The sequence below is a fragment of the Nostoc sp. genome, from assembly GCF_036917315.1.
Taxonomy (GTDB): Bacteria; Cyanobacteriota; Cyanobacteriia; order Cyanobacteriales; family Nostocaceae; genus Nostoc.
The window spans coordinates 1-57,671 of record NZ_JBALDR010000061.1 but is presented as its reverse complement, the minus strand read 5'-3'; the positions used below and the strand labels follow the sequence as shown (position 1 = coordinate 57,671).

General features: G+C 41.7%; 34 protein-coding genes and 5 pseudogenes (1 of these 39 running past the window's edge). 16 read left to right on the top strand and 23 right to left on the bottom strand.

What is annotated here, in order from left to right:
- From V7K84_RS34370 to V7K84_RS28625, 4 genes are all read left to right on the top strand, one after another.
- Positions 1 to 651, top strand: partial view of an amino acid adenylation domain-containing protein gene (locus V7K84_RS34370; RefSeq protein ID WP_442941023.1) — the end only. Its footprint begins 9,411 nt before the window's first position; only the last 651 of its 10,062 coding nucleotides appear in the window; its start codon lies beyond the left edge, outside the window; its stop codon occupies positions 649 to 651.
- The gene (locus V7K84_RS34365) at positions 648 to 9,260 is read left to right on the top strand and encodes an amino acid adenylation domain-containing protein (RefSeq protein ID WP_442941022.1); all 8,613 of its coding nucleotides are present in this window, start codon (positions 648 to 650) and stop codon (positions 9,258 to 9,260) included. The genes V7K84_RS34370 and V7K84_RS34365 overlap by 4 nt, the downstream gene beginning before the upstream one ends.
- 129 nt (positions 9,261 to 9,389) lie before the next feature.
- Positions 9,390 to 10,253, top strand: coding sequence for a phytanoyl-CoA dioxygenase family protein (locus tag V7K84_RS28630; RefSeq protein ID WP_334843191.1), 864 nt, complete (start codon positions 9,390 to 9,392; stop codon positions 10,251 to 10,253).
- Between the two features lie 180 nt (positions 10,254 to 10,433).
- Entirely contained in the window at positions 10,434 to 12,461 is a 2,028-nt protein-coding gene (locus V7K84_RS28625; RefSeq protein ID WP_334843189.1) for an ABC transporter ATP-binding protein/permease, read from the top strand.
- A gap of 316 nt (positions 12,462 to 12,777) precedes the next feature.
- Here the strand turns inward: V7K84_RS28625 and V7K84_RS28620 are convergent, their stop codons facing one another.
- The 5 genes from V7K84_RS28620 to V7K84_RS28600 form a co-directional block, all read right to left on the bottom strand.
- Complete coding sequence (locus tag V7K84_RS28620) at positions 12,778 to 13,995, bottom strand: cupin domain-containing protein (RefSeq protein ID WP_334843187.1); 1,218 nt, start codon at positions 13,993 to 13,995, stop codon at positions 12,778 to 12,780.
- Between the two features lie 173 nt (positions 13,996 to 14,168).
- Positions 14,169 to 15,947, bottom strand: coding sequence for a TfuA-like protein (locus V7K84_RS28615; protein WP_334843186.1), 1,779 nt, complete (start codon positions 15,945 to 15,947; stop codon positions 14,169 to 14,171).
- A gap of 8 nt (positions 15,948 to 15,955) precedes the next feature.
- Positions 15,956 to 17,140, bottom strand: a complete 1,185-nt coding sequence (locus tag V7K84_RS28610) for a YcaO-like family protein (protein ID WP_334843184.1) — start codon at positions 17,138 to 17,140, stop codon at positions 15,956 to 15,958.
- 218 nt (positions 17,141 to 17,358) lie between these two features.
- Positions 17,359 to 17,721, bottom strand: coding sequence for a hypothetical protein (locus V7K84_RS28605; RefSeq protein WP_334843183.1), 363 nt, complete (start codon positions 17,719 to 17,721; stop codon positions 17,359 to 17,361).
- 336 nt (positions 17,722 to 18,057) lie between these two features.
- Positions 18,058 to 18,900 carry a thiopeptide-type bacteriocin biosynthesis protein gene (locus tag V7K84_RS28600; RefSeq protein WP_334843182.1) on the bottom strand — a complete coding sequence of 281 codons (843 nt, stop codon included), beginning with the start codon at positions 18,898 to 18,900 and terminating at the stop codon, positions 18,058 to 18,060.
- A gap of 104 nt (positions 18,901 to 19,004) precedes the next feature.
- On the opposite strand from V7K84_RS28600, the gene V7K84_RS28595 reads away from it, so the two are divergent.
- The gene (locus V7K84_RS28595; protein ID WP_334843181.1) at positions 19,005 to 20,012 is read left to right on the top strand and encodes a cupin-like domain-containing protein; all 1,008 of its coding nucleotides are present in this window, start codon (positions 19,005 to 19,007) and stop codon (positions 20,010 to 20,012) included.
- Here the strand turns inward: V7K84_RS28595 and V7K84_RS28590 are convergent.
- The 3 genes from V7K84_RS28590 to V7K84_RS28580 all read right to left on the bottom strand — a co-directional run bounded on the left by V7K84_RS28590 (position 19,992) and on the right by V7K84_RS28580 (position 24,874).
- Entirely contained in the window at positions 19,992 to 22,136 is a 2,145-nt protein-coding gene (locus V7K84_RS28590; protein WP_442941024.1) for an NHLP family bacteriocin export ABC transporter peptidase/permease/ATPase subunit, read from the bottom strand. The two genes, V7K84_RS28595 and V7K84_RS28590, sit on opposite strands and share 21 nt — an antisense overlap.
- Positions 22,137 to 22,288: 152 nt before the next feature.
- Positions 22,289 to 23,731 (bottom strand): NHLP bacteriocin system secretion protein, encoded by a 1,443-nt coding sequence (locus V7K84_RS28585; RefSeq protein ID WP_334843179.1) that lies wholly within the window; start codon positions 23,729 to 23,731, stop codon positions 22,289 to 22,291.
- Positions 23,732 to 23,833: 102 nt separating this feature from the next.
- On the bottom strand, positions 23,834 to 24,874 hold the full coding sequence (locus V7K84_RS28580) for a cyclic nucleotide-binding domain-containing protein (protein ID WP_334843177.1): 1,041 nt from the start codon (positions 24,872 to 24,874) through the stop codon (positions 23,834 to 23,836).
- Between the two features lie 632 nt (positions 24,875 to 25,506).
- Between V7K84_RS28580 and V7K84_RS28575 the strand changes: the two genes are divergently transcribed.
- The 3 genes from V7K84_RS28575 to V7K84_RS28565 are packed head-to-tail and all read left to right on the top strand — an operon-like array spanning position 25,507 to position 31,228.
- Positions 25,507 to 26,280, top strand: coding sequence for a DUF928 domain-containing protein (locus V7K84_RS28575; RefSeq protein WP_334843175.1), 774 nt, complete (start codon positions 25,507 to 25,509; stop codon positions 26,278 to 26,280).
- Between the two features lie 3 nt (positions 26,281 to 26,283).
- Positions 26,284 to 28,560 (top strand): CHASE2 domain-containing protein, encoded by a 2,277-nt coding sequence (locus tag V7K84_RS28570; protein WP_334843174.1) that lies wholly within the window; start codon positions 26,284 to 26,286, stop codon positions 28,558 to 28,560.
- Positions 28,553 to 31,228, top strand: coding sequence for an NHLP bacteriocin export ABC transporter permease/ATPase subunit (locus tag V7K84_RS28565; protein ID WP_334843172.1), 2,676 nt, complete (start codon positions 28,553 to 28,555; stop codon positions 31,226 to 31,228). Before V7K84_RS28570 ends, V7K84_RS28565 begins: the two co-directional genes overlap by 8 nt.
- A 245-nt stretch (positions 31,229 to 31,473) precedes the next feature.
- On the opposite strand, the gene V7K84_RS28560 is transcribed toward V7K84_RS28565, so the two are convergent.
- The 3 genes from V7K84_RS28560 to V7K84_RS28550 all read right to left on the bottom strand — a co-directional run bounded on the left by V7K84_RS28560 (position 31,474) and on the right by V7K84_RS28550 (position 35,965).
- The gene (locus V7K84_RS28560) at positions 31,474 to 31,662 is read right to left on the bottom strand and encodes a hypothetical protein (protein ID WP_334843170.1); all 189 of its coding nucleotides are present in this window, start codon (positions 31,660 to 31,662) and stop codon (positions 31,474 to 31,476) included.
- 179 nt (positions 31,663 to 31,841) lie between these two features.
- Positions 31,842 to 34,478 (bottom strand): tryptophan halogenase family protein, encoded by a 2,637-nt coding sequence (locus tag V7K84_RS28555; protein WP_334843168.1) that lies wholly within the window; start codon positions 34,476 to 34,478, stop codon positions 31,842 to 31,844.
- Positions 34,463 to 35,965 (bottom strand): tryptophan 7-halogenase, encoded by a 1,503-nt coding sequence (locus tag V7K84_RS28550; protein WP_334843166.1) that lies wholly within the window; start codon positions 35,963 to 35,965, stop codon positions 34,463 to 34,465. The genes V7K84_RS28555 and V7K84_RS28550 overlap by 16 nt, the downstream gene beginning before the upstream one ends.
- 174 nt (positions 35,966 to 36,139) lie before the next feature.
- On the opposite strand from V7K84_RS28550, the gene V7K84_RS28545 reads away from it, so the two are divergent.
- The 6 genes from V7K84_RS28545 (at position 36,140) to V7K84_RS28520 (ending at position 43,211) form a co-directional block, all read left to right on the top strand.
- Complete coding sequence (locus V7K84_RS28545; RefSeq protein WP_334843164.1) at positions 36,140 to 37,939, top strand: MBL fold metallo-hydrolase; 1,800 nt, start codon at positions 36,140 to 36,142, stop codon at positions 37,937 to 37,939.
- Positions 37,939 to 40,254, top strand: coding sequence for a lantibiotic dehydratase (locus V7K84_RS28540; protein ID WP_334843161.1), 2,316 nt, complete (start codon positions 37,939 to 37,941; stop codon positions 40,252 to 40,254). Before V7K84_RS28545 ends, V7K84_RS28540 begins: the two co-directional genes overlap by 1 nt.
- 194 nt (positions 40,255 to 40,448) lie before the next feature.
- Positions 40,449 to 40,682: a hypothetical protein gene (locus V7K84_RS28535; RefSeq protein ID WP_334843159.1), complete on the top strand. Its 234-nt coding sequence runs from the start codon at positions 40,449 to 40,451 to the stop codon at positions 40,680 to 40,682.
- A 217-nt stretch (positions 40,683 to 40,899) separates the two neighbouring features.
- Entirely contained in the window at positions 40,900 to 42,375 is a 1,476-nt protein-coding gene (locus V7K84_RS28530; protein WP_334843157.1) for an MBL fold metallo-hydrolase, read from the top strand.
- A gap of 137 nt (positions 42,376 to 42,512) precedes the next feature.
- Positions 42,513 to 42,725 carry a hypothetical protein gene (locus tag V7K84_RS28525; protein ID WP_334843155.1) on the top strand — a complete coding sequence of 71 codons (213 nt, stop codon included), beginning with the start codon at positions 42,513 to 42,515 and terminating at the stop codon, positions 42,723 to 42,725.
- A gap of 36 nt (positions 42,726 to 42,761) precedes the next feature.
- The gene (locus V7K84_RS28520) at positions 42,762 to 43,211 is read left to right on the top strand and encodes an Hsp20/alpha crystallin family protein (protein WP_334843153.1); all 450 of its coding nucleotides are present in this window, start codon (positions 42,762 to 42,764) and stop codon (positions 43,209 to 43,211) included.
- Between the two features lie 125 nt (positions 43,212 to 43,336).
- Here the strand turns inward: V7K84_RS28520 and V7K84_RS28515 are convergent, their stop codons facing one another.
- Together V7K84_RS28515 and V7K84_RS28510 are read right to left on the bottom strand one after the other, a co-directional pair.
- On the bottom strand, positions 43,337 to 43,597 hold the full coding sequence (locus tag V7K84_RS28515; protein WP_334843151.1) for a hypothetical protein: 261 nt from the start codon (positions 43,595 to 43,597) through the stop codon (positions 43,337 to 43,339).
- Positions 43,598 to 43,785: 188 nt separating this feature from the next.
- Positions 43,786 to 43,974 carry a hypothetical protein gene (locus V7K84_RS28510; protein WP_334843150.1) on the bottom strand — a complete coding sequence of 63 codons (189 nt, stop codon included), beginning with the start codon at positions 43,972 to 43,974 and terminating at the stop codon, positions 43,786 to 43,788.
- A 33-nt stretch (positions 43,975 to 44,007) separates the two neighbouring features.
- Between V7K84_RS28510 and V7K84_RS28505 the strand changes: the two genes are divergently transcribed.
- Positions 44,008 to 44,973, top strand: a complete 966-nt coding sequence (locus V7K84_RS28505) for an aldo/keto reductase (protein WP_334843148.1) — start codon at positions 44,008 to 44,010, stop codon at positions 44,971 to 44,973.
- 369 nt (positions 44,974 to 45,342) lie between these two features.
- On the opposite strand, the gene V7K84_RS28500 is transcribed toward V7K84_RS28505, so the two are convergent.
- The 10 genes and pseudogenes from V7K84_RS28500 to V7K84_RS28455 all read right to left on the bottom strand — a co-directional run.
- Positions 45,343 to 48,072, bottom strand: a complete 2,730-nt coding sequence (locus tag V7K84_RS28500) for a CHAT domain-containing protein (RefSeq protein ID WP_334843146.1) — start codon at positions 48,070 to 48,072, stop codon at positions 45,343 to 45,345.
- A gap of 90 nt (positions 48,073 to 48,162) precedes the next feature.
- Positions 48,163 to 49,276 (bottom strand): annotated as a pseudogene (locus tag V7K84_RS28495) (IS630 family transposase).
- Positions 49,277 to 49,793: 517 nt separating this feature from the next.
- A complete protein-coding gene (locus V7K84_RS28490; protein WP_334843145.1) occupies positions 49,794 to 50,519 on the bottom strand; it encodes an alanine--tRNA ligase-related protein in 726 nt (241 codons plus the stop codon).
- Positions 50,520 to 50,718: 199 nt separating this feature from the next.
- Positions 50,719 to 51,504 carry a 2OG-Fe(II)-dependent halogenase WelO5 family protein gene (locus tag V7K84_RS28485; protein ID WP_334843144.1) on the bottom strand — a complete coding sequence of 262 codons (786 nt, stop codon included), beginning with the start codon at positions 51,502 to 51,504 and terminating at the stop codon, positions 50,719 to 50,721.
- A 376-nt stretch (positions 51,505 to 51,880) separates the two neighbouring features.
- Positions 51,881 to 52,702, bottom strand: a complete 822-nt coding sequence (proC, locus tag V7K84_RS28480; protein ID WP_334843143.1) for a pyrroline-5-carboxylate reductase — start codon at positions 52,700 to 52,702, stop codon at positions 51,881 to 51,883.
- A gap of 19 nt (positions 52,703 to 52,721) precedes the next feature.
- On the bottom strand, positions 52,722 to 53,558 hold the full coding sequence (locus V7K84_RS28475) for a zinc-binding dehydrogenase (RefSeq protein WP_334843142.1): 837 nt from the start codon (positions 53,556 to 53,558) through the stop codon (positions 52,722 to 52,724).
- A gap of 25 nt (positions 53,559 to 53,583) precedes the next feature.
- Positions 53,584 to 54,652 (bottom strand): annotated as a pseudogene (locus V7K84_RS28470) (IS630 family transposase).
- Between the two features lie 246 nt (positions 54,653 to 54,898).
- Positions 54,899 to 56,068: a DUF6014 family protein gene (locus tag V7K84_RS28465; RefSeq protein WP_334843140.1), complete on the bottom strand. Its 1,170-nt coding sequence runs from the start codon at positions 56,066 to 56,068 to the stop codon at positions 54,899 to 54,901.
- Positions 56,069 to 56,118: 50 nt separating this feature from the next.
- Positions 56,119 to 56,838 (bottom strand): annotated as a pseudogene (locus V7K84_RS28460) (ATP-binding cassette domain-containing protein); the annotation flags it as partial.
- A 33-nt stretch (positions 56,839 to 56,871) separates the two neighbouring features.
- Positions 56,872 to 57,502 (bottom strand): annotated as a pseudogene (locus V7K84_RS28455) (IS5 family transposase); the annotation flags it as partial.
- 17 nt (positions 57,503 to 57,519) lie between these two features.
- On the opposite strand from V7K84_RS28455, the pseudogene V7K84_RS28450 reads away from it, so the two are divergent.
- Positions 57,520 to 57,671 (top strand): annotated as a pseudogene (locus V7K84_RS28450) (ISAzo13 family transposase); the annotation flags it as partial.

The following is a 57,671-nucleotide window of genomic DNA, read 5'->3' as shown; positions in this document are numbered from 1 at the left end:
TACATAGGACGTATCGACAATCAAGTTAAGATTCGCGGCTTCCGTATTGAGTTGGGTGAAATTGAAACAGCACTAAGCAAACATAGTGATGTTCAGGCATCTTGTGTCATCGCCCATGAAAATACCTCTGGTGATACTTGTACTGAGCGGAGTCGAAGTAAACGCTTAGTTGCCTACGTAGTGCCGCATCAGCACTGTACACCCATAATTAGTGAACTGCGGCAATTCCTGAAAGCGAAGCTACCAGATTACATGGTGCCAAACGCTTTTGTGATGTTGGAGGAAATGCCACTCACTCCCAACGGTAAAGTAGACCGCCGTGCATTGAGAGCACCTGATTTACACAGCGAACTCAAAGACAAATATATAGCCCCGCGCACCCCAATTGAAGAAATGCTGGCACAAATTTGGGCGCAAGTGCTGAAGGTAGAGCTTGTAGGCATTTACGATAACTTCTTTGAACTTGGGGGACATTCGCTACTAGCAACGCAACTAGTTTCACGCATCCGCGATCGCTTCAAAGTCCAACTTCCTTTACGCGAATTGTTCGACACCGCAACAATAGCTGAATTGGCGCAATCAATCGGGAAGTTACAGCAACAAAACTTAGACCTAACTGTTCCACGCATTCTACCAAGGAGCAAGAGATGATGACTGAAGAATTACCCCTATCTTATGCTCAACAGCGTTTGTGGTTTTTAGACCAGTTAGAGCCAAATAGTCCTTTATATAACATCCCCTTTGCTTTGCGCCTAGTGGGAAATCTCAATCGGGTTGCCTTAGAACAAAGCTTCCAAGAAATTATTCATCGCCATGAAGCGTTACGCACAAACTTTATCACAGTTGATGGACAACCAATTCAAATCATTCAAACGCAACCGAATTGGACAGTCTCAGTTGTTGAGTGCAAAGACCTGCCACCAAGCGAACAAGAAATCGTTACACAACAATTAGCGCAACAACAAGCTATTCAAACGTTTGACTTGGCAAAGGGAGGATTAATTAAGGCGACATTAGTAGTGCTGTCAGAAACAGAACACATATTGTTAGTGTGTATGCACCATATTGTCTCTGATGCTTGGTCAATGGGTGTGTTTGTATCTGAGCTAACAGCACTGTACAAGGCTTATTCTGAAGGTCAGCCGTCACCTTTAGCACCACTACCAATCCAGTATGCAGATTTCGCAATTTGGCAAAGAGAGTGGTTGCAAGGGCATGTACTGCAAACTCAACTAAGTTACTGGCAACAACAACTAAAAGATGCACCAACTTTATTGTCGCTGCCTACAGACCGACCAAGAGCTGCGGTGCAGACTTTCACAGGTGCAACTAAAGAATTTACACTCTCGGTTGAGTTGACTAAGAGACTAGCAAAACTGAGCCAACAGAGAGGTTGTACTCTCTTTATGACTCTGTTAACAGCCTTTGATATCCTACTTTACCGCTACACAGGGCAAGCAGATATTTTGGTGGGAACCCCAATCGCCAACCGCGATCGCTCTGAAATTGAAGGGTTAATTGGCTTTTTTGTCAATACCTTAGTCATGCGTACAGATTTGGCAGGCGACCCCAGTTTTAACGAATTACTAGGTCGTGTCCGACAAGTAGCTTTGGGTGCGTATGCTCATCAAGACTTGCCTTTTGAAATGCTAGTGGACGCATTACAACCAGAACGAAATCTGAGTTATACGCCACTATTCCAAGTGATGTTTGCACTTCAGAATGCACCCATGTCGGAACTAGAGCTTGCAAACTTAACTATCAGTTCCATACCATATCAAAGCACAACTGCTAAGTTTGATCTTACCTTGCTAATGTACAACTCTGCTGCTGGATTAGCGAGTGTATGGGAATACAATACTAATTTATTTGATACCAGCACAATTGAGCGGATGAGTGGGCATTTTGTGACCTTGCTGGAAGGTATTGTTGCTAACCCAGAGGAGCAGATTTCGCAATTGCCAATGCTGACACAAGTTGAACAGCATCAGTTATTAGTGGAGTGGAACCAGACAGCAGTAGAGTATCCACTAGATAAATGTCTCCATCAGTTGTTTGAAGAGCAGGTAGAGCGGACTCCGAATGCAGTAGCAGTGGTGTTTGAAAATGAACAACTGACTTATCGAGAGTTGAATTGCCGTGCTAACCAGTTGGCTCATTACTTACAGTCTTTGGGTGTAAAACCAGATGTGCTAGTGGGGATTTGCGTCGAGCGTTCATTAGAAATGGTCGTAGGACTGTTGGGGATTCTCAAAGCAGGTGGAGCTTATGTGCCACTTGACCCAGACTATCCTACTGAGCGTTTGAGCTTTATGCTTAAAGATGCTCAAGTTCCAGTATTGCTGACACAACAGCAACTCCTGAAAGAGTTGCCTGGGCATCAAGCGCAGGTTGTATGTTTAGATACTGACTGGCAATCTATTTCTAAGTCTTGTCAGGATAATGCAATTACTGCTGTGCAAGCCAATAACTTGGCTTATGTAATTTATACATCAGGATCTACAGGCAGACCGAAGGGAGTACTAGTTACCCATCAGAGTTTGCTAAATCTGATTTTCTGGCATCAACACGCTTTTGAAATCACCCCATTAGACAAAGCCACTCAGTTAGCAGGAACAGCATTTGATGCTGCGGTATGGGAATTGTGGCCTTACCTCACGGCTGGAGCAAGTGTTTACTTAGTCAGATCCGAAACCCTTCACTCACCAATACATTTGCGAGACTGGCTTACATCAAAAAAAATCACGATCGGTTTTCTGCCAACGCCACTTGCAGAGAAGTTATTGTCTCTAGAATGGGATGAAAGCGTAGCTTTACGAACAATGCTGGTGGGTGGGGATAAGCTTCATTATTATTCCTCAGATTTAGTCCCTTTTAAGGTTGTGAATAACTATGGCCCGACGGAAAATACTGTTGTCACAACTTCTGGGCTGGTAGTATCCAATAGACAATATACTATCTCATCACCTCCTATTGGCCGCCCCATTGCCAACGTACAGACTTACATTCTAGACTCGAACTTACAACCAGTACCAATTGGTGTACCAGGAGAGTTGTACATCGGTGGTTCTTCTTTGGCTAGTGGCTACCTCAACCGAAGCGAGTTGACACAAGAAAAATTTATCTCCAATCCGTTTGACAAGACAGAAGTCAAAAGTCAAAAGTCAAAATTATATAAAACAGGGGATTTGGCACGTTATCTGCCAGATGGCAATATCGAATATTTAGGGCGCATTGACAATCAGGTAAAAATACGTGGCTTCCGCATCGAGTTGGGAGAAATCGAAGAATTACTGAACCAACATGGTGATGTCCAGGCGTGTTGTGTTATGGCCCGTGAAGACATTCCTGGTGATAAACGCCTAGTCGCTTACGTAGTACCGCATCTAGGACAAACACCTACCATCAGCCAGTTGCGCTCTTTCCTCTCTAGCCAACTGCCTACTTACATGGTGCCACATACTTGTGTAATGCTGGAGTCGCTACCACTAACTCCTAACGGTAAGGTAGACCGTCGCGCTTTACCTGCACCAGACTCTCGTGAGGGACTGGAAGTAAGTTTTGCTGCCCCGCGCACTCCGATTGAAGAAATGCTAGCGCAAATTTGGGCATCAGTCCTAAAAGTCGAGCAAGTAGGCATACATGATAATTTTTTTGAACTCGGTGGAGATTCGATTCTCAGTATTCAAATTATTGCTAGAGCAAATCAGCTAGGAATTGCGATCAGTCCCAAGCAACTGTTTATGCACCACACAATATCCAAGTTAGCAGCAGTCGCTGAGACAACTGAAGCGATCGCGGTAGAACAAGGATTAGTCACAGGGACATTACCTCTAACGCCAATTCAACACTATTTCTTTGAGCAAAATTTACCACAGCCGCACCACTTTAATCAATCATTTCTGCTCTCAGTACCATCTGACCTCAAGACAGAGTTATTAAAGCAAGTATTGCAGCAATTGCTAGTACATCACGATGCTCTGCGGCTACATTTTACACAATCTGAGTCCACTTGGCAGCAGATTCACTCTGCTGTGACTAATAGCGTTGCCTTCTCTTACATAGACTTATCGACACTTCCAGAAAGTGAGCAACAAACTGCTATTGAAACTAAAGCGGCTTTCTTTCAGGCGAGTTTGAATCTGTCAGAAAATCTAGTGCAAGTAGCCTTTTTCCATCTGGGTATTGACAAAAGGGCGCGATTACTAATAGTCATCCATCACTTAGTAGTTGATGGTGTTTCTTGGCGAATTTTATTAGAGGATTTACAAACAGCTTACCAGCAACTTGCTCAAGGTAAAGCCATTGCCCTGACTGCCAAAACAACTTCTTTCAAAGATTGGTCTGAAAAATTAACAGCTTATGCACAATCACAAGCCCTCAAATCTGAAGTGGCTTATTGGCTGAATGAATCTCGCACCTTAGTTTCTCCCATCCCAGTTGACTATACACAAGGGGCAAACACCGTTGCGTCTGCCAGTACAGTATCAGTGTCATTAAATGAGATCGAAACTCGTGCCTTACTGCAAGATGTGCCAAAGGCTTACAACACTCAGATTAATGATGTGCTACTGACTGCCTTGGTGCTGGTTTTGGCAAAATGGACTAACTCAAGCTCTGTGCTGTTCAATTTAGAAGGTCATGGGCGAGAAGATATTGTTGATGGTGTGGATTTATCACGCACTATCGGTTGGTTTACGACCATTTTCCCTGTACTTGTGGAACTGGGAGCAATAGAAAATCCAGCAGATTTCTTAAAATCTGTCAAAGAACAACTGCGAGCTATTCCCAACAAAGGAATTGGCTACGGCTTATTGCGCTATCTGAGTCAGGATGCAGAAATTGCTGCTCAACTTCGAGCATTTAGGCAAACAGAAATCAGTTTTAATTATTTGGGTCAATTCGATCAACTTCTCAATACATCTTCTTGGATGCAGATGGCTAGTGAGTCTGCGGGACACAGCCAAAGTTTGCTCAACAACCGCGCTCATTTATTAGACATCAATAGCATTATTGCTGGAGAACGGTTGCAAATCAGTTGGACTTACAGCATTAATGTCCACCAGCAAACCACGATCGCAACTCTGGCGCAAGATTTTGTTAAAATCTTGCAAGAGTTGATTGCTCATTGTTCATCACCTGAGAGTGGAGGTTATACACCTTCAGATTTCTCTTTGGTGAAGCTAAACCAGCTAGAACTAGACCAACTGTTGGCAAGTTTAGGCAAAACTAACTCCAAGAATATTGAAGATATTTATCCACTTTCTCCCATGCAGCAGGGGATGCTGTTTGAAAGTTTGTATGCTCCAGACTCAGGAGTATATTTTGAGCAGTTAAGTTTTACTTTAAAAGGTGAGTTGAACGTAGCAGCTTTTGAGCAAGCTTGGCAGCAAGTGGTAGCACGGCATTCAATCTTGCGGACTGCTTTCGTTTGGGAGCAATTAACCCAGCCACTTCAAATTGTGTATCGGCAGGTGAATCTTAACCTAAAAACCCATGATTGGCAACAACTATCTACACAAAAGCAGCAACAGCAATTAGAGCTTTTCTTGCAGTCACAGCGAGAAGAGGGTTTCCAACTGAATCAAGCACCACTAATGAGCCTCAGCATGATTCAATTGAGTGCGGATAGTTATCAATTCGTTTGGAGTTCTCATCACTTATTGCTTGATGGCTGGTCAACGCCTTTGATTTTCAAAGACTTATTATATTTTTATCAAGCAATTTCTCAAGGTGAAACTGTAGTCGTTCAACCAGCCCAAAGCTATCGCAACTATATTGCTTGGCTACAGAAACAAGACTTAACCCAAGCTGAACAATTCTGGAGAGAAAAACTCCAAGGTTTTACCTCACCCACTTCTTTGATAGTTGATAAACCATCGTCAAAACGACAGCAGCTAAATTCTAGTTACAGCGAACAACAAATCCAACTGACAGAGCAAGCAACAGCTACCCTACAGACTTTTGTACGGCAGCATCAACTAACGATAAATAATTTGGTGCAAGCGACTTGGGCATTAATACTGAGTCGCTACAGTCAAGAAACAGATGTAGTTTTTGGTGCTACTGTGTCAGGTCGTCCGCCCTCTCTTGTCGGTATCGAGTCAATGGTGGGGATATTTATCAATACCTTGCCAGTACGAATGCAAGTTACAGATGATACCCAAGTCTTAGCTTTGTTGAAGGATTTACAAACACAACAAGTGGAGTCTGAGCAATACTCATATAACTCATTGGTAGATATTCAAGGCTGGAGTGAAGTTTCTAGAGGAACGCCTTTATTTGAGAGCATTGTTGTCTTTGAGAATTATCCTGTGGATGAGGCAGTAAAATCGCCTAAGCACAGTTTCTCTATAGAAAGTATTCACAGCATTGAACAAACTAATTATCCGCTAACTGTAATTGCTGCTCCTGGTAAGCAATTGTTGGTGAAGATTAACTATGATACCAGTCGATTTGATGATGGTGCGATCGCTCGTTTATTAAAACATTTCCAAACATTACTTGAGGGAATTATTGCTAACCCACAGCAACAAATTTCCCAATTGTCACTAATCACACTAAAGGAAAAGCATCAGTTATTAGTTGAGTGGAACAATACCCAAACTGATTACCCAATTGATAAATTTATTCATCAGTTGTTTGAGGAACAAGTAGAGCGTACCCCAAATGCAGTGGCGGTAGAGTTTGAGACTCAACGACTTACTTACTACGAATTAAACTGTCGGGCAAATCAATTAGCACACTACTTGAAGTCCTTGGGCGTGAAACCAGATGTGCTAGTCGGATTGTGTGTAGAACGCTCATTAGAAATGGTTGTGGGACTGTTGGGGATTTTAAAGGCTGGTGGTGCTTATGTACCACTTGACCCAGACTATCCAATTGAGCGTTTGCATTTCATGCTCGAAGATACTCAGGTAAGGGTGCTGCTTACCCAACAACAACTGATTAGCAAACTACCCCAACATGAAGGGCAAGTTGTTTGTTTAGATACTGACTGGGCAGTAATTTCTCAATATAGCCAGGAAAATCTCATTGCTGGTGTAGAACCTAGTAACTTAATTTACGTGATATTTACCTCTGGTTCTACAGGTAAACCAAAAGGCGTAGCTTTGCCTCATCGAGCAATCACTAATTTGATTCAATGGCATTTAGCTACTCTACAAACAGAAGTGGGAGTTCTTCAATTTTCCTCATTAAGTTTTGATGCCAGCATTCACGAAATGTTTGCTGCTTGGTGTTCTGGCGGAACGCTATTTATAGTTTCCGAAACTGTGCGTTTGGATTTGGACAGTTTAATTCACTTCCTAGCAAGCAAACCTATACAGAAGGTAATTCTTCCAGTTGTTGTGCTTCAGCAATTGGCAGAGGTATACGGACAGCAAAAACATTTGTTCAAAAATATTACAGAGATTATTACCACCGGCGAACAACTGCAAGTAAATCGACCCATTGTTAATTTATTTAATAATTTGGAAAATTGTTCGCTGCATAATCATTACGGGCCTTCCGAAACCCATGTGGTAACAGGTTTTACGTTCTCAGGTACACCAGATACTTGGCCTGCTTACCCTCCAATAGGAAAACCTATTGATAATACACAAATGTACATTGTCGATAGTAATTTCCAACCAGTTCCTATCGGTGTGACTGGTGAACTTTACATAGGCGGCGTTGGGTTAGCTAACGGTTACTATAATCGTCCGGAGTTAACAAAGCAAAAATTTATTCCTAATCCCTTTAAAGCTGAAGATTACTTGTATAAAACTGGGGATTTGGCGCGTTATTTACCGGATGGCAATATTGAATTTCTGGGTCGCATTGACCATCAGGTGAAAATTCGGGGATTTCGGGTGGAACCTGGAGAAATTGAAACTTTACTCAATCAACATCTGGAAATTCAAACTACTGTGGCTATTGTTCGGGAAGATACCCCAGGTGATAAACGTTTAGTGGCCTATGTAATACCGCATGAAAACTGTGTACCGACAATTAGCCAACTGCGTCAGTTCTTAAAAGCAAAACTACCGCTTTACATGGTTCCGGCAATAGTCATTCTGGATTCCTTACCACTAACACCCAACGGTAAGGTAGACCGTCGCGCATTGCAAGCACCTACTGACACCAGTGACGCAGACAAATTTGTTGCACCACGTAGCCAAGTAGAACTGCAATTAACGCAAATCTGGTCAAGAATTTTGAAAGTGGACAAGGTAGGAGTACGAGATAATTTCTTTGACCTTGGTGGTCACTCGCTTTTAACGCCTTACTTAATGGCTCAAATTAAAAAGCAGTTTGGTAAAGATATTGCGATCGCCAGCCTTTACCAAAATCCTACTATTGAACAGTTGGCAACTATTGTGCAAGCGGATTCGGGTTCCTCAATTTGGTCTCCCTTAGTAGCAATTCAGCCGAACGGTTCCAAGCCACCTTTGTTTTGCCTTCCAGGAGCTGCTGGTACTCCTTTCTATTTGTATGACTTAGCGCGTTGTCTGGGTTCAGACCAACCATTTTACAGTTTCCAAGCAAATGCTCTTTCTGGAGAATCGGAATCAATTACTCCAGTTGAGGATGTAGCCGCCCAGTACATTCAAACACTCTTAGTTGTTCAACCGCAGGGGCCGTATTTTTTAGCAGGCCATTCTTTTGGCGGTAAATTAGCCTTTGAAATGGCGCAGCAGTTACTTCGCAAAGGCCATAAGGTTGCTTTAGTTGCCATTCTTGATACTACAGCACCTTTTTATCAGGAAAAGCCAGAAGGTTTTGATTGGGATAATGCTAAATGGCTAGCTCAACTGGCAGATGCAATCGAAATTGTTCACGCAAAAAAACTAGATATTTCTGACGATATTCTTCAATGTTTGGTTTGGGAAGATCAACTGAAATACGTTCTAGAACGATTAAAAAATGCTGATATCTTGCCTCCCGATGATGAAATTACGCAGTTTAAGAATATGGTGCAATTGCTCAAAGCTAACTCTCTAGTTAATTATGTACCACAACAGGTTTATCCAATCCGAATTACCCTCTTGCGCGCTAGCGAAACTCCCGCAGTTGAAGAGTCTAATAATGAAGTAGTTTCTGAGATTTTGCAGGATTTGACCTGGGGCTGGAGCAAGTTTTCTACCGAGCCAGTGGATATCCATTTTGTCTCAGGCAACCATGTCACGATGATGAATCAACCAAATGTTCAGGTCTTAGCCGAACGGTTGAAAGCTTGCATCGAAGAAGCACAGGAGACTAAGGGTGACGGGGTATGAACCTTCTTTTGATCGTCAGATTCTACCCATAAATAGCATTTTTCTTTAAAAGAGCGATCGCTATTGAACAAAGCATTGCAATATTCCTGCCGATTTACTGAGTTAATTTGAAACGTCAAAACAATAGTTATGTCCCATACCAATCAGATAGATAAAACCATGAAATTAACCAAAGACCAAATAGAATATTACAAAGAAAATGGGCTACTGTTTATCCCAGAGCTTTTCTCGACAAAAGAAGTCAAGGCAATGCACGCTGCTGTTGAGGATTTGATAGTAAGAGATATACCAGGACGGATTTTAGAAAAGGATAACAAAACAGTGCGCGCTCTTCATGGATGCCACGCCACCACGGAAATTTTCGATTCCTTGACTCGACACCCTAGCCTACTAACATCTGCCTGTGAAATTCTCAATAGCGATGTATATGTTTACCAGTTTAAAATAAACTTTAAAGCAGCTTTCGGAGGAGATATATGGCCGTGGCATCAAGACTTTGTGTTTTGGGATCGAGAAGATGGTATGCCATCGCCTAAAGCATTGAATGTTGCTGTTTTCTTAGATGAATGTAATGAGTTTAACGGGCCTATGTATTTCATTCCAGGTTCTCACAAAAAGAGCCTTATTCACTTAGGACAAATAGAGTCATCTGGAGTTAATGGTCAAAAAAATGACTGGGAATCTAATGTCAGTGCTGCTCTCAAGTACTCTCTTGGGAAAGAAACAATCGCCAAACTAGCTACTGAAAAAGGTATCGTTGCACCAAAAGGCCCTTTAGGATCTGTCCTTTTCTTTCACTGTAATTTAGTACATGGATCGGCACCCAACATTTCTCCTTACGATCGCAGGCTCCTAATTATCACTTATAACAGCATCAACAATATACCAAGCTTTAAGGGGCAACCTAGACCAGAATTCTTAGTGAGCCGCAACCACACACCACTACAGCCTCTACTCAACAAAGCTCTTATCGAGCCTGCATCCTGTAGATAATGCGATCGCCTAAACCTAAAAATGGATGAAGTCGAGCCAGCACAAGTAAACATCTAAGTGCAAACATGGTTCTGAGTATCGAGTGCTATATGTAATTTCTCACTCGGTACTTATTACTTGTTATTCAGCACTAAAAAGTATTAAATCTGATTATAAAAGATTTTAGTTTATTTTTAAAATATGCCAACCCAAGTTGTTCAACCTCAACCCGGAACAAATCCTTTTTCAGATTTTATCCAATTCTGGAAAAATGTCAGAGCGATCGCAGGGCCCTACTGGTATCCAACAAAGCCAGGGGAAAGAGCATTCTCAGATGTGATTCGTGCATGGGGAATGCTTGTTCTGCTGATATTATTAATAATTGCACTTGTAGGTATAACTGCTTTTAATAGTTTCGTTAATCGCCATTTGATCGATATCATTATTCAAGAAAAGGATTATTCTAAGTTCATTAATACAATATGGCTTTATGCTGTTGGGCTTGTCTGCGTAACGCTCTTAGTAGGATTTTCTAAATTTCTTAGAAAACAAATCGCTCTTGATTGGTATCAATGGCTCAATAATCAGATTTTAGATAAATATTTAACCCAACGTGCTTATTATAAAATTAATTTTAAAGCTGATATTGATAACCCAGATCAACGTTTATCCCAAGAAATTGAACCTATTACTAGTAATGCCCTGAGTTTTTCAGCTACTTTCCTAGAAAAAGTACTGCAAATGACGACTTTTTTAACAATTCTCTGGGCAATTTCCCAACAGATCGCTGTTGCTCTGTTTGTTTATACGATTATAGGCAATTTGATTGCTGTTTACTTGAATCAAGAATTAAATAAGATTAATCAAGAGGAACTGGAATCTAAAGCTGACTACAATTATTGCCTAACTCATGTTCGGAATCATGCTGAATCGATAGCTTTTTTTCGCGGAGAAAATCAAGAATCAAGTATAATTCAACGAAGATTTAATAACATCCTAAAAAGTGCAAAGCGTAAAATTAATTGGGAGAGAAATAACGAAATTTTTAACAGAGGATATCAGTCTGCTATCGAATTCTTTATATTATTAGTACTTGCACCTTTATATATTAGTAATGAAATTAATTTTGGACAAGTTGGACAAGCTACTTTAGCTAGCTACCTTTTTGCTACTGCTCTGGGAGAATTAATAAGTGAATTTGGCACTTCTGGAAATTTTTCGAGTTACGTTGAGCGTTTAACTGAGTTTTCAGATGCATTGGAAGAAGTGACCAAACAACCTGAGAATCTGAGTACTGTTAAAACAATAGAAGAAAACTATTTTGCTTTTGAGAATGTCACCTTACAAACACCAAACTATGAGCAGGTGATCGTCGAAAATTTGTCATTGTCTGTTCAACGTGGAGAAGGTTTATTGATTGTTGGTCCCAGTGGTCGAGGCAAAAGTTCTTTGTTGAGAGCGATCGCTGGTTTGTGGAATGCGGGGACTGGTCGTTTGATGCGACCTCCCCTAGAAGAAGTATTGTTTTTGCCCCAACGTCCTTACATAATTTTGGGAACTTTACGCGAACAATTACTCTATCCTAATACAAATCGTCAAATGACCGATCGAGAACTCAAAGAAGTTTTGCAACAAGTCAACTTGCAAAACTTGCTAAGTCGAGTCGATGGCTTTGATACAGAAGTTCCTTGGGAAAATATATTATCGTTGGGAGAACAACAACGCCTTGCATTCGCACGGCTGTTAGTTACTCATCCTAGCTTCACTATCTTAGATGAAGCAACCAGTGCTTTAGATTTGAATAATGAAGGAAGTTTATATCAACAGTTACAATCAACTCAAACAACTTTTATCAGTGTTGGGCATCGGGAAAGCCTGTTTGATTATCATCAATGGGTTTTAGAGCTTTCACAAGATTCCAGCTGGCAACTTTTAACTGTGCAGGATTATCGGCTTCAAAAAGCAAAAGAAATTGTCATCACTCCTACCCAAAAAGCTGAAATCAAAATAGATGATTTTTCTAATGAAGAATCCCAAATCCAACCCGAAAGAGCAGTAGAAATAGAACCAATAGAAGGACTTTCTCATCAGGAAATGCAGATGTTAGTAAACTATTCAATTGGTACCATTAGAAGTAAGGCAAGCAAAGGGCAATCTATCACTAGTAAGGAGGGCTTAACCTATCGCTATAACAAAAACCCAAAGATATTGAAATGGGTAAGACTTTAGTACTATATTTTCAATAATTGCATCATCTTTGTTTGTATAGTGGTAGCGATGAGCCTGTAGTTGAGAGATTCAATTTTAGAATATCTGTAGGTTGGGTAGAGGAACGAAACCTAACATGGGATCTAAGCTTGTGTTGGGTAACACTAAAGTTCCACCCAACCTACATTGATAAATTTTATGATAAGTAATCACCCGAACTTGATATAAATAAATTCTTCAATTTCTCTTCTTTCTTCCTTTGCGCTCTTTGCGTCCTTCTCTAACGAGACGCTGCGCGAATGCGGTTCGTTCTCTTACCCCTCAAAACTAATGCTTTTCAAACAATCGTTAACAATCCTTCTTTGAGCAAACGGCGTACCAACACGATCTTGCTATTGTCGCTGGCAAAATCGGGCAGCGATTTGATTTGAAATGCAGCTTCCGACTCAGCAATGAAGCGGAAAGCTGGCTCAACGTATGCTGGCGCTTCAACTCTGTTTTGGGGAAATTGAATCATCACCACATCCCCTTTCTTGACAGTTGTACAAATCATTCCTTGGCGTTTGACAACGTGAGTATCCAAGTCAATCTGTTGCAACTCGTCCAATTTACTGAAATGGCTATCTGCTAGTGGAGACAGTGAGCCAATGAACTTAATAGTTAGTCGTTCAACTGCATCATCAATATCAACGCTACTAGCAAAGGTTTTGAGTAAATCTTTCAATTGATTTTTGGTCTGCGTCCTGGCATCATCGTCACGCACAAAGCTAACAGGAACTGCTTTGCGAAATTCGACATTTTGCTGCACAATTGATGTCAAAGCTTTCTGAATCAGGTCAACCCAGCGATAAACAGGGATACCGACGGTGATATGAAGTGAGGAAGTATCCAACGTCTTGGCTTCATGCACAAAACCACGCGGGATATATAACATATCGCCTGGCTTGAGTTCAACTTCATGATTAGGAGCCTTCAGTTGCTCTCGCAATACTTCTTGTGGTAATCGTTGAGCATCTTCTGGCATTGGCAAATCCCAGTAGGAATCATAGGTACGCCAGAGTTTAGTTCCCGAAAGTTGAAGAACAAAAACATCGTGTGTATCAAAGTGGGGCGGAAATCCTTGAGCAGTTTTAGGGGTCAGGTAAAGATTGACATTCGCTGGATGATTAAGATATTGTTCCAGACTTCTGCAAAGTGTGGCGATCGCTTCCCAGTGCTGTTGCAGATGAAATATACACAGAGTATTGCCTTGATTATAGGCATCATAAAATTGATAAATACTAGGAGATGCATTGGGATCTATAGAGCCTTTCCCCCCTAATTTATTCGCTTGATTGGACAAATCATCTGCCACTTTCGATACATTAAAGTCAGAATAGCGAATGCCACTAAAGCGAATGAGCGAGTCAACATCGTTCATGGAAAACAGACCTGAATAGTAATCTGGTTCTCCTCGTGAAACAACAAGGGACTGTCGCTCCCAGTATTCTTTGAAGAAGGTTACGGTATCAATAGGTTGAATTAATTTCTCAAAATCAAAGTTAGTGCTAAACATTTTTGGAGTTCCCTCGAAAACGGATGAAAATTTTGGCGTTGCATAATTGTGGGATGATTTCTCTTACGCAGAGGCGCAGAGAGGATAAGGAGTTTGAGATTTCAATTTCAATACATCAAAATTCATCCCATGATTCAGCAGCGCCAAAATTTCTTTAATTTTGAATTTTGAATTCAATTCTGCCTTATACTCAGTTCTTTCACAAATTCTTCTGGTTCGCTAAAATCCAGCCAAAAAGCCACTTGGGTAATGTTACATACCTGGGGAAAGGCATTTACCTCACGCCAGTTTCTCAGATCGGTTTCCCAGCTTTGTGTTTGTTCAGATAACTGAACTCTTTTACTTAAAATTGAATAAAATCCAGACAGCCTTAAGGCATCGGGAAGAAAGCAGTCAGTGACTGAGAAATAGTTGCTCATGCCTCGCCCCCACCATCGGGGTACATTGACAAATCCCTCTAGCCGCGCGATCGCTTCCATCATCTGAGAAAATTCACCTGGAGTCAAGGAATTGCTTGCTAGCCAACCCGGAAATTCAGCCTCGTTAGTAATCCCCCTTTCTTGGAAAAAATGTTGCGTAATTTTTTGAGTAATACTAATTCTCAAACTCACTTCCGATTGGCTGTTTGTCTGTTCGGCTAAAGCCCAGAGTATAGCAACCTGACGATACAATCTATGTTCACAACTCACTAATGCAGTAATCATATCTGCATCTGCGTTAGTTGTCTCTTGCTGAACTAAGGAGATATCCTTACCAACAATTATCAAGATAAATTGATGTAATTGCTCAACCTTTTTGGCAAAGCTATCGTCTGCACTATAAAGTTTCAGCAATGCCTGAATCCGACCCAAACGTTCAACTAAGACTGGTATTGCTGATGCATCCACGTCTAACTCTAGTTCATTAACATCAGAACTCAAACCCACTACCTCCTGCCTCCTGCCTTCTGCCTCCTGCCTCCTGCCTCCTGCCTCCTGCCTCCTGCCTCCTGCCTCCTGCCTCCTGCCTCCTGCCCCCTGCCTCCTGCCTTCTTCAGGTTGCAGGTTCTGTTGTTGGGCTACAGCATCACACCAACGAATTAGCCCAGCAAGATTACGCAATTGAATGTAAACTCTGCCTAGAAATCGGGCTTCTTGGCTTAATTTTTCAGCTAGAGGCAACCAGGAATATGCTGTCCGTAATGGACGGATAGCAACTCTAGCTTGAAGTTCCTCTATGAAAATGGACTTGTTGAGTTGAAACTTTACTTGCTGATTAGCAGCAGTACCACCACTTTCTCCAACCATAGCGGCCAAATGTTTCAGCAGTTCAATGGCATCTAACTGTTTTTGATCCACATACCCGCCATTTTGCACAAATTCCGAAAACTGGGCTAAAATCTGGCGATCGCCTCCCTGTACCTCAGCATCAGAAACTGCTTGGCTCAAATGTCGTTGACTGAAGAACTGCCGTTTTGCACAACTGATAATTAAACTAGCGATCGCTACATCAATAATATTTTTGTCTACCGCCAGCTGAACTGTAGCCCGGATATTTACTAAAGCATCAGTTGAGGGTTGGTATTGGAATTGAGGGTTGCTATGCAAAATTGCCACTTCATCATCCCCGATGTACTGTCTGTCTCGGTAGGCTGCAAAAATAGCTCCAAATCCCTCCATACCAAAGGCTTCCAGTTCAGCGGCTCGAAGCGCACCCATACTACTTGCCCCAAATACTCGTACTCCTGCTTCTAATGCCCAGAGAATTTCCTTATGCCAAACTGAAGCGCTGCGGTCAAAAAAACCGTCAATAATGGCAATTACCCGCGGCTGTAACCGCAGACAAGCAAGAATATCACCACAACGCACAGGATCGAGGTAACGGGCTGGTAAAATTTGACTGGCTTGGCTAACCGATAGGGTGGGGCCAAGAAAGATGAGAATTTGACTAGGTTCCAAAGAATTCGAGTGCATATTGAATTTTACAAAGACGAAGGGAGATGCATACCCGGTACAATCACATGCACCACTGGAATACCATACTCCGGTCGCGTATGATTTACAAACACAGCTTGCTTAAATCCCTGAGTACTCAGACAACTGAGAATTTGTTGAATTTCTTCTGCAAACGTTGGGGTAAAGGCTAGCTCAGGCTGAGTTTCAAAATCAATCAGGGTAGCGATCGGTCTTTTGCTGCTAGACTTCATGGCTGGGCTACCTGGTATCCTGATGCGTCCAAGGGCATAACTATCTGGATGAATGTCGTCCCGACTACCTGCAATCACCGTTACTCGTGATTGAGCCGCTTCAGTAATCGCCCGTGCTAGGGCAATTTCTTTGGAACTGTGGCATCCCCACCCTGCTGCTGTCGGTCGTCCATGCCAGTTTTCGCGATCGCTAATCAAGCATTTATAGGTAGGTATTCCTATAGTCGAAGTTAAATCAGTAATCACGGCTGTTGCCCCAGCAAGCTCAACTTGATAGAGTAAAGATTGCAAAAGCGGAGACTGGATAGTTTGACTATCAACCAAGCAGTTAATCCGTTTTTCCAGAGGAAAGCGCCACCAACGCCACTCAGCCTCGCGTTCAATGACTTCAAACAATCCATGAGCGATCGCTTCTAGTAAATGGTTTCCTGATGCTAGTCCATTACTAGAAGTGCTGAACAGATGAGTATCACGTTTTTCAGTTGTGGTGTCTAAATCAAGATACGCCTGTGGTACGTAAACAGGTTCATTTGTAAATAGATCGGTTCCACAAATCCAATCTAGCGGTATTGCAGGATGATAGGATTGCGATCGCTTACCTGGCTCTAAAACGCTAGGATCGATTGCCTGGTGATGTCGGCAGACTTCCTCATAAGAGGCAATCATCTCTGGTTGGGGAAGGTTTTCCGCATGATAAGACTCCACAGATTCCATCACCGCCGAGATCATCGCCAGCAGAAGTGAAATTCCCTTGCCTTGAGAACCAGAAAAGGCTTTTCCGTTAGGACGAATCGCTTGAGCAACAGGAATACCAATGCAGTCAAGACCAGTAATGTCTGCAACACGCGTGATGCCAAAAGCAGCCAGAAATTCTTGTAGCTTCTCCCAAGTAGAATTAGGTTCTTCTGTCCGAAACGTGCCATTAAGATTCAGCTTAGGAGCATTCAGAGTTTGCCACATTCGCTTGTTTCTTTCCCCCACCATTGCTGAGAGTACTAATAAATACTCAATTTTTAACGCACTTAAGTGTTTATCAATGTGTTTTATTAAGCACAGGACACATGACGTTATGATTAGCGCCTTGGAAAATTGCGATATCAAAATCATGAAAGTAAAAGGTTAGCGTTGCAATTTAGCAACGCCTTCCCTTCACTGACACCGCAAGCCTTAAATCAAGGCTACCAGCAACACATAACTGTCTCTTTAACTGTGGATGAAGCCATTCCCCCAGCTACACTTTCTAACTCATCTTCTGACAATTCTCGGTTAGCTGGTCTTGCTTTAATACCGTTAACGCTATTAATAGACCGGATATTCACAGATGGAGAAGCAGTTGACAAACCTAGAACCTTTCTTTCAGCAGAAACCATCACGGCTTTTACATCATCAGCGTTAAAATCAAAACCGTTTGTCTGACCTTGTTCAACAGCGATTCTTGCAAACTCACCTGCTTCAGTAGCATCCAACGATTCACGTAGCGGCGAATTGGCTGGTTGGGCTAAAAAAGTTTCATAGTATTCGACAAAGCTTTGCTGAGACATTTTGAACTCTCCTTAAGATAAGATACTTAGCCTTTCCCTTGAAGTAGGTAACTAAATCTGAAAGCTAAATGATTAACTTCAAAAGTATTGTTCCCCAATCGCTAGGCAACAGAACAATCACTTAAAGTTTAGTATTGTTCAATACAATAATTGCTTGAAGTATAGGCTAATGTCCAGATCGTTTAAGTCAACTTTTGTAACTAATAAAACATCGTTTTTGTATAGTAAAATACAAAAATTAATATTGAAATTGACAATTTAGTGCTGCTTGAACCTTAAAATGTTCCATAATCGTCGTCTAAAAATCTTTTGTCTAATGAATAGATTGTAGGAATTTCATCCTTTTGCATTCTTTTCCTCAAGGGTTCGGATTATAGCTGCAATCAGCCTTCCTGAACGATGCGAATCAAACCCGTGGCGGTGAAAATTAAACATTGCGACTGCGGCTAGTATGTCAGCCAGATCCTGAGTCAATTGACCAAGATGTTGGAGATTAACTAATTCCTTTGCAAGGATGTCATTAGCTGTCGCATATTTTTGCAATATCTCTGCTTCTGGAGACTCATACAAAGTTTCGAGAGAAAGCAGTTCAACTGTTGGAATTGTGGCTTCAGGAAGTGGGGAAATTAAAGCCGCTAAACTGTGCCAGGTTGCAAGAATAGCTACCGGATCTGACAGAGTACGGGTAAAGAGATCGTGCAACACAGTTGGCACAAGTAAATCTTTGGAGATAACACCAAGGTTATGTCGATCCAGATAGTCAAGCATGAGCCACAACGAAGTGTCTGCGTCGAAGTGCTGATGAACCAACTTCATAGCTTGCAGCCCCCCAAATCTGTCAGTTTCAGGCTCGTACTCACTAAAGAAAAATAAATTAATCAAATTCTCATGCTCAAGAACATACATGAGATCGGAGATATCAGCGATCGCTTGTTGTCGATCCACTGTTGTAAAAAAGCGCACCCGCACATCTGGCGGTTTTCTCATAAAGAAGAAACAGCGCAACAAATCATTACTCCGCCAGTGAGTAACCAACGGTTCGAGTCGGGCAAAAAGGGCACGCGCACTCGATAGTGCATTACCCTCATCCCTGACAAGTCCCACATTAAGTTGCACCCAATCCGCGTTTTCCCAGTCCTGACTACTAGATTGTGTAGTTGAGGTTAATTCGTCGGTCATGAAACGTCTTTTACCACAGTTGAATGATGTTAAATCAAGAAAAGAAAGGTTGACAATAGAAACTGGCTTAAAGCAGCATTACGGCATGTTAGCAGTAAAAAAACGTGGTTCTCGACAACATCGACCGTATCGAAGCACCTCCAGCAGATGTCTTTTACCGAGAGTATATTCTGCCCCAGCGTCCAGTTATTATCACCAATCTCTTTGAGAATTCATCACTGCGTCCGATGGATAGCCTTGAAAAGGTAAAAACAGGGCTAACTGACATTCCAGTTCAAATCTGTCCAAATTACATCGCCGATCTGCTAAATTCGGCATCAGTTGATGTTCCCCGAATGATGAATTTAGGTGAATATCTTGATTTCCTACAAGCACAACCCACAACTCTTGATATCTGTGTTGAGTATCCTACACCCCAAAAGCTACTTCAGTTATTGCCGCTGAATTCATACCAACATTTAAATGATGAAAGCGACTTATACTCCAACATGTTTGTCGCTGCCAGCAATAATTATGCTCATTTGCACTATGATGCCGATCAACGTAATGTTTTGTTGTTTCAAGTTTTTGGCACAAAGCGATTTGTATTGATTCATCCGCGTGAAACTCAAAAGCTAGATGCGATCGATCAGCCTAATCTCTGCCGTACCAGTGGTATCTTTCTGGAAAATTTCTCAGAAGCCGAGAAAACGGATTTTCTCCAATATACCAACGCTTATGATGCAGTACTTTATCCTGGTGAAACTATTTTCATGCCCATGATGATCTGGCACTACATTGAGTATTTGGAACCAGCCATGTCAATTGCTTATCGTTTGGGACGCAACGCTTATAATCAGCGATTGGCTAAACTTTTTCCAGCGCCCTCGGTTGATGTTCAATCCCTGTCGCTGTTGCTGCAAGATGAGATAGCAGCGCGATCGCATCATCTAGAATGGTTAAATAAACTAGAGGCTGTAAGCGATTCATGGTCAGGGAGTGAAAGCGATCGCAGGGACACTTTGAACTACCTTTCCCTAAGAATTAGGGGGCAATATCTTGGTCTTGAGCCGATTAAAAATATTCGAGAGTTGAGAAGACGTGAAGCGATGCTAAACACTTGCCTGTTCTGATTTAATCAACCGTGCATAGGAACCATCAAGCTGCGACATTTCTTTATGAGTACCGCGTTGCACTACTTTACCCTTTTCTAAAACAATAATTTCATCACAGTCGCGGATGGTACTAAGACGGTGAGCCACAATAATGCAAGAACAGCCTCGATAACGCAGATTTCGGTCAATAATTTTTTCCGTATCGGCATCTAAGGCACTGGTTGCTTCATCCATAATCAGAATTGTGGGATCGTTGACTAATGCACGGGCAATTTCTAAACGCTGGCGCTGTCCGCCACTGAAATTAGCAGCACCCTCAAGTAAGTTACCTTCATACCCTCCAGGTAAAGCTAAAATCACTTCATGTATAACAGCATCTTTACAAGCTCGGACTAATTGAGAATTAGACACTGTATCATCCCACAAGGTCAAATTATCTCGGACAGTGCCAGCAAACAGAAAAATTTCCTGTTCTACCATTCCCAAGGAATTAGAAAGTATCGCCCTAGTAATTTGCTCTCTAGGGATACCATCAAAAAGAATTTCTCCCGACCAAGGTTGATACAGCCCCGCTACCAATTTGGCAACTGTTGATTTACCAGAACCACTACTACCAACTAGGGCTACTCTCTGCCCTGGTTTTAGTTGAAAACTCAGGTCTTGAATTAGAGGCCCATCTGTCCGTGAGTAGCCAAATGTGACATTTTTTAATTCTACATATCCCTTAAGTTCGCAGGCTGAAGCATACTGTAAGGATTCGGCTGTTGAGGTATGTAAATTATGACTATCCAATTCCGAATCGGTTGAGTTTTGCAACACATCATCCAGGCGATTTAAGTCTCCTTCTAGTTCCTGTAAAGTACTGCCGAAATTGACTAGAGAGTTGACTGGAGTCAAGAAGCTAGTCATTAAACTTTGGAAAGCAATCAACATCCCAATGCTGAGATGCCCATCCATGACTCGTAGACCACCAATAACTAAAACTGATAGGGAGCTTAAACTAGTTAAGAAAACAGGTAAAACGCCTAGTACTTGATTAGTAACACCTAACTCTTGCTGACCGTTAATAAATTTTGTATAGTAACCTGACCAACGGGAGAAGAAATCAGATTCTAATGCTGATGCTTTGAGGGTTTCCATACTCTGAAGGGCAGCAATTTCTGTCCCTGCAACTTTGCCTCGGTCTTGGATGATTCGCATATAAATATCTGTGCGCTGTCGAGAAATCCACTGCAAAGTTAAGATATTAATTGCAGCAAAACAGATACCGATCGCAGTCAGCACTCCATCATAAGCAAACATGACTAAGGCATAAAATACTACCATAACGGTATCAATTATAGTCCTGGCTAACTGTCCTGATAGCACTTCCGCAACTTTAGTATTGATGTTGATTCGGCTGCTAATTTCTCCGGCAAATCTTTGGGCATAAAACGACACTGGTAAGCGAAGAATATGGTGGATGAATTGCCCGGACATTTCTACCGATAATTTGATATTTAGTTTTCTCAGAAAACGTCTTTGTAGTAATGTCAATAACACCTGAATAATGACTGTGATTGTCATTCCCAAAATTAACGGACGCAACCAGTCTGTGCGATTTTCTACCAAAATGTTATCAACAAAAATTTGATTAAAGACTGGTAAAACTAACCCTGGAATGACTAGAAAAAATCCTGCTAAGAAACAATATAGGATGGCTCCCCAAGAACCACGCAAGCGGTCAAAAAGTGCGCCTATTAAGCTCGGTTTGCGACCCCCGCGCTGGAATTCTGGGCCTGGTTCCATTACTAGAACAACCCCTGTATACGCTTCATCAAATTCTTTAAAGGAGACTCGTCTCGGCCCAGTAGCCGGGTCATTCAAATAAACCCAATCTTTTTTAAATCCCTCTACTACTAGAAAATGATTAAAGTTCCAAAAGACAATGTATGGCGGACGAAGTTGTTGTAATTGCGCCAATTGCTTTTTAAAACCCTTGGCTTGCATTCCGTAGCTTCTCGCAGCTTTAATCATGTTAGAGGCTTTGCTACCATCACGGGAAACACCGCAATTTTGCCGTAGTTCTGCTAAAGGCACAATTTTACGATGATAGGCCAAAATAATCCCGAAAGCTGCTGCTCCACACTCCACCGCTTCCATTTGCAATAGAGTGGGAGTTTTGACGCGAGAAAAGATGTGAGTTTTTGCCGTTTCTAAATCTAATAATGGGACTTTTGGGCGGAAGGGATTAAGGTTTTTAATTAAAGATATTAACTGCTGAATCAATTGCACAAGAGCATTCCCCTAAAACTTTAGTTAATGCCAGTAAATTCTCTGAGAATAGGCAAGACATAAGTAATTGGTGCTTGCTCTGCTACTTTAACCCGAACGCTAGTAGTTGTTCCGGCAGAAATGTTTAATTTTGGCCCTTGGGAAGAAGACCAGCGATAACCGCTAAAGTTGGATGGAGCTAGTTCCATTTCTGTTCGCACTTCTATGTCTCCGCCGCCAGTTGACAAGATGTTTGTTACTAAATCGGCGTTGCCAATCACAGACTTTGCGCCTTCTTTAGTCACAGGTAAAGGGGAAACAGAGGTAACTTTGCCGACAATACCGCCAAAGCGTTCTCTTTTCACGGAAGTGGGAGTGATTTGCACGATCATTCCTGGTTGAATTTGTTTGCCATCTTGGACATGAAAATAGGAGAGGGCAATTAGTGAAGCCTTTTTGTCACCGATGTTTAAGGTGACAAGCGGAGTTTTCGGGCTGGTAACTTGTCCCACAAAAGCAGTCACTTCTAATACACAGCCGCTACTAGGACTAATAATTTGACTATTTTCTAATATTTGTTTTTCTAGTTGAGCGATCGCTCGATTAACTTCTTGAATTTGATTAATTTTGGTATTAAGAGTTTCTACGTTTTCTTGATCGATACGTTGGCTCTTAGTCTCTAAGTCTTTTAACTGCGCTTGCAGTTCGCCTACAGAACTCAAATTTTGTAAGTATCTCTGCTGGGCTTCTGTTTCTTGTACATCTAATTGCTTGAGCTGGACTTTGATATCAGAGACGGTTTGAGTTGCCTGTTTATATTCTTGCTCTGCTTGTAAATATGTATCTTTAGCAATGGCTCCCGCATCTACGAGTTGCTGGCGCTTCTGTAATCTATCTTTCAGTATTGGTACGACAGTTACAGCATCATTGAGCCGTTGCTGCAAACTAATGCGCTGTTCGCGAATTGCATTTAAGCCTTTTTCATAAAACGCAGGTGTGAGAGTTTGAGTATCCCGCAAACGTTGAATATAACTAGCTTTAGCAGAAGCGATCGCCTCTTTTTCTTTAGCGGTACGTTGTCGCTGAAGCAAGGATGAATTTTGTTCTTGTGTTTGTAATTGCCCCAGTTTTGAGCGTTGCAGTTGCAATTGCTGTTTGAGATCCGTCGGATCGATCGTTGCTATGACATATCCTCGATCTATACATTGTCCTGTTTTAACATTCAAACTTTTTAACTGTCCTGAGATTGGCGACTCAAAAGTGACAACTTGATTGGGTTGAATAAGTATTCCCTTTCCTGCGACTGTGACGGGAATACGTCCAAAAATACTCCAAATTAATCCCAACAACACAAAACTACCCAGCGTCGCTAAAGGTAGCCAATCTACGGGATTGACTACCTGCATTAACTGATCCAATCTTTCTGGAGAAGATAAACGCTCCAGTGATTCTTTGCGAAATATACTATCTTGCTCTTCAGGCATTCGGATTAGGGATTGGGGATTGGGGATTGGGGACTGGCGATTGGGGCGTACAGAAAGTTCTTTCAGTGCGTCTCCTTTTTGCGTCCTCTTCTCCTGTCTTCTTTAAGATTCCCGATTCAGACGTTTAATCATCCAGTCAAATCTAGCACCTGCTAAGGCAGTGTTGTCTAATGTATCGAAGTTGAGTTCATCTTCAACTTCGATATCTTCTGCTAAAAGTTGATCTAGTTGGTAAGCCAATTTCCCAAATCCACGGCGGAACAGGCGATCGCGAATTCGATCTACTAAAACTACAGCGATCGCTCGATAAAAACGGGCTGTAAATCCTGTATTTTGCTTTAATTGTTTAGCTAGTTTTTGTTGTGGTAAAGCTAGTAATATAGAAGATTCTATCGCCTTGACTGTGGCAGAGGCAGTTGTTGCTTCTACAAAAGACATTTCCCCTAAAATTTCGCCTTTTACAGATTGAGCAATTTCTTTTTCGGCAACTTTATTCTGTGGGGTGGAAACAAAAATCCCTAACTTACCATCTAACAATATATATAATGCCTCAACAGGTTTCCCTTCTTGAATTATTACTTGACCTGGATTAACTTTAATTCTTACTCCTTGGGAAAGCATCCAATCAATATCGCTATCGTTCAAAATAGCAAACACAAATAAAACCTTTCGGAGTGATTCTCCTGGAACTACTTTGTTCTTGGCAAGAAAATCAGTCAGTCCCCGCAACTGCTGTGACAGCAAAATAGCCATTATTTGATAAAAATGCGCGGCAAATTCTGTATCTTGCTCAAGTTTATTAAGTAATAACTCTCTCGGCAGTGCTAATACCCGTGAGGATTCCAGAGCGATAAAAGTAGTAGATGGAGGACGATTATCTATAAAAGATAAAGTTTCTACAATTTCCCCTGGCGATACGCGATCGATTTCTTGTGCGTCTTTTACATTGCCTGTGAGAGAGACACAAATTCTTAATGCTCCCTCTAACAAAATTTCTAATGTATCAATAATCTCTTCACCTTCTTGAATAAGAACTTGATTAGGATGATGCTCTCTAAATTTGCCTACACTAAGCATCCAATCAATATCACTTTCCCTAAAGGCAGCAAAATTAGGAGTATTAACCAGCATTTGTCTAAGCATAGGATTTAAATTTGATTAGGAGTGAAATTAAACGAACTGTTGCAGCAAAACACAGCTTTTTGTTAATTTTCTGGAAGTTTCCAACTTGGCTGACAGAAGTAGTAAAAACAAGGTTTTTTAGAACAAGCTGGAATTGCATGAGAAGCTATTACCAGACAACTACCTTCCTGCTCATACTAAGTAGACAATTTCGTCAATTTAGGTTTGAAATTGAAACGCATAGGCGCTTCTCTACGAGACGCACTCGCGAACGCCTTCCCGCAGGCTAGGGGCGTAGACGAGCGCGAAGCTTGTTTAGCTTCATTCGCTATGAATTAAGCGAATACTGTGTTAAGTTATACCTACTTCTTTCTTTTTTGCAAAATCTTTAACAAAGCTTTTAAGTAAGTCGGCATGATAAAACCCATGTATGTTTAGTTTTGTAAAAACTGTGGAATGATTAATTTCTAAGCTATTCGCTGTATTCGCTGATTTTACGTTTTGTCACATAGCTTGATTTTTTAACGCCGACTTACTTAGACAAAAGTTAATATGGATTTTACCATTGGTAGTTAATTTAACTAAATATCACGTTTTTGTGCTATCACAAATATTTATCTTTGTTGGATGATTGAAAATTAATAGGACTTAATATGAGTTGGATACAAAAATTTGTAAACATTACAGCAGTTTCTATATCTGTGACAGTATTGCTAATCTCTAGTTTGCCCAGAATCGTCATAGCTGAATCACCATTAGCACTTAAATTTCCAAAATTCCAGAGTTGGCAAATTAGTCAGAAGTTTATCCCACCAAATCGAAGCGCACCACAGACTACGGCTGGCGGGGCGACTCGTGGCGCTTCCTGCTATTTACAAGGTAAAGAAACTTTAACTGCCTTAATGCCTCTAAATAAATCAGGTTTAACCCTTGCAGAACGTCCAACATTTTACTGGTTTGTACCGCAGATACCAGTAGAAACTGCTCGCTTTTCACTTCTAGATGGTGAGGATATAGTCTACGAGACGACTTTTAAACTTCCTAAACAATTAGGAATTATTGGTTTTACTCTCCCGTCAAAAGCGCCAAGCCTGAAAATTAATAAAAACTATCACTGGTATATGTCAATCGCTTGCGGTTCAGAGGAAGTAGGAGATGAAATCACTGTCGATGGTTGGGTAGAACGAATCCAACCTACTACTGATTTATCAAAGCAGCTAGCCAGAACAAATCCCAAGCAGCTTTCCCAAGTGTATGCCGCATCTGGGATTTGGTATGAAGTACTACATACATTAGTACAGCAACGTCTTACCGAACCGAGCGATCGCACAGTCATGGCTAATTGGCAAGCATTATTAGAGTCAGTGGGTTTAAACAATTTAGTTTCCAAACCTCTAGTAAATAGCTGGGATGCCAAGACTAAGTAATTTATGTGGAGTCATATCAAGCAACAACTTTGGCAATATCGCGGTATCTTCATTGCTGCTCCTAGTGTGGGAGCATTAGTGTTCATCCTGCGCTTGAGTGGATTGTTGCAGATGTTGGAATTGGCAGCGCTGGATCAAATGTTTTTGTTACGTTCTCCAGAACCTATTGATACGCGGATTGTCATTGTAGAAATTAATGAATCTGATGTGCAAAAACTTGGTAAGCGCGGTTATTGGCCTTTACCTGATGGCTTGCTAGCACAAGTTTTAGAGAATTTGAAACAACAAAAACCCAGTGCTATTGGTTTGGATTTATATCGAGATTTACCAGTAGGTTTTGGACATCAATCATTAGTTAAGGTGTTTGAGTCTACACCAAATTTAGTTGGTGTACAAAAAGTAGCTGAGAGTGAAGATAGCTCGGCGGTAGCACCACCACCAGCGCTGAAAAAACTCGATCGTGTGGGTGCAAATGATTTTCCCTTAGATGGGGATGGAAAAATTCGCCGCAGTTTGATGTATTTGGCAGATAGAAATGGCGAAAATGTGTTTAGTTTTGCTTTTAAACTTGCCTATCTTTATTTAAGCGATCGCCAAATTGATGTCGGACAAACAAAAGATTATTTGGTAAAAACAGGTAATGTTATTTACCCATTATTTCAAGGTAATGATGGTGGTTATATCCGGGCTGAAGACCAAGGTTATCAAGTACTAATAAATTATCGTAGTTCTAAAGAGAAATTTCAGCACATATCTGTTATGGATGTGTTAGATAAGCGGATACCCAAGGACTTAGTAAAAGGGCGCATTGTGTTGATTGGCACCACAGCAGAAAGTCTCAAAGACCTATTTTATACTCCATACAGCAGTACTATATTAACAGCACCTAAACGAATGGCTGGTGTAACCATTCACGCTAATGCCATTAGTCAAATTTTAAGCGCTACTTTAGATGACCGCCCGTTAATCAGAACATGGACTAAATTACAGGAATGGTTGTGGATTTTTCTTTGGTCACTGGTTGGCGCAATCTTAATATGGCAACAAAGATATAGCGGCAGTTCTAAAAGAAAATCATTATTACCTTTGATTAGTATTTTGCTAGCTGGATGCTGTCTTGTGGGTAGTAGTTATCTAGCCTTTATAGCAGGTTGGTGGATTCCTGTTGTCCCACCATTACTGACATTAATTGGTTCGGTAATTGCTGTTACTGCTTATATTGCGAGGACTGCGGGAGCAATTCGGAAAACCTTTGGTCGTTATCTCACCGATGAAGTCGTCGCTAATTTATTAGAAAACCCTGAAGGTCTAAAACTTGGTGGTGAACGCAAGAAAATTACTATTCTCACTTCTGATTTAAGAGGTTTTACAGCTATATCTGAGAGATTATCTGCTGAGGAAGTAATTAAAGTAATTAATCTTTATTTAGGATATATGGCAGATGTAATTACTCAGTATCAAGGCACGATTGATGAATTTATGGGTGATGGGATTTTAGTTTTGTTCGGCGCTCCCATCACTAGAAAAGATGATGCAACAAGAGCGATCGCTTGTGCTGTGGCAATGCAACTAGCAATGGAACCAGTGAATAAAAAAATCCAGCAAATGGGATTCCCAAAGCTGGAAATGGGAATTGGCATTAATACAGCAGAAGTAGTTGTCGGTAATATTGGTTCGGAAAAACGGACTAAATATGGAATTATCGGCGATCAAGTTAATTTAACCTATCGCATTGAATCGTATACAGTCGGCGGACAAATTTTTGCTTCGCAATCAACTATTAATGAGACTGGTTCTATTGTGAAAATTATTGCACATCAAGAAGTACAAGCAAAAGGAGTGAAACAGCCGATAAAAATTTATGAAGTAGGTGGAATTACTGGAGAATACAATTTATATCTTGCTCAAGATGAAGATAAAGTATTCTTGGAACTGCCAGAAGCAATTCCCTTAAAATACACAGTTTTGGATGGAAAAGATGTAAATAACACTGTCATGGAGGGAAAGTTAGTAAAGCTGTCGGTGAAGGGGGCGCAAGTATGTTATGACTCTAAAGTAAATTATCTAGCTTTACAGCCCTTTACTAATCTGAAACTGAACTTATTTATGCAGGGTAATACCGAAATTAGTGAAGATATCTATGCTAAAGTCTTAGACAAAACGGCAGAACCAGATAATTTTTATATTCGTTTTACTAACATTCCACTAGAAGTAGAAGGGCAATTTAATGCCCTACGCCTCCGCCAAAGAACCATTGCGCCTCTAACTCCAGATGAGTGATTCTAAGTTACTGCTTACAGATAATCAATCCTTAGTATTAGACAATCCTTTAACAGTTTGGCAAATTGAATCCGGTGCGATCGCTGTGTTTGCTATTCTCGTTGACGAAGGTATTGAGGGTACTCGCCGTTATCTATTCAGTGTCAATGCGGGAGAAGCATTGTTTGGGATATCGGCTAATAGCCATAAAATTTTGGCGGTATCGATAGAAGATACTGTGTTGTTGCAAATACCTGCACAAGAATACGAGCAATGGATAAGTCAGGAGAAAGACGAAGCAGGAAGTTTTATTAAGTTAGTGCAGATATGGGAGGAAAATATTCAAAGTTGTGTAGTCCAACACTCTTCTATTCTGCCAGTTTTTTCCTACACTGAAAAACTTACCGACTGGAACGAGATCCAAGTTACTCTGAGCGAACTACACAGCAATTTCTGCGAAATTCTGACTCAAATAGAACAGGAAGAATTGGCAGCAAAATGGACTCAATTCCAAGCACGGCAACAACTTAACTCTCAGGTAAAAGTTAATGCCTTAGGAGAGTTAGCCTCAGTCCTCAAACCCAAGCAAGCCGAACTGATGCAGTCAGGTACACCGTTGCTGATTGCCGCAGGTGCAGTTGGAAGGGCATTAGGAATAAAGATTCTGCCACCTGTGCGTTCTGAAGACATGAAACGGATTAAAGAACCATTAGAAGCGATCGCACGTGCATCCCGAATTCGCATCCGACGGGTATTACTCAATGAGCGATGGTGGCAAAAAGATAGCGGTCCTTTATTAGCATATACTAATCAAGATAATTGTCCTGTTGCATTGCTACCAGCAGGGGTAGGAAAGTACGAAATCTTTGACCCAGAGAAGCACGTTCGCATACCTATAAACAATCGTACTGCTCAACAACTAGCTCCCTTTGCCTATGTATTTTATCGTCCCATACCCGAAAACAATTTAACTGCGATCGCCTTACTTCTGTTTGCCTTTAAGGGGAAAATTCGAGAACTGATTGTTATCTTCCTCACTGGCGTTGTTGGTGCATTGTTGGGAATGTTAACCCCCTTAGCAACTGCTATTCTCATCGATTCCGTCATTCCCGATGCAGATAGAGGGTTGTTAGTCCAAATCGGCTTGGGTTTGATAGCCGCCAGCTTTGGGACGATAATTTTTCAAATCGCCCAAGGTTTTGCCGGTCTGAGATTAGAAAGTAAAGCCAGTTTAGACTCCCAAGCAGCTTTATGGGATAGATTGTTTAATCTGCGGGTATCTTTCTTTCGCGAATATTCAATTGGGGATTTGCAATCTCGTGTTTCTGCAATCACTCAAATCCGCCAGAAACTTAACGATACAGTACTACGCACTGTTTTTACCAGCTTCTTCTCTCTACTAAATCTGGGACTATTGTTTATCTACAGTTCCAGTCTAGCTTTAGTTGTCGTAGCAGTAGCGTTGGTAGCGATCGTCTTCACTACGATCTCAGGCTTACTTAGCCGCCAAAAGTTGCGTTCCTTAGAAGAAATAGAGGGAGAAATTTTTGGTTTTACTGTACAGATGGTTGCTGGTGTGTCCAAACTTCGAGTCACCAATGCAGAAGACCGCGCTTTTGCCTACTGGGCAAAAAAGTATAGTCAGCAGCTACAACTCAAGCTGAGTACAGAGATAATTGAAGATATCTTAGCGATATTCAACACCGCTATGCCAACTGTCAGCTCGATAATTATCTTTTGGCTAGCAGTTACCTTAATCGCACAAACCCCATCTGAAAGCGGAACAGGATTATCTACAGGTACATTTTTAGCATTTAATTCCGCCTTTGCCATATTTATTGCTGGGGCAACTCAGTTGAGTAACACTATAGTCAGCATATTAGATATCAGCATTTTTTGGGAACGGGCAAAGCCCATCTTTCAGGCTCAACCAGAAATCGACCTGAGCAAGAGCGATCCAGGACGGTTAACGGGTAAAGTAAAAGTCGATCGCGTGACTTTCCGCTACCGCGAAGATGGCCCCCTCAATTTAGACGATTTGACAATTCAGGCAGAACCAGGAGAGTTGATTGCTTTGGTAGGGCCTTCTGGTAGTGGCAAATCAACGATTATTAGGCTGTTATTGGGATTTGAAACGCCAAAAGATGGCACGATTTACTATGATGGTCAGGACTTATCGGGATTAGATACATCAGCAGTGCGTAGACAGATTGGTGTAGTACTGCAAAATGGTCGTATCAATAGCGCCTCAATTTTTGAAAATATTTCTAGTGGCGCATTAGTGACAATGGAAGAAGCCTGGGAAGCAGTACGAATGGCTGGGTTTGCCGATGATATTAAGTCAATGCCAATGGAGATGCACACAGTCATTTCCGAGGGGGGTACAAATCTCTCTGGTGGGCAACGTCAAAGGCTACTAATTGCTCGTGCTTTAGTCTTAAAACCGAGAATTATAATTTTTGATGAAGCTACCAGTGCTTTAGATAATCGGACTCAAGCTATAGTAAGTACCAGCTTAGACCAGTTAGGAGTAACGCGCATAATTATCGCCCATCGCCTCAGCACCATCCGCAACGCCGACCGAATTTATGTGATTGAAGCCGGTCGAGTTGTTCAGCAAGGTAAGTTTGAAGAATTAGTGAATAAAAAGGGCTTATTTGCTAATCTGATGGCACGACAAATGGCGTAAGCGTTCAGGGAGTGCAAGGAAGACGAAAAAACTTTATCTTCGTCAATAGTATTGAATCGGAGAGTGAAGTGGTTAACTTGCGTCGCCTTTTAACCTCGGCGGGACTGCATCCACCGCTATAAAAATGTTGGTAGTGGCAAATATCTAGCGATCGCCAATTCTCATTTTAAGGTTTCATGACATTAAACTCCTTGCAGCAGGCAGGGTTGATAAATTCCTAACCAATACAGCGATCATCCCTGTAATTAATTGGCAGCTTTGTGAGGATGCGATCTACACCCCCACCAACCAATCGCACACCACAGACGTACACCCGCTCCCAAAGTTAACCCAAACCTGCCATTGCCCCAGGTGTGCGTTCCAGAACGGTTCACCATCAGCAACGCCGATTGCATCACCAAGCTGGGAAACCAAATGTTGGTGGAACTGTTCAACACTGTCGAGTCCTTGGCGTAATTTCAGGCTTAACCCCGTCCATCCAAGGACTTTAGGATCTTCCTGGGTAAATGTTTGGGGAATGTCAAGAGATTCCGTCTTTGCGCCTTTGCGGTTCGTTCCTTTACCCTTTAAACTTCGCTTGACAAACTACTATTAGTCCATCAAGCATAGACTACTAGGCAGGAAGCCAGGTGTGTAACCAACTATCTCGGCGCTTTGCGAAGTCGTAAAGCAAATCTTGCCGTTTCTCGCGCAAGCAGGAGAGGGCTTGATGTTGGGGCATTGCAGTGCTAGCTAGCCCTTTGAGAATTGCGAGTTGGCGTTGCCAAGTGGCTAAATCTTCGATGGGTTCCACAAAGCGGGCGGATACCTGTTGCCCAGCTAATAATGTGTCATAGCAGTGATCGTCAGAGAAAAACTCTGGCGGATGCAGTGTATAAAACATCGAATTTCGATAGGATAAGGGGGCCCGCTCGCTAAACAATGCTAATCGCTCTAATGCCCCAGAGATATCTGTGTCTCTATTAGCTGCTTGCCAGAAGGGAGTAGATAAACGGTGATTGAACTTGTAGTGAATTCCGAGAAACCAACGCAGGGCATCCCAACGATCGCTAATTTTGCGGTTGAGTACAGATTTCACCCCCTCATCTTGCTTTGATGCTGGAAAGTTGGTAAGTAGGAGTTCCAATTCGAGAACGATCATGTGAATGGCTGTCGATTCTAACGGTTCGACAAATCCATAAGAATTGCCGATCGCCACAACGTTGCCTTTCCAAAAATGCTCATGCCGCCCAGAACGAAACTTCACAAGCCAAGGATCGCCCATCCCCGGATTTTTGGCACGCATTTCCTCTAGGGCTTGATCGGCGCTACAAAATGCTGAAGAAAACACATACCCCCGATGATCGGCATCTTCAAAAGGAATATTCCAGCACCAACCATTATTCATGGTTTCGGCGAGAGTGTAAGGTTTAATGGTGCCATTATGAGGGACGGTAGCAGCGATCGCTTGATCGGTGCTGAGGGTATCTTGGTAACTTACGAATTTTGACCCAAGTTTTTGCTCTAGCAACATCGAGCGAAAGCCGGAACAATCAATATATAAATCGTAAGTTAGTTTACGCCCATCCTCAGCGATTAGATGGCTAATAGTTTCACCATCGGCAGACATCTGGGCATCAGAAATTTGCACATCAATATGTTGTATTCCGGCAGCGATCGCTTCCTCTCGTAGATAACGAACAAACCGCCGATTATCGAGGTGATACGCCCAGCGAATCTGGTGAAGTAGAGACAATGGAGTACCATCGCCCCGATCAAAAATGGGAGCGCGATCGCCACTCATCAGCATTGCCCCTAATGACTGATTGTTCAGCGTTGAGTCATAGAGAAGCGATTCTAGCAAGCGTCCACGCTGAAACGGAAACGTAAATTCATAATCACCGGGCAGCCCCCATTGGAACTTGATCCCCAGCTTCCACGTAGGAAGCACGCGCTGATAAAAATCAACGATGTCTAGTCCTAAAAAGCGGGGACTATGGAGAAACTTGACGAGTTCTGGAGTAGTTGCCTCGCCCACGCCAATCACCGGGATAGCACTCGATTCCAGCAAAGTTACTTTGATATCTGGTCTGAGAGCGCGAAAGGCTAAAGCCGTCAGATAACCAGCTGTACCGCCACCCAAAATGCCCACCGTTTGATAAGGATCGGCTGCTGCACGGATTGCAGCATTGGGTGAGTTCGGCCAGATCCGACCGATTTCTTGGGCAGCAGCAGCGATCGCACTTCGTTGCAGCACTCCTAACGGTTCATCTAATTGTGATGTACACTGCTGACATTCACCGCTAGGAAGCAGCCGCTTGATGGTGCGATTGCCTTGCTGGTTAATTTTCACAACGTTGGTGGCGCGAGCTGCTGTTAAGTTCAAACCTAAGATGGAAATTGCTTCTTCAATACAAGCCTGCGCTATGGAAGGCAAAAGTGGACTATCTGCTTGGGCAAGGATGGGGGTTGACAGTTGCGGCAAAATATCCTGTAATACTGATGGAATAGCTTCCAAGGTGACGACTCGACAACCAAAACAAGCGGTTCCCCGAATCACTGTTGGGCCGATGAGTGCTGTTTCTGGGGAAGCAGTGACAAATAAACACGGTGTGCCACTGGCTAGGGCTGACTTGTTGACATCGAATAGGGCTTGATATGGTACACCTTCCAAAGCACAGATTACAAAGTCAAATTCTTGAAATAGTTCACATAGCCCAGAAACACTCACAGCATGTAGACTATTTTCAGACACTTTGAAAGAGCCATTGAGAAGTATCCGTTCTTGCTGGAAGGCGAGAAATTCCGGTGTTTGACAGGAAGCAAAATGTGTGAATGAGAAAGCGCGGTGATTTTGAAAACCTGCGGTAGCAAAGGTTTTATTGAGAGTATCGAGTAACTGGTGATTGCCTAAGATAGCGATCGCCTTTTGGCGTACTTGCTCAGGGACTATTGGCAATTCCGAGTCATAATTTGGGGGTGCAGTTTCAGTTACTACTTCCTCTACGATATGCAACTTATTTAAAGCCAAGATAATCTCATGTAAATAGTTGCGATCGTAAGAATTTACCAGTTCAGCATAAATTGCCTCAAGCGATCGCACCCCATCGATCGGTGCCAGCAGTTCGCGGATGGTGTTAGCACCAATGCCTTCGAGTCCGAACGCTTCGCTGCCCACCCAGCTACAAACCTCACCCGTCTCACTGAGGATTAAATGGGCATTGGGGTTAACGCGAGGCACTTGGGGAATGGAATTTATGAAGTCAGCCATTGACATTTTCTTTCTTTAACAACCTGAATCGCCTCATGGATTGATAAGGCGTTAGTACACTGCTTCGTGAAATAGTTTTGGATTTGTCGCCAACGATCTAAATCTAAGGTGTCATTCTGGCTTTGATACTTCGTAGCCACTCGTTGTCCCATGAGCAGATTCAGATAACCGTTGTATCCAAAAACACTATTGGGGCGGAGCAGAATTTGACCAAGGCTTGATGGGCCATTGTGTTGAAAAAAATCTACTATTGCTTCGGCATCACCAATATCAGTTTGATGCCAGCAGTGTCGCCAGAATTCTGATTCTACTCGGCGATTAAATTTAAAGTGAATTGATAAAAAATCACGAATATCATCCCACTTTTGCGCGATCGCTCGATTCGCAAGATTAATTAATGCTGGGGTCGGTTGCTGGTCGGAATCAATCAACACATCGCACACAAATTTGATGGTTTCACCAATCATGTGTAACCCTGTTGATTCTAGAGGTTCTACGAAACCGGAAGCGTTGCCCACAGCGACTACATTATTTACCCAGAATCGTTGATGTCGTCCTGACTTGAACCTAATAAGACTATGCTCATCACTCATCAAAGGATTGTGACGTTTCATCTCTTGCAAAGCATCGTTATCATTGATAAAAGCGGATGAATATACATAGCCACGGTTGACTTTATCCGGCAAATCAATTTGCCAACACCAGCCACTCTGCATGGTTTGGGCAGTTGTGAAGGGATTGATTGCATCATCTCGCATCCATGTGCCTGTGACAGCAGAATCACAAAACAAGCTGCTGGCAAAACTGCAAAAGGGTTCTTGCAGAATATCTCCTAGCAACGCCGAGCGAAAACCAGAACAATCGACGAATAGATCGCCAGCCTGCATTGTGCCATCATCAAACTTTAGTTGGCGAATATACCCATTTTCGGCAACTTCAATATTTACAACAGGTTTATCAATAATCTTGATGCCAATTTCTGTTGCTCTTCTTTCTAAATAAGAAACGAAACTAACATTTTCAATATGGTATCCAAAGCGTTCATCAACTACGAAATCCCCATTTTCTCTACGGAAGCAAGGCGACTTGTATTGCTCCATCAACAGTGAGTAAAGACTGGATTCTGTCGTTGAATCAAGACAATAGTAACCAGTACTTTTGCTCAAAACACTCAGTTTATCTGCCAGATGAGTCACAAAAGGATAGTTGAAGTGAGACTGACTAGAATCTCCCCAAATAAACTTAATTCCTAGTTTCCAAATAGGTTGTGTTTCTTCATAAAATTGCTCTCGATTTAATTCTAAGTACTTATGCAGAAACCAAGGTATCCAAGCGGTAGTCGCTTCACCCACTCCAATAATCGGAATGGTTGTGGAATGGACTACAACCACGTTCAAAGCTGGCATTTTCACCTTCAACGCTAAGGCAGAGAGAAATCCAGCACTCCCTCCGCCAAAAACTACCACATTGTGTATTGTCTTTTCCACACGTATGACCAGAAATGTTAATAATAACTATCTAATCTCAGTAATGCTCTATATTACAGTATGCAAGTTTAATCGAATTTAGGAATTATTTGCTACCAATCTTAGCAATTGATATTTAGTTCTTAATTTCTTTAAACATTTCCATCTTTTGCTGTTTAAATCGGCTAGGATTTTTTGACAGTACCAGCTACGGAAACAATTCTCATGCGTGTCACTATCTGTGGTCATGCTGCTTTATACATCGAAACTACGGATCAAAGCATCTTGCTCGATCCATGCTTTTCGGATACACTCGTCGGGGGCACGCTTACGTACTATCCTGGTCGAGTATTTGAGTTAGACAAACTGCCAAACTTAACAGCTTTGGTGGTGACTCATGGGCACTTCGATCACTTTCATTTAGAAACACTCCAGAAACTTCCGCGCGAACTGCCCGTAATTACTGCGGATGAACCGGCACTAGTCGAACAGCTGCAAAAGATTGGGTTCTCAAAAATAATCATCTGTCAGCCTTGGCAAGCGATCGCTCTTGGACAAACTTACTTGCTCCCCACTCCTTCAGACCACGAAGAACCGGAGTTTGGGCTATTAGTTCGAGATGCAACGGGGACATTCTGGCACATGGCAGATGCAGAAGTGACGGCGGAAATTGGCGAACGAATCACGCAAGAATACGGTGCCATCGATCTAATTTCAACCAAGTATCAGCCAGTAGTGCGTGCCAGCATGGGCTATCAGCACGGTATGGGAGCAACCTTTGACAGACAAGGGGTAGTTAGTTGGTTGGAAGCGGCCTGTGCTTGCAACCCTGCTTTGGTTTTCCCCTACGCTTCCGGTCTGTGCTTTAGTGGTCGGCACGCCTGGTTTAACCGCTATGCGTTTCCCTTAAGTTCAGAAGAAACAGTTCGTTTATTGCAACGTCGGCTTGGTTCCCCAGAGCGAGCGATAACGGTGCGTCCCGGTGATGCGATTGAACTGCGATCTGGGCAGTCTCCGCAGCGACATGAACAGTCATCCGATTTTGTTCGGGCAAAGCCATCTCCTGAGTTGCGTTGGGAACCAATTGATATCAGCACTCTTACAGGATTGCCCACATCTGAAGAACGGTGTACTTTGCAAGAAAAACTGGATGTATTTCTGGCAGGGCCTTTTATTTCGTGGTTTAAACAAAAAGTCAAACAAGCTGATAGCAGTTGGGCTAGTTTCCCTGCCGAGCAAGTTGTTTGGCAGTTGGTGGTTCATGCTGGAGATGGAGAACGGCTAAATTATGCCATTGATTTGCGATCGCCAGATTTTTCCGTATTAGCAGGTGAGCATCCAGAAGCAAACTTCTTTACCCACATCGCCGGACAAGCTCTTGACGATGTGATGACGGGTAAAATGCCGGGGCTAATTTTTTGGCTGGCGGGTGAGGCTCGTAGTTATGAAAAGGTCATTTGTGTACGCAATGGTCGTTTCGAGTCGCCTAAGTGGCCCAAAACACCCGAAGATTTCCCATCAGACCCACTTACTTACTATCTCCGTCATTTTGGAACTGGAGAAACTTCTTTCGTTGAGCCGGAATTAGCTGATGGCCAGTTGGAGAAAGCATCAAATTCTCTCGAAAGTAGCGATGATATTCAGATTCTCACCCGCTTAGGTGAGAACGAAGAAGTGATGAGTAAAAAAGTCCTACTGGCTTATTTAGCAGTTCAAGAAGCAGAGCGTTTGGGGCTGAAGATTTCTGATGCGGAAATTCAAACAATGTCTGACTCCTTTCGAGAGCAGTTTGATTTACTCGATAACCAAGATACAGAGCAATGGTTAAAGGAAGCAGGATTGAGTCTTGAGGGATACTCAGCCGTGATGCGAGATTTCACCGCAGTACTGAAGTTGGAGCAACATTACACTAGGGCGATCGCGCCACTGCTCACCAATCATCGCCGCGTGGCTACAGCTAGATATACCCGCTCACGACGGGATATCAACGATTGATGAATCATCCCAGCAAACAATTTGAGCTTGCCCCCGTTGGCATCTTGCGGGCTGCTGCTTGGCCAATCGAGACTATTCAAGGTTTTGGCAATCAAGAACTCGCAAGCCTAGCGTTAGCAGCGAGCCGTACAAACGATGTTCATACCTGGAAAGAATATGCGATCGCATATCAACAGGTGCATGAAGACGAACGCAAAAGGCTTTGGCAGATGACCGCAGCAGATTCATGGTTTATGAAAGCGTTGCTGTTATCTAATCCGGCGCTCGTCACGGAGGTGCAGCGTGTAGCTTTCCAAAGGCAGGGAAAACGGACAAAAAAAATTCGCCATCTGGAGACGGCGCTGTATCGTTACCTAGCACGGGCTGCGGGACGAACTACACCTTATGGTTTATGGGCTGGCGTGAGTTTAGTCGAGTTTACTAAGACAGCACAGCATAATCAGGCAGAAGCTCAGTATTCATTTACACCTGACCTCCGTCCTTTTCAAACAATATTGCGATCGCTAGCTCAACGTTCAATTTATCGTCAAGGTGCAACTTGGCGATTGAATCCTACCTTGAAGCGACAAGCAGATGGTTCCTGGCGGTTTTGGGGACGCACTCCAGAGGGGTTAGTCGAGCAGCGTGAAATCGAGTCGCAGGAAATTGTGGACATCCTCTTGGAAGAACTGACCAAATTGGATCTGGGGACATTAGACGAACTAGCCAAAACAGTCTCAGCCTCACCTCGCTGGAACCATGCAGCCGGAATAGAGGATATTCTGTATCTCTTCATTGATGGAGGTGTACTTTTAGGCGGACTCGACCTGCCCCATCGATTTGAAAATTGTTGGGAAGCATTAACAGTTGTGGCAGAAAAGCTAATTGAGCCGGATCGCTGTCTTTGGAACAGTGCTATCCAAGAACTGCATTCCCTTTGCGATACTCTGGCGGCAAAGCTTGATTTCATGTCTCTGGATGCACTTGCGAATTATCTACAACAAGCAAAGACCTATATTCAAGAACTCGCCCAAGCCCTTGGTGTTTCACTAATCCAGCTATCCGATCTAGTGCTGCACTGTGATTTGGGGCTACCGTTTCGGATTGGCATCGATGAGGCGCAGCAAAACATTTTGCTGCAAACACTCGCAGACTACGAGCGTTGCTGGATTCAGGGTGCAAGTCCAGCCTCGGCAATGCGGATGGCGTTTCGTGAGGGGCTGAAACAGGAATTTGCGGCGGGTATTGCACTTGGCGATCTCAAATCTACCCTGGTTTCCGAAATGAGAACAGCTCATCGCCATCCTGAAGTCATCACCCGGTTGGAGGCGTGGGAGCGATCGCTGTCGCAAAATCAAGAGGTAGTCGTTCTCGAAACCGACAGTAATTCCCCAAAGTCTGCTCTGTCCACAGCCCCTTTCGGTTGCTTGTTCGTGGGTCTATTTGAGTCTTTCCAACTGGTAGTTCACGGGATTAGTGACGATCCGGTACCAATCTTTGCCCGATTTAAAGACTTACTCAATGGAAATAAATTACTACATTCTTGGTTTCAACAGAGGCTTGACTGTTTAGCAAGCCAACATCAAATTCAGGTTGCAGAATTACAAAGTCCGTTTGAGCCAAACCCAAATGTTTTAGCTCGTCCCAATTTCAACATTCTTCCCATTGAGTTGTGGGGCGCGAGTCAAGATAGTTTATCCCTAGTCGATGCAGAAATCTTTCTAGATCCAAAAACACAGCTGCCCTTTTTAAAACTGCGATCGGTTTCGCCTAACCCTGTTGCAGTGTTTTGGTTTTCTATGGCTGCGGTTAATGCCCGTGACCCCATCTCTGAGCAGTTACTTTGGACTACCTTTCAAGATAACCCGATGGCAATCTTTCGCGCTGCTACAGTGCCGATGCAGATTGAACTGACTGCACCTCGTTTCACTCCTCGTGTTCAGTTACCAAAAGAAGCGATCGTCCGTCCTCGGCGGACAGTTTTGAGTGGGCAAGTCTTAGCCGAACTCGCTCAATTGACTGGAATAGAGCGCTTTGCCAGATGGCAGCAATTAGCTGCTGAGTATGGCTGGCCGATGCTGCTAAATCTGCAAATAGAGGATAAGCCTTCACTGCTTTTACATCGGGACAGCCCTTTAGCGCTAGAGTCCTTTTTCAAAAAAGACTTACAAAAACACACGCGATCGCTAATTGTAGAAGAGTTAGTCAATCAACCTTGGCTAGTTGACTCTAAAGGGCAGCATTATATGGCAGAATTTGCCTTACCTTTTGCTCGTACTGAACATGGGTGGTCGTCGCGTAGAGATGAAACGCCGATTATGAAGGTGGCTGGCTGAAAAAGAAACAGGATTTAGGAAAATCGAACCGCAGAGGACGCAGAGGACACGGAGGAGAATAAGAGTTTCAGAGATGTCTTGCGTAAGTTCTAAGAAAGGAGGAACAGGCGTACAGCGTGGTATTTTGTGCTTTATATCTAGCGTGTACACACAAATCTTTTAGAGTTACTGTGTAACGTAAGGTAAATTAATTTTTGCAGGTCGATGCATTAAAAGTGCAGGTCAATGCATTAAAGGTGCAGGGCGATGCATTAAAAGTGCAGGGCGATGCATTAAAGGTGCAGAGCGATGCATCAAAGGTGCAGAGCGATGCATCAAAGGTGCAGGGCGATGCATCAAAGGTGCAGGGCGATGCATCAAAGGTGCAGGGCGATGCATCAAAGGTGCAGAGCAAAAGACTTGTGTGTACACCTAAGAGGATGTTTTAAAAGTCCTCTAGTTGGTAGTAAAACGTTTTAGATCCCCCTAAATCCCCCGATAAATTGGGGGACTTTGATTCCGGTTCCCCCCTTAAAAAGGGGGGTTAGGGGGGATCAACAAATGCCTCAAATTACAGCCAACCACTTTTAAAACATCACCTTAAGTGCTTTAGACCAGGGGTAACGTTAAATTGCAGATTTTTAACTTTTAATTAATAACTTGCTTATGATACGTCAAAGATTAAGCAGCAGCATTAAATTTCAACTCATCTATCAGGACGAAACCAAGTTTGGTAGTGCTGTAACTGGACAATGTGACACCACCATCCGTCGCTACTGTGCCAGCATCACAGCACACCGCAATCGATATGGTCTTGCAAATGTGGTGGCTCATGCGCGTGAATTACTGGCACAGACAATGATTCCGGGTGGTCTGGCGGATTTATATCAGCGTCCTAATATCCTTTTAGAAGATTGGCTATATCCCGATCCCAAAGCCGTTAAACCCGTCGGGCTTGAGCTAGAACGCAATATTGGCGAAACTATCGTCATGCAAAAATTATCTCCCAATCTCCTATCTGACCTAGCTTTATATCTAGGAGAATGGCAAGAAGGAAGTAATGCTCCAACTACAACCATTGCTAGCGAGTTATGGAACGCATTGGGTGATTATGGCGCACTGGTTGAAGTTAACGAACTATCTGTCAAGCCGCAACTGGGCCATGCAACTTTTGTCGGTCACTCCACCCTCCGGCTCAGTGATGGCAACTTTAGCATTCTCTTCGATCCATTTCTGTTGCCCAAGTCTGAAGTTTATCCGCCAAACTACCAACCCCTCAGCTTAGAGGAAATGGGACAACCCGATGCAGTATTTATCACCCATTCTCACCCCGATCATTTTGATTTAGGAACCTTGCTGCGAGTTGTTGCTAACACACCAATCTTTGTTCCCGAAGTTAAGCGAGAATCTGTACTGGCAATTGATATGGCGTTGCGGCTGCGTCAGCTTGGGTTCAAGAATATTCACACACTACGCTGGTTTGACGAAACTCAAATTGGTGGGATGCGAGTGATTGCCCTGCCCTTCTACGGGGAACAGCCAACGGTTGCCCAAGCCCTGCACCCAGAGATTCGCAATGAGGGCAACACCTACCTAATTGAGTACTGCGATCGCCGCGTTGCGCTCACAGCTGATTCCGGGACTGACTGCCTTGGAGATGTCAAAAAACTTGCAGCCGTAGCCTTAGAGCGTTATGGTTCCCTTGATACTTTATTTGGTGGATATCGAGGTTTTGGACTATATCCGATTCAGTATCTCTTTTCATCAGTCGCTCGCTATCTTCCCTTTGTGCCGGAGAACAGCTGGCAAGTCCGCCAAAAGATGATGTGCGATGCCGATGATTTAATTGATGTAGCGGAAATTTGGAATGCCAAACGAATTGTACCGTACTCTGATGGCGGTGCGCCTTGGTTTTGGCAGCGCGGTCTTGGCCCTTGTCTTGATGGATCGCAAGCACACATCATGGCAGTCGATCCAACCCCAGAGCATGTTTGCCAGGTAGCAACTCAGCGCACTGGAACCCGCAAAGATGGAGCGATCGCTTCTCCTGTATCGATTTGCTTGCTTCGCCCTGGAGATGCCCTTGCATTTGCTCAAGAGGATACGCAAGTAGTTCAAAACCAATCTTGGCCATATTGTTAATTAATTCAAATTGCGGGTTATAAAATTCTGGATGCTTGACATAAGAATGGCATGTGTAAGCTGTTACGCAAATAAGATTGTACATCAACTGGTGAGGTTGTCCTTTGTCCTTAGTAAACACAAATGACTAATGACTAATGACTATATGTAGGCGCGTTAGCTTACTCAAATTCAATTCAGCATTTATAGGGTTTACCGAACCAATAATTTTACAGTTTTCTACACCTTGTAATCCATTTAATTTTTCTGACGGTAATCATCATTTATTAGGTGAAAAAACCGAATTTTCACGCTTTGTAATTATTAATAGTATGGTATCAAAGCAAGGAATGAAATCCGAAGTTGGTTGAGCAAAAAACTACTACTGGTACAAGGGATAAATTAATATGTTAGTTCGTTACAACCCCTGGCAAGAATTGAACGCTTTTGAACGTCACATCAACGGTTTACTTGGAGATACCAGAGTTCCATCTACACGGCTTGAAAAAAGCTTTATCAGAGTTCCGGCTGCTGAACTACAAGAAACTGATGATGCGATTCATCTAAAGCTTGAACTGCCAGGACTAGACGCTAAAGACTTAGATATTCAAGTCACCCAAGATGCTGTTCACATTAGCGGTGAGCGCAAGTCTGAAACTAAAACCCAAAACAATGGCACTACCAAGAGCGAATTCTACTATGGTAAATTCCAACGTGTAATTCCTCTATCTGCTCGGATTCAAAATACCAATGTCACCGCAGATTATAAAGACGGCATTTTGAATTTGACACTGCCTAAAACTGAGCAAGAAAAGAACAAAGTTGTAAAAGTTAATCTTGAACAACCTGCTGCATAGTCTGAAACTACTCTACCTCCAATGATTGATTGAGATAGCTAAGAGCTTGGTTATGACATAACCAAGCTCTTTTGTATGCGATGTCTACGACGGGCTGCGCCTACGCTTAGGGTTTCCTCTAAAAATTAGGGCGATCGCTGTACTTTTACTGAATTTACATTAATTACTAAAGAATCAATATCAATACAAATCACCGTAACGTATGGATTAATTACTGATTCAGGTATATCAATTGTTAGTTCTCCTAACGGATTAGAATTGAGGATAGAATCCATAATTGCACAGCGACTTGTGTAGGTTAGTGCTGTGCCGTCAGCAAGAACAAACACCGATTTTACTTGTTTGATTGGTATACCCCTAACTGATATTGTTTCGTAAGGTTTCATTAATAGGTGTAGATAAATACGATCGCTCTCTTAGCGGGGCATAGCCCATCGCCCCCTTTTTCCCAGCACTAGAGCATCGATTCAGTAATCAAAAACCTAACCCCCCAGCCCCCTTCCCTACTAGCGTTGGGGGAGCCAAACTCCCATCTCCGCTTCGGAGAGGGGTTGGGGGAGAGGTTCTTTCAGGATTACTGAATTGGTGTTCTAGAGATAAGCGCTTGCTTGGCGTGGGTATAAGGTAAGGTGTTATGTAAATATGTATGCCTCAAAATCCACCGTACCGATTGCACAGGTGCGCCTTGGTCTAAACTATGGCTAGCATAGGCGTAGCCCTCCGCCGTCTTCAGTTTCTTAGAGGAAACCTCTATAGTTGGCACAAGAAATTCTAAAACTGTCTTGAGAGAAAACTTATGGTTATTACACAAAGACGTAAACTTGGACGTTCAGAACTAGAAGTATCACCACTATCTTTTGGTGGCAACGTGTTTGGCTGGACAATTGATGAAAATAGTTCATTTGAGATTTTAGATCGCTTTATAGCGGCTGGAGGTAATTTTATTGATACAGCTGATGTGTATTCCAAATGGGTTGCGGGAAATCTTGGTGGAGAGTCTGAGACAATTTTAGGAAAATGGCTCAAGCAACGTGGTCATCGCGACCAAGTGGTGATTGCAACGAAGGTTGGCAACGATATGGGTGTTAAAGGCAAAGGGCTTTCTCGTAAACACATTCAACAAGCTGTTGAAGACTCATTGCAAAGGTTACAAACCGATTATATCGATCTATATCAATCGCATATCGACGATGAAAACACTCCACTTGAAGAAACTCTTGAAACCTACGCAGAATTGATTCGTCAGGGAAAAGTACGTGCGATTGGTGCTTCAAATTATAGTGCAGAGCGTCTGTTACAGGCATTAGAAATTAGCCGTCAGCATGGCTATCCTCGCTACGAAAGCCTTCAGCCCCGTTATAACTTGTATGACCGAGATGGTTATGAACAGGGTTTACAACAAATCTGCCAAGAACAAGAAATTGGTGTGATTAGCTATTCCTCTCTGTGCAGTGGCTTTCTCTCTGGGAAATATCGCTCAGAAAAAGATTTGTCTATTAGTCTGCGTGGTAGTTCTGTAAAAAGATATTTAAATCCTCGTGGTTTGCGAATTCTAGAGGCAATCGATCGGGTGGCAAAGACTTATAATTCTACTCCTACCCAGGTTTCTCTGGCATGGCTCATTGCTAATCCTACCATTACCGCTCCCATTGTTAGCGCAACAAAGGTTGAGCAACTCAACGATATCATCAAAGCTGCCAATATAAATCTCGACCAAGATGCTATTGACCTTCTCAATCAAGCCAGTTCCTCAGACAGCTAGTACCGCAAGGCGAAATTAAAAATTAAAAATTAAAAATGAATACACCATAAGGGTTTCGTTGATTTGGAATGATTGGTTTATTTCCGCCATGTTGTACTAGTAGTCTGTCAAGCAAAGTTTGAAGGGAAAGGAACGAACCGCATTCGCGTTAGCGTTAGCGTCTCCCCTTGGGAGAAGGACGCAAAGGGCGCAAAGGAAGAAGGAAAAAAAAGAAATAAAAAGTTGATTTAACAAGCAAGTTTGGCTTGATAGACTACTAGTACCCCTACATTGGAAGTCAACAGTTATTCTCCCAGATAATGTAGTATTTAAGCCAATACGTTAACGGGGAAAATGAAAACATACTCAATTAACTTTCGAGAAAAATAATTATGGTTGACCAATTAATATAAAGGCTGCCCAATCTAATGAGTAAGGATAATGTTTCATTGTAGTCAACATGGCTTGACGCAATGCTGCTGCTTTATCAGTCTGATGTTGAATGTTGCGATAAAACTCGGTCATCAATAAAGCAGTTGGTTCATCGGGTACTGCCCATAATGAGACTACTACACTGGGAACTCGCGCAGCAACCAACGCACGAGATAACCCTACTACTCCATCTCCAGTAATTTTACCTCGCCCTGTGTTGCAAGCACTGAGAACAACTAGTTCAGCGTTTAATTTGAGGTCAAGAATCTCACTGGCAGTCAGCATACCATTTTCTTCTGTGGAGGGTTGCCCTGGGACTGTAGGATCGGGAGCCAGAGCGATCGCACCTGGTACTCCTAAGCCGCGAAAGTCGCTCAATAAGCCGTGGGTAGCTAAATGAACTAGGTTTGAATTGCTCATCTGTTGAATCACCCTAGATTTGTTAGCATTCGCACCAATCAGGGCTTTTGTCTGGAAAATTTGAGCAATTGCTTTGGCTTCTTGTTCAGCACCAGGGAGGGCGGGCAATTCTTCGGCTGGTTCGCCTAGTTGAGTGACAATTTTCGGCATAGTTGGATTGCCGACAATCAAGTTTGAGTCAGAATTCTTACTTGCGCCTGACTTTTTTCGTAGTTTATATGTGATATCTAAAACTTGAATGGAAGGTGAAATCGAAATGGTATGCTGTTCAATTAAGAATTTACCTGTGGCATCTTGAAGGGTTGCAAAAGGAACGAGAAAAAGCGATCGCTGAGGGATCAATATTACATGGGCATTTGCGTCCTGAGGAAGGAGATCGTTAATCGGTTGAATCAATAATTGATGGAGTTGATGTAAGGGGTTTTTATCACTTACAGAAGATGTGTTGCTACTTCTCTCCAAAGTAGGATTTCTCATATTGAGCAACTCACGAGTTTTAGAAACTAAATCTGTTACCCCTTTTGGATAACAAAATTGGGGATTTTGACACTGCCAAAGAGGTTTTAGATCAACTCGACGGAGAGTAATATTGCCTGTGGGTTGAACAACCCAGATTAAAAGTTCAGATTCGTGAGTTTCTAACTTTCCCTCAACTAGAAAATTTCCCGGCACGATGGAATACTCTACCAAAGTTGCACGATGATTTTGAGCAACTTTTTTAATCTCTGCAATCGTCGGTGAAGCAAGGGTTGCAGTCGGCGCTTCTTTCTGGGTAGGAACAGCCGAAAGGCGACGAGAGAGTAATTCGGCAAGGGCACGCCCCCGCCCTCGCTCAGATACTTCTAAGGCGGCTTCGGGTTGATTTTGGGCAACTAATACCGATTGCAAATTGCTATAAGGTGCATTCTGGGTTTCAAAGATGGAGATTTTAAAGCCATCATTACTGCCTAACCTAGCTCGTAAGGATTCCCAAATTTCAATTGCTTCTTGGAGGGTTTTGGCTGCCCCTGCTAGGTTTCCTGATTGGAGGCGAACTGCTGCGGCATTAATTTTCGCAATGCCTTGTTCTCGATGGTTATTGCGCGAGGAAGCATACTGAAAATATTTCCCGTAGGACTCTAGGGCTTTGTCCAGGTTGCCCATTTGAAAGTAGACGAGTCCTTGATTACCGCGAATCCGATACAGAATATCGGCATCGTGTAGCCTCTCCCAAGAAATTTTCCAGCCTTGCTCGTAAAGTGCGATCGCTTTGTTATAGTCTCCTTGAAAATAAGCTACTCCTCCTAGATTTGCTAGGGCTTCAGCTTCGGAACGCAAGTCTTTAAGTTGACGAGCGATCGCTAAACGTTGCTGGTGATAATCGCTAGCTTTTGTATAGTCGCCTTGATTTTGGTAAATAATGCCCAAGTTACCTAAAGCAAATGATTCTAGGGATTGCTCCTTAATTTGCTGGGCTTGGGCTAATGCTTGCTGTTGATAGTCAATCGCTTTTTTGGCATCTCCCAAAGCTTGATAGACAATCCCCAAGTCGCTTAGTGCTTTGGCTTCTCCTGCTTTATCTTTAATTTTTCGAGATAAAGCCAAACGTTTTTGGTGAAATGCGATCGCTTTTACATACAAGTCTGCTCCATAATAAGCATTGCCTAAATTTCCTAATGCTTGGGCTTCTTGGGTTTGCGCTGTGTTGCTATTTTGTTTGCGATCGTGAATTAATGTCCAATAATCATTTAAATAATCTATCGCCTCAGCATAATAATTTCCTTGTTGGACATGAGCAAGCCCCAAATTTCCTAAAAGGATTACTTCTAATTCTGAATAGGCATTTTGTTTACTAATTTCTAATCCTTGTTTATAGTAATTAATTGCTTTGTCATACTCGCCTTGCAGATGGCGAGATAATCCTAATGCTGCTAAAGTTTTAGCTATTTTATCTGGATCTTGGCTAGTACGTGCCACATCTAAATCAGATTCAGAAATAGACTCATTTGAGAAACCATCTAGAGAAAAGTAGGCAATTCCAGTATTGCTAACTCGTTCCCCTTCCCATTGCAGATGCTGAAGAGGTTGATAGAGCGTGAGAATTTGGACTTTTTGAGTAGTATCTGGAATAGAATCGTTTTTTGCCAGTTCTCCCAGCTTTTGAACTTTATTGTGTGTAGCTTTATCTAAAGATTTGGCAGTGATAATTTGCTGCCACATTAAAGTTAGCAGAGCCAAGGAAACGGGAATAAAAAGAGTTAAACTAATTTTTTTAAGGAATATTTGCATAAAACTACGCAGGCAAATTTTGGTTGTTTAGCTGTGTTAATCAGATCGCTAAGGCTTTCATTACGATGCTTTCCAAATAGTATAGGAATTCTATTTGATTTTTGAATAAGCTCCGTACATCTGTAGAGTGTCGAAATCAAAGGTCGTGTGTCTAATAAACCACTCAAACATCCACTTTAAATGAGAAAATGTTGGAACTAAAGCACAAAAACGTCTAACCCATGTTTTGGCTTGTAAACAAATATCCTCAATTGGATTTTGTATTGGGCAATTGGGGGCTTTAGCGTTCACAATGTATTTTCCATTGCTCGGTTGGCAAACTTTGATTAACAGAGTCCAAAAAACCTCGAATTTCTTTGGAACGGTGGTAACTAGCACCATCCCAAAAAATTAGTAATTGCTGGTCGGGAGAGTCAGCTAGCAAGTATTGTAGGTAGTCAATGGTATTTTTTGAATTTCCCGCTTCAATTGCTTTGAGAACTAATTTCCCCTCAAGATAGTCAACTGCCCCATAGTATGTCTGCTTATCTCGTTCATTAATGACTCTCACCGCTATTTCTTGGTCACTTTTTCCCCATACATAGCCGCTTAAATCTCCCCACATTAAATGACACTCATCAATTAGCAACACTCTTAATTTTCCTGTTTCGATTTCATGTCGGTGATTTGCCAGCAATGTTTCAATCTCTTTTTTTTTACGGCAACAGCATTATCGTCAGCTTTGGGGTTCAGCTTTGTAGTTTTGTTCCAACTGATAGATGCTGCATCGAACAAATCGTAGTAACTTTGTTTTGACTCATAAACCACATCATACTCAAAGGCCAGTTTGTACTCCAGTTCTCCAAGCTCCCAACAGTACGAGAGTTTGCAACCAACTTAACACCTGTTCTCGTTGTTCGGCATTCAGGTAGCTCTTCCTGCCTTTGTGGTTCAAGCGCAGTCCTGAAATTCCATATTGCTCGTAGGCTTGCCTCCAACCTGTTATGGAGCCTCTCGATACGTCTAGAATTGTTTGGATTTCATCATACAAGTAACCTTGATAAACCAGTTTAACTGCCAACGCTTTCCTGACCTCACGCACATCTGGACGCAGAGCTATAAAATCTTGTAGTTCAGCGATCGCATGAAATGCTATTCCCTCTGTTGACTGTTGGCGCGATACTTCCAATGCAAGTGTGGCAGTTTGTAAATCCTGGCTTATCATTGTCCTTTATTAGACTTTTATTTCCCTACGTATTATCTTGTAGTCTTGTTCAAAAATCAAATAGGAGTCCTATATCATTAATTAAATATATTCTCAAGATCAGTTAAGACAGTTAAGAAGTAATTATGTTCAGGTATTTAAGAAACTTAAAAAACTTAAGAAAGTTAAGCAAATAGATCAGAAAAATTTATTCAACAATTATAAGTGTTGAGTAATCAATATCAAACTATAGCAATTTTATTTGATTATTGAACAAGTACGGCATTCGTAAACAACAAAATACCCAAATTGGTAAAAAATAAAAAATTTGAGGATCTAAGGAATCTCTTTTTGCCGCTATTCGGAAGTTTTGAATTAGCTTTTTTGAGCATGTGTGCGTAAGTCTAGCCCCCAGTAAGTATTGCATTTCTAAGGGTGGAATAATTCTCTCTCTGGTAACTATTATTAGCTTCCAAGCCTCTCTTTATTCCTTCGGTTGTCCGTGAAAACCAGGATGATTCAGGGGATATGTTTAAATCTACTCAAATTTATAACTGATCTTGAGATTTCCTTTTTGACGTTTTACTTTAGTAACTATTACACTTTTTAATTCATTAAGTGATTTTAAATGAGTCCCTCCACATGGAGTTGGATGAAAATTGTCAATTGTCACTACTCTCAAAGGTTTTCCTGGAGGTAAATTATTGGGTATGTTAGACCAACGTACTGCTAATGTTTCTGGTGTAATGAGTGAAACTTCTACACTGGTAGCTTCATTTAAAGCTTGACTAATTTTTGTATTAACTTCAGCAATAAATATCTCCGTATTTTCAAACGAAGGGCTTCCTTTAAACTCTACATAGGAACCATCTGGAAAATGATACCCTTTAACTGCGATTAGATTTTTATCTAGGGATTCGATTATGGTGTACATAAGATGTCCAGCTGTATGAGCCTTAGCATTTTGCATACGATGGGCTTCATCAACATATAAATTTACCTCTTCGCCTTTTTCTAAAGATACAGATGAAAAATCTCCATAATGACGTACATCTCCATCTACAAAGCTTACGAAACCGATTGGAAGCTGAACTCCTTTTGCTTCAATAGTGCCTATATCTGAGGGCTGGCCACCACCCTGTGGATAAAACACAGTGCTATCGAGTACACAATAAGAACCCCGTTCATCATTGGCAACATACTCAATGTGAGCATTATCAGTGAATTTATACGTGTCTTCAAGATAAGCAAGTACTGTAGACATAGATAAATCTCTCTAGTTGACTTTTGACTTTGAGAACGATTATTTAACAAAGTGATGACAGTCTAGATTTTATGCCAAACGCCTGAGTATAATCCGAATCATGAATATCATTATACTAATGTATTACCATTAAAAGGCATCTATTCTTAAAAGTAGCAATAGCTACCTTTACACCCTTTTACAGGTTTATAAATTGCCTTTACGACCAAAAAACTAAATCACCTCCCGGCATTTTTCCAATAAAAGAGCTAATTGTTATACGTTCTCCAATGCCTGGTAAGACTTCATGAAAATTACGGCTGTTGAAGATGACTAAATCTCCTGTAAGTGGAATATTATGTTTTACTTCTGACTTAGTTACTAAAGAAGAATCGTAGCCATAGGAACCAGGAGTTTTATATTTTTCATCCTCGGGCTGCCATTGTCGATTGTAATTGTAGACTTTGCAGATACCTCCTTGGCTAGGCGCTTTGACATAGAGATTCCATACTAGCTGTGAGGTAACATTTCCTATTCCCCAATTTGGAGCATCTAATTGAGCAAAGTCTATGTGTAACAAGGCGATATTAATCTGACGGATCAATCCGGCAAAATAATTCCCATAAGCTTCATCTTCATAAGCAATTTTGACTTTACTTGAGACATTCTGGCGCAGAGTTGTTGCCAAGCGTTTGAGCGGATCAAAAGATAAAGAAGTTACCTGATGATAAGTTGCATTGGCTTTTTTAACTGCATCAAAATATCCCAACTTATCTCGGTTTCTATATTCAAATTGGGTAATTCCAATTCTTCCTATTGGTGGTTCCACATTTTTATAAAAATCAAAGCCAACTTTTTCAATTGCCAGAGCTAATTTGTTACATTCTTCAGATGAAGCAAAGTTAGAAATGCGAATTGATGGAATCTCATTTCTCAGCAATGCTTGAAAAGTTTGATGATTAATTTCACAGTCATTTAAGTTTTGCCACTTGATTGTTCTTAGCATGGGAATTTTCTCACTCATAATTTCTTGTAAATTATTTTTTTTCAGAACAGGGAATAATAGAAAAATTTATAAAGTGAAAGCAAACTTTTATTAGTTGCTAAACGGCTTTGGTTTGCATATTTTGGAATTAACCGAACTCTTTTATTAAATTTAGTAATATTTAGTACTGAATAATCAGTAACAAGTATCAAAGAAAAAACTTCAGTACTTACATACAGCAAATTGCAAGTAAAGGAGGTACAAAATGCTGGATTAAAAATCAGATATGAAGAGTTTCTAATCCCTACTTCCTGCCTCAAAACCGGTAGTTTTCTACTTCATACAAAAGAAAAATACTTTATAACTCGCAACTATCTTTGCAGTTGAGCAGACTTTTTTAACTGATATCACCTATTTGTTGAGTGCGGCTCAAAGCAGCAAGTACTGCATTAGAGATGACAGTTCGCATACCACCTTTTTCTAATTCGTAAAGACCAGCAGCAGTCACTCCCCCAGGACTAGTTACTTTGTTTCGTAAGACTGCTGGATGTTCATCAGTCTGAAACATAAGTTCTACGCTGCCAGCAATTGTATGCAAGGTTAGCTCTTGAGCTTGTGTGCGAGTTAAACCCATCTGAACCCCAGCATCAATCATCGCTTCGATGTACAGAAACACAAATCCAGTCCCCGCGCTACTCAGCGCCGTTGACATATCAAGGTAATGTTCACTTTGGGTAGCAAATTCCTTGCCCAATGCTTGTAAAATGACTTGCGTATGCGATCGCTGTATCTCTGTCACACTTGATGATGCGCTCCATACTGTAGTCCCATGACCAACTTGTACTGCGATATTCGGCATTGTACGGACAACAGCAGGATGATTCAACCCTTGGCATAGAGATGCAATACTCACTCCACCCACAATACTAATTACTAAAGCTTCAGGTGAAATTTTATCCTTCAGCATAGCCATAACAGATCCTAAAACCTGCGGCTTCACCGCTAATATCACAACGGACGCGCCTTTTACCGCTTCTATATTGCTGGTTGTAGTACGGACTCCATATTTTTCTTCCAAATGAAGACATCGCGCATCAAGTGGATCGCTGACAATAATTAGATCGGGTTTTGAAACAATCTTCGTTGATAACAATCTAGTCATTATCATTTCGCCCATCGTCCCACCACCAATAAAGGCAATTTGTAAATCTCCGAGCATATCTTCTCCCTATTTGTTATCAAGATAGATTGGGAACAATCACAGCTTTTAATACAGAGCCTTTTTCTACATCTGCTAGCGCTTGATTAATTTCTTGTAGTGTGTATGAACGACTAATTAGACTTTCCCAAGCAATATTTTTGCTGGAATAACTATGACGTTTGAGTAATTCAATCATTCTGTAAAAATGGCTGAAATCAATTCCCCAAGTTCCGCGAATATCAATATGTTTGAGATTAATCTCTAAGTGGGGATTGATCAGAATCTCACCGGTGTTTGTGTAATGCCCGACAATAACATAGCGACCTCCATTTCTCGTCATATTCAAGCCTTCTTTGACAGCAATGGGAATGCCTGTTGCTTCAATAGTCACATCAGCACCATGTCCGTGCGTTAGTTCCAAAACCCGCTCAATATGTTGTCGTGGATCGTTAGCTTTAATTACAAGAGTTTCATCGACTCCGAAAGATTTTGCAGTTACTAATCGGCTCTCAAATTTATCGATGACAATTACTTTGCCCGCACCTGATAGCAAAGCTAGAATTGCCACACTCAAACCCACAGGGCCACAACCTTGCACGACAACAACATCACCAATTTGAATCTGCGCTCGATCGATAGCGTGTAGTGCAGTTGGCAAAGCACATCCCCCAGCAATAAATTGTCTTGGTGAGACTTCTTCTGGTAAAGTTAAAACTTTAACCCCTGGTTTGAGGTAAATTAGTTCAGACCAACCGCCCAGTAAGCCATCATTCGCTGAGTAGGTGACACCATAAACTTTGCGTTGGGGACAGCGAGTGGATGCTTTGGCTACTAGACAATAAGCTGCTACGCAGTTAAATTTAATAAACAGCATTACCTTTATTTTTAATCTTGCGCTCCTATTTAATAATAAGTCCTCCTTCATTTAGCAATTTGTTTAACAACTCTTCTAGCTGTGATACTGACTCAAACAATCTATGAGCTATATATTCTTTTGCTGAATGCCAAACCAATTCAATTAAATTATAATCTGGACTATAAGGTGGTAAAAATTCCAGGATAATATTTGGCATTTCTACCTTAATATTAGCTAAAATATCTTTTCTTTTATGAAAACTGGCATTGTCTAGAATAATCACTATTTTTGCCGAACAATCATTGAAATATTCACTGAGATTACCTTCCTCTACCCATTCCTGCAAGAGAAAATTGTTCAAAGATTTAAGCTGCTCATAAAATACATCTGCATTTCCTTTTTTAATTACAAAGTTTATTCTTTTCTTGTCGTGATAACGTAACCCTCCCATGATATTTACTCTTCCTTTTCTTCTTTGCCCTGTGATTTGTTTTCTTCTACCCTTCTTACCCCAATTTTTTCTTCTTATTACTCTCAAACTGAATCCGTTTTCATCCCAAAACCATACTTATAGACGCTCTGGGGTTATGAGAGTTATTTTTAAATAAACTGATAGTTTTTCTTTAAATGCCTTACGTATTTCAGGGTTTTGTTTATCCTCTAGGCTATACTTTGCCCTGCATGTTAACGTACTTTTTTCGCTCTAATATTCTCCTAAATTGAGAGCCACTTAACTTAATTCCTGTTTGCTCTTCCATATAAGTTGCTAGTCTTGCTGCTGTCCATCGACCAAAATCATATCCATACTCTGTCGGCTCTTTTTCAATTACTTCTAATAAAATATCTTCATATTCTTTAGTAACTTTACGGAAGTTCCCTTCCCTTCTTCCATCTAAAAAGCTTTCTAGATTATCTGGATCTCCATGCACTGCCCAATACGCTACTGTTGGATATGCAATATTTAAAAATTTACTAATTTCTTGATAAGTTTTTCCATCATTCATCAACAATAAAATCAGAATTTTTTCTCTTACGTAGGGATTTTTATGCTCTTTTAGCGTTTTTAGTAGCCGTTCCTTCTGCTCTTCAGAAAGATGATTTTTTGCTGGCATAGATGGCTGATACTAAATTAATTACTTAATCTAATATTATACAATCTAGCTGCGTAACAGCTTACTCTTGATTGTTTTCCCAAAGCGCCGATTTAATCTGATTAGAAGTAGTCACGATCCAGCTCCTTACATTTAAATTTCAACTAAGCTCGCTTAATATTTAGGTAATGCAGACTAAACTTTTAACTTGTTCATTTTAGTTACCTAAAATTCTGACAATCTTATTGCGATCGCAATAAGATTAAATTATTGTAACTGTGCCCAAATCCCTTGACAGCGTTCCATAACTAGCCCCTGAAAAATCGATTTAGTTGATGGATGAATATCTATTTTGTACAGATAGAAAATACCTGTAGAACTTTTAAGATTTAATTCTCTTCGAGTCAGAGATAATGCTTGGGCCCGATGAAGTCCCACAGCTTGAAGTAAACCTGAATAACTCAAATTACGTAAAGCTAATTGACCATTTTTAGTAACATATATAGCATCATTTTGAAAAAGATATTCTAAGCTGATAAGGCTAGCATATACATCGGTATCTTTTTCTATGCCTCCTAAACGGTGAGCATCTAAGCCAAAGCGAATACAGAAATTTACAGCTACCAACTTCCCAGCTTCTTGTGCAGGTAAAATACAAGCTGCAAACTCAAATCCTAGACTATCATATCGCCATTCTTCTACACCAGCATAGTAATAGTTTTGGAAAAGGTTGTGTTTTACTTTAAAGTCAAATCCCAAACCACTTGCATGTCCTGCTTCATGAACTTGAGTGTCGATATGGCGATAACGTTCACTATTGATTTCGTCTTCTAAAGGGCCTAATAGTAAATTAGCTGTTTCATATTCAAATACTTTTTGGATGCATTGGCGGCTAGAACCTAAAAAACGTCGTTGTTGCTGGCTAGCATTATTTAATGCTGGGCCACAAACACTGTTAGGAAAAGGCCATCCATTTGGGACGATGAAAGCTTCACCACTTTCACCGCTGGTATTACCACAACTAGCAATTTCAGTAAAAGAAAGATTTCTAGGAATTGCTTGTCTTAATGTTCCAAACTTTTCCCGACTGAGATTTTCTAATTGTTCAATAGATGGCTGAGAATTATCATGCATTTTGCCATAAATTGCACTTAAAGCTATCTGGCTTTGGCATTGCCGATTTACTTGGTAAGGTGCGACGATCAAGAAATAACCATTTTTACCAATAAAATCCATATTGATAAAGTCTTCAGACAAAATACTCCAGTCGTTATTTTCTAAAGCATCTGCTGTTTTGAGTAACCAAGCTGAAGGAAGTTCACAAGAGTGTGCTGCTTCTTGACGGAGTTTTTTGACATCAATGGCAATTTCATTTTGCTCAATAAATTGAACTATTTGTTTAGCTAATTCTTGTTTGTCTACAAAAATTGTTGTCATTTTTTATGCCCAATATTGAAATTGTGTTACCTAAAAAGCATAAGTAAACACTAAACTCTTAACCATTTCAAAACTTTGGGAGCTTTGTTGTAGTAGTAGTTAAACCCGTCCTTAGCAGTAATGGACTTACCAAGGCTTGCTTTACTTCTAATACTTCCAAGAGAATAGTCTGTTAATGCCTGCATTTGTTTATGATAAAACCCTTCACTAGGTAATTTTAGTACTCCTATTTCTGGTTGAGATTGAGATTGATTCTTAGAGAAATCATCTATTTTGATTTGAGCATTGTGAGGAGGATCGGGGACAATTTGTGTTGTTTTTTGCCGTTGATAATCTTGTACGGTTACAAGTTGTCAACTAGAATCTTGTAAAAGTTCTAAAACCCATTGATGGTAATTAAATAAACTTTCTCGATGTCCAACACTGATAAATGTCGTTTTTGCCTCTTGTAACTGTTGATATAAATTTCCTTCATTCTTCAAATCTAAAGCACTGGTCGCTTCATCTAATATGGGGAAGCTAGGATGAGTAACTAATAGCCGTGCGAATGCCAAACGTTGTTGTTCTCCTAGCGATAATATGTTCTCCCAAGGAACTTCTGTATCGAAACCATTGACTCGACTAAGCAAGTTTTGTAGGTTGACTTGTTGCAAAATTCCTTCTAGTTCGCGATCGCTCATTTTGCGAATTGTCTGAGGATAGAGTAACTGTTCGCGTAAAGTTCCCAAAATTATATAAGGACGCTGGGGTAAGAATAAGACTTGCTCTAAGAGGTTGTTTGAAAAGTTGTTAGGAGTAAAAAACTATGCTAATCGCTTCACCATGATACGGATCATGGCAAGATAAATAAAAGTCTCTGATGTTTCGGGCAATAACTCATAATCTCGAACCAATCGCCGACATCCCATCAGCTTTCTCGTAAGTTCGCTCAACAACCCAACGTTTTTTGAGCAAGACAAAACCTTTAGCCTCTTGCGATCGCAACACTACCTGCACAATCCAACGGCAAAAGTCCATCACCCACTGCATAAACGGCTCACGATCAAAACCGCCATCCACCCAGATAGTTGTCAACCGAGATACCTGCTTAGTAGATTGTTTAACCCGTTTGAGAACCTGTTTGCCCCCTTCTCGCTGACCCACATTGGCCGCCGTGACCAAGACCCGCAAGATTAACCCCAAGGTATCGACCGTCATAAATCGCTTCCGTCCTTTGATTTTTTTTCCTGCATCAAAGCCTATCAATTGACTAACCATCGCTGCACTCTTGACGCTTTGACTATCGATGATCGCTTCCGATGGACTTCGATGGCGATCCTGCTCAATCCGTGTCCACTGCCGAAGATTATCATGAATTTTCAGCCACGTTCCGTCTTTGCGCCATTTGCGAAAATAGCTATATACCGTCTGCCAGACCGGAAAGTCACCCGGTAGCGTAGGCGTAGCCCGCCGTAGGCATCGCAACTGGACTATCCCGGACTACAATCCATGCAGGGATACAGTTATTGTTAGACGCTTCAGGGGAAGAAACCTTGAATGACAATAGTAATCGAATTCGTTCGTCAGGTGCTGGACGTAAACTACTTGAAGAAAAAGATGCGAT

Coding starts and splice junctions, on each gene's coding strand:
- proC (WP_334843143.1), bottom strand. CDS start 52,702: ATGCTCGGAGATTTACAAATTGCCTTTATTGGTGGTGGGACGATGGGC.
- V7K84_RS28615 (WP_334843186.1), bottom strand. CDS start 15,947: ATGCACTCGAATTCTTTGGAACCTAGTCAAATTCTCATCTTTCTTGGC.
- V7K84_RS28590 (WP_442941024.1), bottom strand. CDS start 22,136: ATGGAAGCGGTGGAGTGTGGAGCAGCAGCTTTCGGGATTATTTTGGCC.
- V7K84_RS28525 (WP_334843155.1), top strand. CDS start 42,513: ATGACTATATGTAGGCGCGTTAGCTTACTCAAATTCAATTCAGCATTT.
- V7K84_RS28485 (WP_334843144.1), bottom strand. CDS start 51,504: ATGCTAAGAACAATCAAGTGGCAAAACTTAAATGACTGTGAAATTAAT.
- V7K84_RS28630 (WP_334843191.1), top strand. CDS start 9,390: ATGTCCCATACCAATCAGATAGATAAAACCATGAAATTAACCAAAGAC.
- V7K84_RS28600 (WP_334843182.1), bottom strand. CDS start 18,900: ATGACCGACGAATTAACCTCAACTACACAATCTAGTAGTCAGGACTGG.
- V7K84_RS28565 (WP_334843172.1), top strand. CDS start 28,553: ATGAGTGATTCTAAGTTACTGCTTACAGATAATCAATCCTTAGTATTA.
- V7K84_RS28515 (WP_334843151.1), bottom strand. CDS start 43,597: ATGAAACCTTACGAAACAATATCAGTTAGGGGTATACCAATCAAACAA.
- V7K84_RS28555 (WP_334843168.1), bottom strand. CDS start 34,478: ATGGCTGACTTCATAAATTCCATTCCCCAAGTGCCTCGCGTTAACCCC.
- V7K84_RS28605 (WP_334843183.1), bottom strand. CDS start 17,721: ATGTCTCAGCAAAGCTTTGTCGAATACTATGAAACTTTTTTAGCCCAA.
- V7K84_RS28490 (WP_334843145.1), bottom strand. CDS start 50,519: ATGTCTACAGTACTTGCTTATCTTGAAGACACGTATAAATTCACTGAT.
- V7K84_RS28585 (WP_334843179.1), bottom strand. CDS start 23,731: ATGCCTGAAGAGCAAGATAGTATATTTCGCAAAGAATCACTGGAGCGT.
- V7K84_RS28475 (WP_334843142.1), bottom strand. CDS start 53,558: ATGCTGTTTATTAAATTTAACTGCGTAGCAGCTTATTGTCTAGTAGCC.
- V7K84_RS28620 (WP_334843187.1), bottom strand. CDS start 13,995: ATGTTTAGCACTAACTTTGATTTTGAGAAATTAATTCAACCTATTGAT.
- V7K84_RS28520 (WP_334843153.1), top strand. CDS start 42,762: ATGTTAGTTCGTTACAACCCCTGGCAAGAATTGAACGCTTTTGAACGT.
- V7K84_RS28570 (WP_334843174.1), top strand. CDS start 26,284: ATGTGGAGTCATATCAAGCAACAACTTTGGCAATATCGCGGTATCTTC.
- V7K84_RS28580 (WP_334843177.1), bottom strand. CDS start 24,874: ATGCTTAGACAAATGCTGGTTAATACTCCTAATTTTGCTGCCTTTAGG.
- V7K84_RS28610 (WP_334843184.1), bottom strand. CDS start 17,140: ATGTGGCAAACTCTGAATGCTCCTAAGCTGAATCTTAATGGCACGTTT.
- V7K84_RS28530 (WP_334843157.1), top strand. CDS start 40,900: ATGATACGTCAAAGATTAAGCAGCAGCATTAAATTTCAACTCATCTAT.
- V7K84_RS34365 (WP_442941022.1), top strand. CDS start 648: ATGATGACTGAAGAATTACCCCTATCTTATGCTCAACAGCGTTTGTGG.
- V7K84_RS28505 (WP_334843148.1), top strand. CDS start 44,008: ATGGTTATTACACAAAGACGTAAACTTGGACGTTCAGAACTAGAAGTA.
- V7K84_RS28465 (WP_334843140.1), bottom strand. CDS start 56,068: ATGACAACAATTTTTGTAGACAAACAAGAATTAGCTAAACAAATAGTT.
- V7K84_RS28540 (WP_334843161.1), top strand. CDS start 37,939: ATGAATCATCCCAGCAAACAATTTGAGCTTGCCCCCGTTGGCATCTTG.
- V7K84_RS28500 (WP_334843146.1), bottom strand. CDS start 48,072: ATGCAAATATTCCTTAAAAAAATTAGTTTAACTCTTTTTATTCCCGTT.
- V7K84_RS28575 (WP_334843175.1), top strand. CDS start 25,507: ATGAGTTGGATACAAAAATTTGTAAACATTACAGCAGTTTCTATATCT.
- V7K84_RS28625 (WP_334843189.1), top strand. CDS start 10,434: ATGCCAACCCAAGTTGTTCAACCTCAACCCGGAACAAATCCTTTTTCA.